Below are 57,671 nucleotides of genomic sequence, written 5' to 3' on the forward strand. Positions count from 1 at the left end.
TGAAGCTGCATCTGGTAGTCCCAGCCGAGGCGGAAAACCCGAAACTACAGCGCTCCCGACAGCCGACGGATGGCTAATTACGGGGCGTAAAACGTTTAGTACCCTTTCACCGATCCTAGATCGTTTTGTGGTATCAGCTTTTATCCCGGATGAAGACGGAACAGCGGACTTCCTCGTTCATCGAACAGATCAGGTAACTATCGTGGAAACTTGGGATACACTCGGGATGCGAGCGACAGGCAGTCATGATGTGGTTTTGGATGGGGTTTTCGTGGATAAAACCATGAGGCTTTCTGGAAAAGGCGTGGATGATGGCGGCGGCTGGCTTTTACATATTCCGGCTTGTTACTTGGGCATTGCCATGGCGGCACGTGATTATGCACTTGAATTCGTTCATACCTATCAACCGAACCATATGAACGAACCGATCTCTTCACTCCCCTCTGTCCAGCATGCCATCGGCGAGATGGAAATCGAACTACGAACTGCACGTGCACTCCTTTATGCAACGGCGGATCGTTGGGATCAAGAGAAGTTCAACCGACCAGCATTAAAACCAGAGCTAGGCTTGGCCAAGTATGTTGCTACCAACAATGCGATCAAAGTCGTGGACCTCGCGATGAGAATCGTCGGTGCCGCTAGTTTGTCCCGCAAGCAGCCTTTGGAAAGGTACTATCGGGATGTTCGCGCAGGCCTGCATAATCCACCAATGGATAGTACAGTGCTTCATAACTTAGCCAGTGCTGCCCTAATCGAGAAGTCCTTGTGATCTAAGGGAAATACTAGAACAAATTATCGTAAGTTTTGGACGGAGATTCAATGTCCGCTTTCAAAAAGTATTCATATCGGCCGAATTTCTTTAACGCCTCATGGTCTGGCAGCCATACCCACTCATCTATTTCCGTCTGGCAGCGGTGAGCCCGGAACGCTGCCAGTTTAGCTTTCAAATGAGCTGCTACATCAATTTTCATGACATCCTTATGGGAATACCCAAACCGTTCCGGACGCTCCATCGCATCACCGAACGTTATGAAATATAACGAGTCCAGATGTCCTGTTCGTTGACATGCAGCCGTCGTAGCCTTCCCAATAGCACAATGATCGGGGTGTCCACCTAACGTTTCGTGAAACGTGAGCACGACATCTGGATTCACATCACGGATTAGAGCCTCAACTCTTGAGGTCAGGCTTTCCTCATCAATAAACTCAACTGTCTTGTCGCGGATATCGAAAAAAAGGAGCTGCTGGATGCCCAAGCATTTGCAGGCATCTCGTAGTTCAATTTCACGAGCAGCCGCCATCGTTTCCCGATTGAGATACGGTGGATTGCCCATTCGGCGTCCCATATCTCCGCGCGTGGCACTCACCAGCGTAATGTTGACCCCTTCACTAGCGTATTTGGCAAGTGTCCCTCCACAAATAAATGACTCGTCGTCAGGATGCGCAAATACGGCGAGCAGCTTGTTCGCTGCGCCTCTTTGGGTAGTATTCATTCTGGAAACGGCTCCCTTCCAATGTGTAGCGCAACGTTCATCCGACCTCGATCATCATATCCGGCCAGTAAAAGACAGCCGTTTTCATCAATTTCATAATGCGTGATCGCCTCCATTCGCAGCCAACCATGCCCATCGAATCGGAGTGCCGTACGAAATGGTCCTTCCCCTGCTATAAAGGCATGGGTAACCTTGATCTTAAAATTACGCACGAAGACAAACGAAGTCGCTTCGCTATGGATATAGGCTTCAATCCCGATGAAGGACTGAAGCTTGGTTTCAACTTTTGACTTAACTATTGGGATCATCTTGTTTGTCTCTCTTTTCTGAAAGGGATGAATGACTACATAATCGTATCACAGCTTTTTATGAGGTCGATCTTTATACCACTATTACTTAGCCGCTTGCTCTCCAATTCGCTCCCAATCCGATGCCGTATAGTTGCCCATATACCATAAGGAAACAGCTTGCAGGTCATAGAACTTGGCGAGCCAAATCTTCTTGGCTATGCTCTGCGAATCTTCGTAGTACAATACATGGCTGCCCCGCTCGTCCGCGAACGTAGCTTTCTTCAAGAAATAGGGCATGTCCCACGTGGTATTCACACCTGGCATCGCCAGCCTTTTCTCAACATCAGCAATGGCTGGTTTAAGGGCGGGCCCGGTTACGCCAGCTTGGGTGACCCACTGGTTCGCCTGTTTGGAAATACCAAGAACAAGCTTCTCCTTGGGTATCGATTGCAGCGCGGTTAGCACGGTATCGTTCACTAATGGCAGGGGTGCCGATGGTAAAACACTTTCATTATGTGTGAAGTCATAAGCCATAAGGATCACCGTATCGGCTAGCTTTCCGATCTCTTTTAAATCATAACCCTTGTAATAATAAATCGGCGGAACGGCTACCGACAATGTAAGCGAACCTAACTGACCTTTCAACTCCTGAAGAAACTCGGTATAGTCGACTGCACTTCCTGCTTCCTTCAATCCTTCAAAATCAATGCTTACCCCCGTAAACGAGTAGGCTGGATCTTTTAAAGTACTGAGCAACGATGCAATAAAGGTCTTTTTGGCAGATTCATCTTGAAGGAAGTCTTTTAAATTAGCACCATCATAGAAAACCATCAATTCCTTCGTAACTTGGGCAGCATCCGCAGTGGCAATGACCTCTTCATAACCAAGTGGAACCCGATAATCCGGAGATTTGATGTTCAATGAAGCCGTTCCAGCACCGCTATATACCAAGCTAGACCAACCAAGAATCACATGAGAAAGCTTATTCATCTGCTTAATCGCGGGGTAGGAGGTAAGGGCATAATAACCTGTGAAATCGATCTTATGTTCAGCAATCCGCTTATCAATCAAACGATAGATAACAGCTGCTGCCTGCTTACGAATCAAAGACTCTTTCGGGCTAAATCCTGTCTGATCTCCCTCCATAATACCTCGATGCGCTGCGTAATATACATAAGGTTGCATTGCCTCATTTATAGTTGAATTATCCTTAAAACCTCTAACAACCTGCTCTTTCTTCCAATCCATGGTTAACCATTGTTGACGAGCCTTTTCACTTTCAGACTCCAGCAACGATTTCCCTACGAGCATCGCAACTTCTTCTCTCGTGATCGTCTGCGCTGGATGAAGCAAGCCCTCCTGATCTAGTAAACTATCAAGCCATTTCCGTTCGAAGACAGCAGCAATATAAGGTGCCGACCAACGGTCCTTCGCTACATCAGCGGGAGTACTCCCCAGTGCAGCTTTACTCTCTATTTTACCTGCCATAACGAGCAACTTAATGAAAGCCTCTCTAGACAAGTCATCATTGGGACGATAGGTTTGGTCCTCATAGCCGTTAATAATGCCTAATGCGGATAAGGTGTAAATCGGATCCTTGGCATAGTCTTGTTCCTCATCCTTGAAGGGCTGTAGTTGTACATCGTAGGCAAAAGCGGTATTTGCAAACAATAGAACAAACAGCGTGCCGAATAAGATTGTTTTTTTCAACATAAACGTCTTCTTCCCTCTCCCTCTATATCTGCTACTGCTAGAATTAGTTTCATAGCAACATAGTAATAGACGCAGTGGGCTGCTGATTAGTTACGCCAAAATGAAAAAACCGTCCCATCACCTGTTGTGATTATGGACGGTTTGCTTTGGATCACCAGATAATGACATCCCTACTTTTCCTCGGACAATCGGTTACTTTCACGAAAGTAAAGCACATGATTAAATAACAGAGAAAGTAATTTCCGCATCGATTTGATGCCAGCTTTGTTCATTATATTAGCAAGATGAATCTTGACCGTTTTTTCGCTGATCCTACAACGTTCGGCAATTTCGTGATTGGAAAAACCATAGATAGCGACCATCAGGAAAATTTCCGACTCGCGCTTCGTAATTTGATACCTATTCGAAAATACATCCATAGAGTTACCTGTTTCCTGAATTAGAAACTCATTCATACGCTCGTAATCCGTGCTACATGAGGCATGCATGCCCCCATTTTTCCTATCAAGCCAGTCTTCTTTCAAGTCGTACTCCCTCCTACTCAGGGTTACGTTCCAATAATTGTTTCAGCGGCAAATATAAACTCAAGATTAGAAGAATGCCACCTAGTAAGTTCCATAAAATCATCAACATTTGGACATGCCTCCTTGGAAATTCCATAATTCCTCTATCTATATTATAGATGCTACTAAAGACCTATCCAAGATGAAGAAGTTCACTAGATATGCAACCTTTTCGACACTTTATGCGTTCTATGTATGACTTAAGTCATGTTTATGGTAAAATAAGCAGTAAATAAAGCTTTGTATTTGAGGGTAAAGATATGGATGTACATTTAAATAAAAACATGACTCTCACCTTGAATATCATCGTGATGGGTGCAACACTCTCACTATTGTTTCACACGAGTAAATTTTCAGTAGGACTTCTGCTGCTAGCTTGTAGCTATGTGGCTGCCGTCCTTATGCGGGATTATATCCTAAGGATTGCTCTGCATAGTAGGAGTGGCTTCCAGTTTTTATACGCTCAACTCGCGTTGGCTCTCGTTATCTGTGTATGGTCAGAAAGTTATTTCTCTCAAATTTACCTCTTAATTCTCATTGGTGAGTTCACCTTTCATCACGGTAGAAAGCATGCCATTATCTTTACGATCGTCAATTATGTTTGTATTCTACTAGGCGTCATGATCTATCGTCAGTTTCCGCCTTTTGAGGACATCTATTTAATTATTCCTAGAGTGATTGATTTCTTTGCGATCTACGGGATGAGCTTGCTTGCTAGGATTGCGTTTCAACAAAAGAATCAATTAGCTATCGACAACGAGCAACTGCGGATAGCCTCAATTGCATTGGAGCAGAAGGCCAAATTACAAGAACGGACGCGAATTTCCCGCGATATTCATGATTCGGTTGGACATACGCTGACATCAGCGTTAACCGGATTACAGACGGCAGCGCATGCTTTGGAGAAAAGCCATTATCCAATCGCCAAAGAGATGATCGATCGAACGAAAGAAAGTATTCTCAGAGGTCTAAATGATGTACGAAGCTCTGTCCATGTGTTGCGCGAGAACTTCCCAGATCACTGCTTCATACCTGAGCTTATTCGGTTGATCGAGGATACGAAAAAGCAAACTAACGTGGATATTGCCTACACTATAGATACCACGACGCCTGATCTGACACCTATTATCGAGCTTACGATTTATCGGGCACTACAAGAAGGTTTGACGAATGGCATTCGCCATGGCCTAAGTACTTATTTCCACTTCTCATTGTCGTATCATGAGGAAGTTCTTCGCTTCGTTTTGTCCGATAATGGTCATCCACCACTCGAAATTGTGTATGGTTACGGACTTAATGCGATGAAAGAACGCGTGGAAGATGTTGGAGGAACGTTTTCAATACGTAACAATGGTGCATCTGGCGGAGTAACACTGGATATAGCCATACCCTTCAGTCGAAAATGATCGGAAGGAGTGATCGAATTGTCTCAAACAACCATTCTTATCGCAGACGACCAACCCCTCATCCGCGATGGATTAGCAGCTATTCTAGGTATGGAAGAAGGATATAAAGTCGTAGCGACAACGGGGGATGGCATAGCCACCATAGAACAAGTACAGTTGCATCGTCCTCAACTCGTTATGATGGATATCCATATGCCCAAGCTTGACGGCTTAGAGGCTACCAAACAAATCAAAGCCGAATTCCCGGAGATTAAGGTACTTATTTTGACCTCATTTGAGGATGAAGCCTACATATGGGAAGCGATACGTCACGGTGCCAGTGGGTATCTAGTGAAAGGCGTCGAAACGAAAAAAATACTCTCAACCATTCAGGTCTGCTTAGATGGTGGCATTACATACCCGCTAAGTATTCAGCCGCGCCTTGTCCAAGCACTACGTTCCTCAGAGGAACAGGAAGAAAAGGCACTGGAGGAAAATCTACAATCGATTGAGACACAACCACAAGAAAACAAGTTGTCTGGTCTTTCTGTTCAGGAACGGAACATTCTGAAGAATTTGAAACAAGGAAAGTCGAATCAAGCTATCGCTTCTGACATGTTTCTGACCACGGGGACTGTGAAGAATTATTTGAGTGCTATTTATAAGAAGCTAAATGTCTCTGGACGGTCGGAGACGATTGCCTATTTGCATGAGAATGACCTGTAGGAGTGGCTAGATGATACGTAAAAAGGAGGAGCCCACAACATCGTCGTGAGCTCCTCCTTTTCCATATTAAAATACGGTAATCCATCTCTCGAGCTCATTCGTGCATGCCCAAATGTGAGGATATTGCGACCGCAAATTCCGCATATCTTGTTCATCATCGATCGTCCAAGCAATCAACTGTATACCCGCTTCATCGCAGCGATGAACAAATTCATCTGTTAAATAAATATGTTTCACAGATACATACTTCGCATTAATTTCCTTAGCAAGTGGGAATACCGCAGGTGTTGCGCCGTAAAGGACGAGTCCCAGATTAATATCCCGGGATAGTTCCCTTGTTCGAACGATAGCGTAATGATCGAAGGAAGTTACGAATACTTGATCCTGAACCCCTGCAACTTGAATCGTCTCCAATACTTGCTCCTCTAAACCTGGATACAACAACCCGCTCTGTTTCAGCTCAATATCTACCTGAGCTTTCCCCTTCGCCAGCAAAAGAACTTCCTTCAGTGTTGGAATTTGCTGACCTCCGCCTGCGTCCAATTTCCGAATTTGCTCAAATGTGTAGTCTGCAACACGGCCTATACCATTTGTTGTTCGATTCACGGTTGTATCGTGAATGACGACAGGCACTCCGTCTTTCGTAAGTTGAACATCCAACTCCAAATGACTGTAAGACAAATCTAAAGCTGCCTGAAAAGAGGATATTGTGTTTTCCGGGTACTTTTTTGGGTAGCCCCTGTGAGCTAAGCCAGTGATCATGTCGTGTTGTCCACCTCCGGTTATCATGTATACCTTATAATCATAACGCAAAAATAGACAACCGACCACTGTACCTCAATCACTCCAGGGCAGCATATAAATTCGCTCTAACGCATAAGTCGTGGAGGTTTTGTATTTGGTTGCACCCGATTCAAATAAGATGTACATGTGGCCCTTCCATTTAAATATGCCTTCAGCCATCGGTGCAATTTCCATTTTCTCCATCTTGTTCTTATTGTCTAGAAACCAGACAGGTACTTCAGATTGTCCGAGTTTAACCGTCGTATGCGGTTTATCCGATAAATTGTTCTTATATCGCGTTAAGTCGCTGATACTGTTTCTTCCGTACGACTGACTGAGCCATAAGCTGCCCTTGTCGAGATACATCCCTTGAACACTGTCAGGCAGCGAAATAATCATATCAGGTACAACCGGCCCCGACGCTTGCAATTTAGAACCACTCGGCAAGTCTGTCGAAGGGTCAAGCTTATAGCCGACAGCCCAAGCTTTATGCTCCTTCTCATCTCGGTTCGTCATGTAATGTGAAACGTCCGTAGGGTAGCTGGCGCCCTGTGCAAATTCACCAACCCATAAGATGCCATCAGCAAAAGCATTAAATGAAGCGCGTGTATCCGTTTGAACAGCTCCTTTAAAGACAATTTTACCAGTTTTGTCCGCCTGCAACAGATCATCCTTGGGGAAATAGTAGGCGTTGCCCTCGGATGATATCCAGATGTATTTGTTACTAACAGCAACACCGCCTGCATGACCTGTATAAGGTGTAGTCTCGTTCTTAAAGATCTCAAGAGCTTTGAGCATCTCTCCGCTCTTCTCATCAATAACCGAGATAATGCTAGGCTTGCCGTCCTCGCGGTAATGAGTGACCAATAGCCAATTCTTCTCTTCCAAGTACGCCATACCTTGCGGGATCGCATTCTGCTTTAATGCCGGGATGACAGGTCCCTGCTTGCTCTTTTCAAGAAATGTTCGGATTTCAGGCATATCCACACGAATCTTAATGCCCGCTTCTTCTTGGGTTATCCCCGCCATTGTGTTCATCACCTGCTTAGGAGTAGCAACTGCCTCGATCGGTGTAGCTGATGGAATCACCTTAGCATTGGCAATCGCTATTGGCTTCTGACAGCCTACCGTTGTTAACGCGATCAATCCCGCCACAACCACAACATAAGCGAAGTGAATCCTAGTCATCCTTGCCCCCTAAGGGCAGACTCCACGCTGTCAAAATCTTGCGCAGTTTACCAGGGAAATCAGTAATTATACCAGAAGCTCCTTTTTCGATGGCTTGTTTCATCTTCTTTTCGTCATTAATCGTCCAAGGATACACCTGGATTCCTTTACTTAAGGCATCCCTGATATCCTCTCGGTTAATCCTTTTAAAATTAGGATGCAGGGAATACACCGGAACCCCAAATCCTGTCGCCAAACCGGCGTGACTTCCTGGATTGATTTCATATAGAAGCCCGATTTTCGCTTCAGGCAGCAAAAGTTTTAGGAAGAGGAGGCTTTTGTGATCGAAGGAGGAGACAACCACATTATGCACACGATCTTTTCTTTTCATGAGTTCGATCAGTGCTGGTTCGAGCTTACGGTCGTATGAATCTTTAATCTCTACATTAATCATCACTTCCGGCGGAACAAGGTCGAACACTTCTTCTAGTGTTGGAATTCGTTCACCTTCATATTGTGAGCTGAACCAGCGACCCGCATCAGCCTGTTTTAATTCAGAAAGCGTCATCTCATGTACGACACCCTTCCTATCTGTTGTTCGATCAATAGTGAAATCATGAATGACTATGATTTCACCGTCTTTGGATAAATGAACGTCCAGTTCAATGGCGTCGCAGCCCTGTTCAATCCCGAGACGGAAAGCGCCGAGTGTATTCTCCGGGGCCTCCCCTTTGGCACCACGATGAGCGATGACTAATACTGATGGTTGCGTCATATTCACACATACCTCCTATGCATTATGCATGTTATTTAAAAGTGGAATTGGCCATAGCAGCCACAATGTATTTTTGCGCAAAAATAAACAACACGACGATCGGCAAGATTATCAGCACACTCGCCGACATAATGATATGCATATTTAATGCTTCATCCCCAGCGATCGAATCCCGCATCATTGAAATACCAACAGTTAACACGCGCATTTTGTTCGAATTCGTCATGATGAGCGGCCAGAAATAGGCATTCCAGCTACTAATAAAGCTGATAACAGCTAAAGTAGAGACGGTAGGCATGGCCATCGGCGTTAGTATTTTGTACAGCACCTGAACCCGATTGGCACCATCCACTTTCGCCGCCTCGATCACATCATTATTAATCGAGCGAAACATTTGTCGGAGGAGGAAAATGCCATAAGCAGATGCAGCATGCGGAATGATAAGCGCGTAATACGTATTAATCCAATTCAACTTCGACATCAGTACATATACCGGTACGAATACAACCTGTTCTGGCACGATAAGCGCAGCGAGTACGAGTGCGAACAACTTGTCTCTGCCAGGGAATGTTCCCTTCGCAAAAGCGTAAGCCGCCATAAGACCAATATTAATCTGCAGAAAAACAATCCCCACAGTTTGAATAACCGTATTCAGCGTAAACCGATAAAATGGAATGGCTTTAAATGCGGTGGCAAAGTTCTCCCACATCACCTTATCTGGCCAAAATGTCGGAGATGACATCCGGAGCTCGGCCGGCGTTTTTAAAGCGGTAATCAGCATCCAATAGATCGGGAAAAACATCAAGAGCGTAATGATAACGGCAATACCGATACGGGTAGTGTGGAGCAACGGTTTTGTCATGTTCTTGTACCTACCCTTCGTAATGAACTTTCTTCTTAGACACATACATCTGAACCATGGTTAACAAGATAATAATTATGAAGAAGATCACCACTAAGGCTGATGCACGGCCTGTTTTGAAATCCGTAAATGCCATTTCATAGATCCAGTACACCATGGCTTTGGTCGACTCTAGCGGCCCACCGTTCGTGATAACGTCAACGGACTGGAACACTTGCATCGAAGAGATGAAATGGGTAATGACAAGGAACAATGTAGTTGGAGAAAGAAGCGGAACCGTAATTTTCCAGAATTGCGTCCACTTCGATGCCCCATCGATACCGGAAGCTTCGTAGTATTCAAGCGGTATACTTCTTAGACCGGAAATGAAAATAATCATCGTAAAGCCGACGCCTTTCCATACCCCAACGGCAACCAGCACCCACAGCGCTGTTTTCGTATTCGTAAGCCATTGGATAGGCTCGAGTCCTATCCATTTCATGATGTTATTCATCAGACCGTAATGACCGTTGAAAATCCACAAGAAGATCATTGAGACGATAACCATTGATACATAGTGCGGCATGAAAATAATAGCCCGCATGAAATTGAACGTGCGCGAGGTGTGATTAAATAACAAGGCGAGCAGTAATCCAATGCCAAGTGTTAACAAAACATCCGCTACCGTATAGGTGAATGTAACCTGAAGCACCTTATAGAAGGTCTTACTGGTTAACAAATATTCATAGTTATCGAATCCGATGAACTTCTTCGTCGGCTTCGTCATATTCCAGTTCGTAAAGCTTATATACAACGAGTTAGCTAGTGGATAATAGATGAATACCATCAGGATGACCAATGCAGGTATGGCAAACGAGAAATCTTTCAAATATTCCAGTAGGCGGGAACGAGAACGTGTTCTCACGATACCGCCAACTTCTGGATGAATCTGGCTCGGCTTGTTGTCCGTATTCATGGCGTATCCCCCTCTCAACTTACTTAAATGAACTGTCGTGTAGAAAACCTCAGCTTTCTACACGACGAGACAGCTAATTATTTCGAATTATTTCGGATTAACTTTCGCTTAAAATGGTATTGATTTCTTTCACAGCTTCTTTCATCGTCGGTTCTGGATCTGCATTCTCCAAAATCATCTTACCTACGACTTCCATATACTTCTTGCTGAACTCCGGATAAGCTGGGTGCTGTGGACGTCCTACAACGTTATCAAAGTTATCAAATACAGCTTTGTATTGTGGCAGCTTAGCAAAATATTGCTTGCCTTCATCGGTATTCAGTACCGATTTGTGCGTTGGTAAGTAGCCCGTTCCTTCAGCCCACTTGATGTTGTGCTCAGCATCTGTCATAAACTTGATGAACTTCCAAGCAGCTTCCTTCTGTTTAGCTTGCGCACCTTCCATCATGACAATTCCTGCTCCGCCAATATGTGATTTGCGCTCTTTATCACCAGGAATGAAGGATACACCAACTTCAAACTTCGCATTCTGCAAGTATGTTTTCAATACCGCTGATGTATGCTGTACCATAGCTACCTTCTCATCCAAGAACATCTGTCTCATCGTATCCGATGCACCTTTACCGTACCCCATATGAAGGGAACCATCTTTCAACCATTTGTTGAAGTTTTGGATCCATCTCATGCTGTCTGGTTGATCTAGCAACGTTTTGGTATGCTCAGGGTTAAGAATCGAGCCTCCGCCATTTGAAATCCACGGGTCCATATACCAAGTATCCCAACCAGGAACTGAGAATGCGTAACGAGTCGTTTTCCCATTTTCTTTAACGGCTACTTTCTTGTTAAACTCTTCAATTTCAGACCACTTTTGAGGAGGTTGCACGCCGAGCTTATCCAGCATGGTTTTGTTGTAAATCATAACGCTCGTGCTGACAATTAGCGGGAAGCCGAATTGCTTTTTATCATATGAATACGCTTGCACCATACCTTGTGAGAAGTCGTTCATGTCTACTTTATCCCGTTTGATATACCCGGATAAATCTGCGAAAGCACCGCTGTCTGCAAAGCTCGGAAGCGCAGATACTTCTACGTTAGTCACAGCTGGTACATCTTTCGCTGCAATGGCTGCCTGAAGTTTCTTTTGCAAATCAGCGTAAGCTCCCTGGAACACAGCTTCTACCGTAATGTTCGGATATTTCTTCTGGAATGCCGCGATCATGTCATTCACAGCGGGCATTTGAACTTCTGCGTGGGAATGCCAATATTGAATCGTAACAGGCGTGTTATCTTCAACTGCTGGCGGAACCTCAGCCGTCGTCTCTGTACCGCCGCTGCCGCAGGCCGTTAATGCTGTCAATAACAAAGATGATGTCGCTAGTGTAGTTATCCATTTTTTACTTTTCATATACAAATCCCCTCTCTGGATTAAAGCGAATTTTCATTGATCGGTATCGTTCGTGGACGAGATAAGCATAAAAAAGGAGAACATTAAGCAGACAAGAAACAGAAGGGCCGCACACTCATGCACGGTCCGTTCGTCTCTTGGGCTGTCTCAATGATCTCCGCACCCAATCGTTTTGAACGAAATAAAAGCGTTTTCTTTAGTGAGAGTATGGCATATCTCTAGGGTTAATGTCAACAAGTTTATTATCATTTAGAAGCAACTTGTGTATTCCTAACCGTTTACAAAGCGTAGGTTTGATTCACACGGGAAGCTCCCCCGCTTAGTTGTACCCCCTTGGATTCCAATGAAATAATATGGCTGGATTTCAAAATACGATCAATCGCTTGCAACAGCGCCTCCGTATAGCCGCTTTTCAAATGAAAACGAAGCTCCATCACCCCTTCCGATACGCCTGATATCTCAATTTGGCCATCAGGCTTCATCTGCACGTTAACAACCTGGATTCCTTGCTCGCCAAATTGCGATGCAATCGTACCCAGAACCCCAGGTTTATCGACGATTTTAATGACCACCTCCTGCGTTCGCCGGTTCCGCATCATCAACTTTTCCCATTTATTCAGAACAAATAAGCTCAGCAAAACCATAACAGTCGCCAGCACCGCACAGTAATAGAAACCCGCTCCTACACATAGACCAATGGCTGCAACGACCCAAACCGAAGCCGCCGTAGTAAGACCGGATACCGTAGAACCAGTTCTCATAATCGTGCCAGCTCCAAGGAAGCCTATCCCGCTAATGACCTGCGCAGCCAGACGGGCTGGGTCCATGCGTACGTTCGCTTCCGTAACGAACTGGGAGAAGCCATAGATGGATAACAGCATAATAGCTGTGGATCCGATACAAACCAAAATATGCGTCCGTAAACCAGCTGCGTGGTTGCTCCACTCCCTCTCCAGCCCAACAAGTCCACCCAAACTTACTGCCATCAAAATGCGAATCGTTAAATCCAAATGAGTAATATGCCACACGCTAGCGGCCATACTCTTCACCTCCTTTCAAGGTGTTAAATCGCATGATCATTCGCCGGCAATTCGTAAATCGATTGAAATAACGACTCGACCATTGCGATCTGCTTCTGCTTCTGATCCGCATTGTAAGATAAGCTGCTGCTTAACATTTGAAGGACAATATCGGCATATTTCTCCGCCTTCTCCAATTGAAAGTATGACCAGCCTGTATGCAGTCTCAGGAAATCAGCCGCCGTAACTGTCATTTCGGCTTCCATTGCATACAGTAACTGAGCATGGACGAACTGCAGCTCTAGATTGGGGGTTACTTGCTTAGCGACAGGGAGATACTCCAGTATTTGCAACGCATTCGTCCCATAGGTATCGATCCATTCCTGCATGGTTGATCTGTCCACGCCCTGCGTCTTTCCAATGCGAAGCATCTCCTTCTTCCAGTCTTGGAAATTGGACGCACCGCTGTTCTCACCGCCGCTAATGGTAATAGCGTCCGTACTGCAAGCGGGAATTTTCCTGCCCTCTGCACGTTCCAAGTGCTGCGCCACCAGATCGGTAACCTTTTCCGCCATTTTACGGAATCCGGTCAATTTGCCTCCTGCGATCGTGATCAAGCCACTGTCCGAAACGAAGATCTCATCTTTTCTGGACAATTCGGAAGGTCCTTTGCCTTCTTCGTAGATGAGTGGTCTTAGACCGGCCCAATGAGAACGAATATCGTCGATTGTGAGTTGTACGCTCGGGAACATCGCATTCACGGCCCGAATGATGTAGTCGCGATCCTCTTTCGTCGCTCTCGGGTTATCGATTGACTTCTCGAATGCCGTGTCCGTCGTTCCTACATACGTCGACTTCCCCCTAGGAATAACGAACACCATCCTGCCATCCGGCGTATCGAAGTAAGCCGCTTGTTTGACGGGCAGCTTCTCGTAATCAACAACAAGATGGACGCCTTTGGTCAGAAACAATCGTTTCCCCTTCAAAGAACCGTCGATTTGACGCATCTTATCTACCCATGGCCCAGCAGCGTTCACAATGTGCTTCGCATAGATTTGAAAAGTTTGCCCGTTTATGTGATCAGTAACCTCGACACCAACCACCTTGCCATCCCGATAAATGAACTCAGTCGCCTCGGCATAGTTTACAATTTGAGCTCCACGCGCATGAGCCGTTTTCATAATATCGATCGTTAAGCGCGCATCGTCAGTTCGGTACTCGAAATACAACCCTCCACCTTTGAGTCCATCTTGTTTGAGCAAGGGCTCTTGAAGGACAGTCTGACTGCGCCCCAACATTTTTCTGCGTTCTTTGCGAGCTACACCTGCCAGCCAATCATAAATGTATAATCCGATAGAAGAGGCGAGGTAACCATACGTGCCCCCCTTATACACGGGAAGAAGCATCGGAGCCGGAATAACGAGATGCGGAGCATTTTTATACAAAATAGCCCGTTCTTTGCCCACCTCCTGCACCAGCTTCACGTCGCCTTGCTTCAAATAACGAAGTCCGCCATGGATCAACTTCGTTGAGCGACTGCTAGTTCCAGAACCGAAGTCATTCTTCTCAATAAGGCCGATTCGCATACCTCGAGTGACCGCATCTAGTGCGATCCCCCCTCCAGTAATCCCTCCACCGATGACTAATACGTCCAATTCCTGCTGTGCCATGCTTCTTAAAATCTCGATACGGCTCTGTGCCGAAAACGTCGGTCTCATCGTCCTGCTCCCCCCTGAATATAAAAAAACCTCCTTAGAAAAGAATGCGAACGGAAATCTCGCACCTTTTCCAAAGAGGTTTCTCCTGGTCTCTCCCACTTGGAATTAGCTAGTATATCTTATTGCCATAATACGGATGAACCTGCAGATACAGCAAGTGCACCGGCTTCCAGCGCTTCTTCAATTTCTTTGATATTGCCAACCAAACCACCCGCGATAATAGGTAGTGACGTCATATCTGTCATTTCGCGAATAATGCGAGGCATGATGCCTGGCATCACTTCAATGGCATCGGGACCGCTTTGCTCCGCTGCCTTAATACCTCGGTGGACCGCACTTCGATCAATCAGAAAAATACGTTGGATAGCCATGAGCCCTGCTTCCTTCGCTCCGCGAATCAAGTGGCTCTTCGTTGAAATAACACCTGTCGGCTTGATAACCTGAGCTGCATAGGCAACGCCGCTCTTATCCGATGCGATGCCTTCAATAAAATCCATGTGAATAAACACATGCTTGCCTGCATCCTTGAGCCTGTCTACCATTTCCTTCAAAGTAAAGATGGATCCGAAAAGCAAAAACACAATGTTCGCCGGGCTTTGAATTGCCAGCTCGATATCTTCTACCTTTTGTACAGCTGCGATGGTTTGATGTTCAACTAAATCAACAATCGGATACACGCTTGATTCCACCCTTCGTCGATGTCAGAACATTATACCATGATTTATCATAAATGAATGACCTCTTTGATACTTGAAATAATATGCAGCGGGCGATTCGGCGAGCTATCCGCCATTTCCTTCGTTGCAACACCCGTCAGCACCAACACGGATTTCATGCCAGCGTCATTGGCCATTTTGATATCGGTTTCCAGCCGATCTCCGATCATAAAGCAATCTTCGAAAGGCAATCCCAGATGGGCTGCAGCTGCCTCGGCGGCAATTAAGGACGGTTTGCCTACGACCAGATCAATCGCCTTGCCAGTCGCCACCTCCAAGGCGGCAATGAATGTACCCGTGTCCGGAATCTGGCCCCCGTCTAGTGGACAAGTCGCATCCGGATTAGATGCTATAATGATCGAACCTCTAATCGCTGCCTGATACACACTATTCAATTTGTCATACGTGAATTGGCGATCCCATGAAAGCACCACATAGTGAGCTTGCTCACTATCCTGTGTAAGTGGGATGCCGTTTTCCACCAGTTCCTCTACAATCGGTTCCTCGCCAATAACGAAAACTAACTCACCTGGCTGGAGACGCTGATTCAAGTATTTAGCAACGATTTGCGATGAATTCAACACTTCTTCGATCGTTACGGGAATTCCCATTTTAGATAACTTTTCCACATAAGATTGACGCGTTGCAATTGGTTTATTCGACAAAAATACGACCTTGTCTCCTCGTGAACGCAATGCTTGTATCGCATCAGCCGCCCCTTCAATGGCTCGATCCCCAAGGTATACTGTACCATCCAAATCAAACACGTAGCCTTTTGCCATATCTGTCCCACCTTCTAGTAAGAAATCATCAATATCCAATTAGGAACGCAAAAAAGACCTTATCCATGTAAACATATTCCACCAATTGTATGGCAGAATATGATTACGGATAAGGTCTTCTCCTAGACTCGCGCCCAACCGTATATTCATACTTTGTACGTTAACTATAAAGCGTTTTCACACTTATTGTCAATCATCTTTTTCTGAGCACAAATCAAAATGAATTTGGAAAGCCGCTAACCTCACAATTTCCTCGATAGTTTGGCATAAGACGAAGGTGTCATTCCCGTAATCCGCTTGAACACCCGACTAAAGTAAAACTCGTCATCGTACCCGACTAACTCGGAAATGTAAGTCATCGTCAATCCGGAACATGCCAGCAAATCCTTCGCTTTCGTCACTCGCAATCGAATGATGTAATCTTTCGGTGAGAGGCCAGTCAGTCGCTTGAACTGTCGGGAGTAATAACCCTCGCTAAGCCCGGCCATCTTAGCCAACTGCTCCACCGTCAGAGGAGACTGGTAATGATCCGCGATATATTGGCAGGTAAACCCAATCGCAGAGTCTGCATCACTGCTGTATTGCTGATCGTAGATTTGATGAATCAAAGAGAGCCACCATTCGAACGTCGTCTCTGGAACGAACAGCATCACGGAGCCCGCTTCCAATCCATACTTGACCTTATTCATCACATAGTAACCCGTACCTCTCACAATGTAATGAATCGAATGAATGTTATGAATGTACGGAGCCTGATACGTGCCAGCTGGGAGTATCGTATTGCCGGCCTAACAGGTATCACTCCCTTGGTAAGTGCTTGGTAGTATTGTAGCACTTGGCTTTTCTAGCCTACCATGGAGAAAACCGATAAGAGATCTGGACAAATCTGATGTTCGTTTAGCATGGCAAAAAGGTCCCCCTTGGGTGAGGCCATGCTTACAACGTCATCGCCTGTCCGTACCGAGCTAGGAAGGCTTCCTTTTCTTTAAAATTCGGCATTATACTGCCTACACGTCGCCAGAAAGAGCGATCATGATTCATATGCAGGAGATGGCATAGCTCGTGAACGATGACGTAGTCGATCACATCGACCGGTGCCATGGCTAGTCGATAATTAAAGGTTAGCTTTTTGTCCGAGCTGCAGCTCCCCCACTTCGTTCTCGACTCATCGATCTCGATCATCTTAGGTTTGACTTTAAGCTGAGTTTGATAGGTTTTGATCCGTTCCGCTACAACCTTCTTGCAGCTCGCGAAATAGAACTTCTTCAGGTTGATTTTCAACTCTTCCTGCGTGAGACCATTCGTTTCAATTAACTCGTGGAGGAAATAATATTTCCCGAGATGCAGGAACTTGCCTTCGTCTTCATATTCTCTGACTTTGGGGATGGGTTGCCGTGCTTTGGTGATGGCGTTGAGCTTGTCTAGGATCGCCTTGCTGTGTTGCTGCACAGCCTGAATGATTTGCTCCTGACTGGTGCCGTTGGGAGCTTTGACCGTGATGAAGCCCGTGTCATCAATGTGGATGTATAGTTTTTTGCGAATGGCATATTGGACGTTGACGTCTATGGTTGTGTTGTCGAGTTCGATTTTCATTATGATATTTCCTTCATTTTAATGAATTCAATGATGTGATTAACGGTTTCCTTCTGCTGTTGTTCACTTGAGATCGTCGCAGTTCCATCGCCTTTTTGAACGCCGTAATTTCCAAATTGCGCATGATTGCCACCTTCGATAACGAACACATTCTCTTTGTAGGTTATCTTCGATTTGTCCAAAACACCATCAAGCGAGCCATACACGGTTAGCGCATTTTCCAGCGGAATATCACCATAAATATAGGCGCCAAGTAAGATAAGCCCCTTGATCTGATCTTGATGCTTAGAAGCGTAATTGCTTGCCATGGCTCCACCTAGTGAATGTCCACCGATATACCAGTTTTTGATTTCGGGAAGTTTTCCAAACACGTTATCAGCGGCATTACTATTCAAAACCGCAAGGTTAAAAGGCATCTCAACAAGCACACAGGTGATGCCATTTTGACGTAATTTCTCCAACATGGGTAGATAAGCAATATGCTCAACCTTCCCGCCGGGATAGAAAATGAAACCCGTCTCGCTCGTCGTAGAAGGCGAAAGAATGGTGAGCTTTCCATCTGTTGTGATCGTCTTTTCATTTACGAAGGCGTCCTTGGAAACGTCAATGGCATGATAATAATTAGATACATAAATTAGAAATGCCATTGCGAGTATAAGAACAAGGGAAAGAAGTGAAATAAGCGTGGTTTTGAGCCACTTTTGCATGTGTCGACCTCCGTAGGTTGTATGTACCTCATATTTCTTATATGATCTCCGAAATAAGGAGAGAATGCAAACAAAAGCACACTTGGACATCAAGTGTGCTTTTGTTTGTTTAATTCAGGGGCCAAGCCGCATTCTGGAGCAGTTTATTAAGCAATATTGCCGTTTGTCCACGGGTTGTAGCCGCATCTTTTTCAAAAGAGAATCCATTCGATGCATTCAAAATATTCGATTTTAAAGCCAATGCTGTCGCGTCACTTGCCCACTCATCTACTAGCAAGGATAATTCCTTCATACGCTGCTCATACTTTGCACGGTCCGATTCATTAAGCTTCGTAGCAGCATTAATAAATTTCAGGGCATTACTGATCATCGTGATCGCTTCTTGATGTGTAATGCTTTGCGTTGGACGGAAAGTGCTATCTTCATAGCCGTGGATAAGGCCTGCACTTACAGCCGTATAGACAGCCTGACTAAACCAATCCTTATCGTTCACATCCGTAAAATCTTTAAGTGCGCTGGTGGCTGTCTTCAAGCCCAGACCTCTACCTAGAAGGGTTGCAAACTCTGCACGGGTTACACTCGACTCCGCACGGAAGGAGCCATCTTCAAACCCTTGAATAACACCGCTAGCTGCTAGCGACTCAATATCTGCTTTGGCAAAATAGTCATCTTGCACATCTGCAAACTGTTTTTTTGCCTTATACACGGTATAAATCGAGTTGCCTTTACGCCATAGCGTTGCGACGGCGGGTTTGCCCTCTTTATCTAAGGTAATGCTCATTGGGACAGATATTAGCGTGTTAGTGCTAGGATCCCAAACAGCGCCATTAAGCTTTTCGCCAGGATTCAGTTTCAAATCTTTCGGCAAAAGAATCACATGCCCTACAAACTCGGAAAACGTATCTATGTTCGCAACTGTTTTATTACTATCCATCAGCGTGAGTTCATAGGATAAAGCTTTTCCTACACTTGATCCGCCGTTAGAAGCGATCGTTTTTTCCAACTTTTGTTGTTCTGCAGCCCTCAGCCCATCCACACTGATCTTAAGGCTCATAGTATCGGTCCCGGCATGCGCATCAACTGCTTCTTGAAGTACAGCAAAAGGAATCCAGGCTGTTCCTACAGTTGTATTGAAAACTAATACAGCGTCTTTCTGCTTACTTGTAACTTCTTCTAATAAACCTGCCGTGATTTGGAAGTCATATCCATCTGCGTTGGTCTTGACATCAATAGTAATCTCCCGATTCCCAGACTTAGCTTGTTCTTCTGCAAGTTTTTTCAATTGAACAGCATCTACGCTAGATGTAATACGGATGTTACCATTTTGATTGACGATATCCCATTTGAATGATTCAGCCGGGCCACCGCCTCCGCCTCCACCTCCACCGCCGCCAGCGGGTGCAGGTTCCTTATCGTAATCTTTTTTCACTTTGAGGCTTCTAGTGCCATTATTGCGCTGAAGCGCAACATACAAACTCCCTGCTTCTGTCCCTAGCTGAGGAACTATGAATGTTATGGAAGAAGCATTCTGCCCCAAAACTGAACCTGTCAAAAATGGAGTTAACGAATTCGCATCACGGTACACACTCACAACATCATATTCTTGCAGCCCCGTTATGGTAATCGTATCTTCCGTTCCTGATTTATTATTTGTGATGTTAATCTGTGTTGGCAAGAGAGAAGGACTGTAGATCCGATCTTCTAAATTTATGGTTGTCGGCAGGCTCTCTCCCGTTGGAGTAACGCCATAAATGGCAAGCTTCGTTGCACCGACTGGAACTTGGGTGTTCATAGGAATGCTGGTTTGGTACTCACCTATATTATTCCTAGGCATGCTCAGGATAGGTTTGATTTTCTTCAATTGATCATTCGTAAAATAAACATCATAACGTGAAATCGTTGTATTCACTGTAGAATAATCAGCAAAGAAATATAAGTTTCCTCCAATTTCTCCAGCTTCACCATCAAGATCGGTACTTCGAGTTTGAATAATCCCAGGTAGCTGCTCAACAAATCTGGAGCTAGGTACTTCTCCCAACACATTATCCGCAATTGTATATCGGCCCACAGGCAATTCTTGTCCGTCTGCATTTCGTGCTCGTAGTTCAATTAGCTTGGCATTAGCCGGAATTTGATCTTCTTGCACAGAAACACTATACTGCTGTTGACCTTTATTCAGTTGTGCAAAGGTGGAGCCAAGAGGGTCGAATATTGTGCCCAGGAAATGCACCACATAGCCTACAATATTGGCTTCATTCAGCATCGGCGTCCAACGTAGCGTGCCATTGATATGACCGGCACGATTATCGGCATCTTCGAAGTAATCATTTCCTAAAGTTCCTGCTGTTATATCCCAAAATCCGAAATATGCCCCATGCAAACTCTCGCCCTGCTCATTCTTGCCATAAATACCGATTCTTTGCGCTCCACTTGGCATCGAATAGCCATTAGGGAATATGACTTCGTAACTCGGCAGGTCTACGCCTTGAAAGATTCGTTTCAAATTTGTTTTCGGAATTTCTGCAATGGGTTTCAACTTTGCATTATTAGCATCTACAAAATAGAGGCTGAAGGACGTGGCAGGTGAAGGTTCCGTGGAAGCGTCATACCACAGGACTGTTCCTGCCAGATCTCCTAGTTTTGTATCCTGATCTTTAAAAGATACATCCCGTAACACAGGCGCTGGTATTGTTGAATTGCCACCAAGCAGGATTGGGCTATTGGATGTATTGTCATAGATTTGAGTAGTATATACTTCTGATCCTATTTGACCCGATAAATCCTTCGGGAACAAGTTCACAAATACAGCACCTGACGGTAAAGTATTAGTTGGTATATCCACTTTATATTGATTATTTATGGCTTCTTGCTTTGTCACACTTCTTGATTGCCCGATTGCCGCTTTATTTATGTCTGAAAAGGTTAGTTCATAGCCGGAATAGTTTGGTTCCGAAGAAGTCGCCCAAGATATCTTTGGATGGATTTGGCCACGTGTTAGATCTTGATCTTCAAATGAGAATTGGAAGTAACCTCCCCCTCCTGTTCCTGGGACTAGAACTGGTCCTCCTCCTCCTCCTCCGCCTACATTTAAAGCAGAAACCGTAACATTAAAGGAATAATGTACACTGTTATATATCAAAACATATGTTGCTACCCCCTGATTAAGGGCTGTAATTTTCTTGGTCGTACTATCAAAAGAAATAGCCTTCTGTGCTGGATTAGAGTAAACCAATGAGACAATCTCATAGTTCGTAGCTTCCTCTGATGAGCCATCAGCAAACTTATTAAATAATTTAAAATCAATTTCTTGACCAACAGCCATATATTCAGCGTTCGTCTTTAACTGTGGACCACTTCTGAGCTGGACATTATCAAAATAAGTAGCATTGTGACCTTCGAAGAAGTATTCGTTGCCCTTTTCAACGGTGTATTGCCCTTTTACATATCCCAGAGTAAGATCAAACGAATATATTCCTTCGACAGGCAGTTTTAACTCATTCCCACTACTTGAAGAAGATAAACTCAACGTATAGCTATGATCCTTTATCATAATCTCCGATGTTTCTAGGGTGACGATGCTATTTAAATATATATTTGGATGTTGCACAAGTTGCTCATATCCTGAAATTCTATTGATATTGGTTATGGTCAGACTATTACCTGTCGTGTCATCACGCAGTTTAAAATCTGAAACCGCAAGTTTTGTAAAATCAATAACGGATTGATTATCAACCTTTGGTAAATCTAGTTGAATAGCATTGGAGTCAGTACTAGCAGGCGTAAAACTAACAAGATCGCTATATGGTGCTATCGCATGATTTGCATCTAAAGCCGATAAGTACTGCTTACCTGAAATACGGTAATACCCAAGTCTAGTATTATCGCCAAAATAACGGACATCCCCGTTTACATCTACAACTTTGGTAAATTCCTGCGAGGTTAGACCATCCGACGCAACAATCTTCGTAGGAGCCGTGCTGGATATATAGCCAAATGGCGTTATATTCACATTTTTCAACTTTTGATTCAGGTCATCATACCAGTAGTAAGGATTGTAAAAATTGGATTCCTTCACCTTATCTCCATCATAAGTAATGGAAGTTACGGATCCATTCTGAATTACATCCACCTTTACCTTAGTAGGATCCTTCACATAGACGTATCCTCGTAATTTCCCGTCCTGCGCCGAATAACCAAAAAAACCTGAAAACGCATACGAAACCGTCGGCAAACTAATTTGGAGAATAAATATTACAAATAATACAAGGCTAATCTTTTGGAAAATAGGTTTCCAAGACGTCATAACGAGTGAGCCACCTCTTTAATAGTAATAGGGTCATATAACAAAAATGATTATACCATAAAAGATATAATCATCTAGGCTAACCATTTTATTCCTTCATCAATTTTTGATAAAGTTCATCATTTAACTGCTTGTACACTACCTCATCAGGTACGCGATGAATCGCTTGTTCGATTTGAGACTTTGCTAATAGATAATCATTCCTATTTCCTGTCTGGTTACCACGTATCACATACATCTTCGCCGCGTCATAATGGACAGATGCTGACCATGGAAGCATTTTTTGTACATTCTCATAGGCTTGAATCGCCGATCCCGTGTCTCCCGCAGCAACGCTGTTCCGGCCACTCGTCTGAATATATTTCCCTACTGCAACCCAGCTCGTACACAGTAACATTCCCACCAAAGTAATCAATAGCATCGCTTTTACCATCTTCGTTGGATCCCACCTTATAAGGGATGAATCTGGGATTTGTTCCATCACGAACGCAATAAACACGAGAAAGACGGCAAAGATGACTAGGAAACTAAAGTCAAAATCAAACCCGGCGTGAAGCAGTAGCACCGTGCTTATAAGCATAACTCCCTTCATCCATAGACGGGAAAAGTCTGAGCCCGAAGCCTCCATCGTTTTTAACAGAATAGAACTCCTATAATAGAAGAACAGGATACCGACAATGAATAGTAATGCTCCCACAACACCGATGTCGAGTGCTAACTGGAGATAATGATTATGAACAAAGCGAACAAAATAAGCCTCTGATTGATACTGATTTTGCAGCACACCCCACCCACCTCCACCTGCTCCTAACCAAAAATGATCACGAATCATCAGGATGCTGTCTTTCCAATAAACGAGTCTCAACCGGAACTCAGAGGTTTCGGGCTGAATCGATTTAACCCTTGACCAGAAAAACAAAATATCCCTTTTCATTAGCGCCGTCACTATAAAACTCGTCAGGTGGACAGTCACTATTTTTAGCCAAATGTCTCGCTTTCGCAACTCTAGAAATAAGGCAAGTGAGGCTAATGACACTAACCAAAGCACCCAGACTGATCTGGAAAAGGTAAGCAGCAGCCCGCATGCTTGAATCACCATTAGAATGAGGTCACCCTTACGAGCATTTTGGATATAAAAAAAGAGAGTCAATAATAAAGAAATGAGCAAGAAAATCGCTAGCGTATTGGCATAGCCGATCGTCGATTCCAGTCGGTTCTGTCTTTCCATCTGAAAGACTACCCCTACAACAACGAGAAATGCCCCCATGTATGGCATCCATCTGAACAGTTTCATCACTTGTTCTTGGGTCAGATTGGAGATGAGAAGTGAAAATGGCAGTAACGCCGTGATTTTAATTGCCTCTAAAATAGCCTGTTCCCTATCCACCGCGATAAACACACTAGCCCAGTAAAATAAAACGAGAACCACGACAAACAAATGCATGAGATGCAGGCGCAGCTGCTTCAGAGTAAAGCTGACGATCAGCCATGCAGCTAGCAAAAAGGTAGTGGCGACTAAGTAATTTAACTCGTAGAGATAACCTTCGTTTAAGACTCCAAACCCAAAAAAGAGGACTATGACAATATAAATAAAAGTGTGGATGAGTAGTCCTCCGTTCGTTGTAGCGTACTTCACAGTCCAATAAATCTTAACATATCCACTCCGGGATGAGGAGAACTCTTCTCTGAATCGAACGGTGGAATAATAAAAAGCCTCAGAGCATTATCTCTGAGGCTAATCTTTTCCGTTTGCTATTGCTATTGGCGCATTCCTCTACCGCCACCGCCGCCTCCACCGCCGCGTGATTGGGTAATTTGAGTGATTTTTGCTCCATTGACCGTAACATTGCCGCCATTAAATTGAGCTGTACCATCTGAGTCAAAGGCGGAAGCTGCTTTTACGTTAATGGTTCCTCCATTGATATAGAGATTACCATTTGAATCAAATGCATCCGTATCACCGCTAGCCATACTAACATCAATGGTACCGCCATTGACTTCAATCACTACATCAGAATTGACTTTTGGTGAGGCATTTATACCATCATTATTCGCATACAAAGTGATCTGACCATCATTTATCTTGATATTATTGGCCTCGATGCCTTCTTCACTCGTCTTTATGTTAATGATGCCGCCATCGATTTGAACAAAGCTGTTGCCTCGGATGGCATCATCGGCAGCGTTGATCGTTAATGTGCCGCCTTCAATATAGATATACCCCTTGGAAGCATCCTCATCGTTTTCGCTATGCAGGGCATCCTTATCAGAATCTATTGTAATCGTTCCATCATTGATCAGAATGGCATCATTGGCCTCTATAGCATCCGCAGATGACTGAATGGTATACACGCCTCCAGTAATTTTGAGGTCATCTTTTGAAGAAATACCATTACCTTTTTTCGATACAATGTCTAAAGTTCCGGTTCCATTCAGGGTCATATCTGCTTTAGAGAAAATGACTGCATCCAAATTGGTATCTCCATCCGCCACATAGCTTCCGGAAACCTCCATATGGTTCTTACTGCCAGTAGATGTAACGAATACTTTATCCGCTGCCTTCACATAAATAGCAGGTGAATCTTCATTCGTTATACTGACACCGTCAAGAACGATTTGAACTTTTGCATCATCGGCAGCATCGACCACTACCGTCACATTTTCTACCTCTCCACTTAAAACATAAATGCCTTCCTTATTTAGTGTCACATCTTGATTGCTTTCCAATTTCATTGGTGTGGCAGTTGCAAGATCCGCCGACTGTTCTAAATCCCGATCACTGAATAATTCCGCTTTGTCTAGAACGGAAGCTTTCGCTGTTGACGTTGCTGTTGATGCAGCTGTTGACTTCGCACTTGACGACACGGTCGAATTTGCTGTTTGTGTCGTTGCAGTAGCAGTAGCGTCCTCGCTGCCGACTTGTGCGTTAGAGCACCCCACGGCGGCTACGCTAAGTAATGCGGCCAAAGTAATGACGCTTAGGCTTTTCAGGTTTTTGTTTTTCATAAATTAACACTCCTCGTATATTAAGTAGTAATCATCTGACTATTATCCAAAAAGTATTATCGCTTCCTGACATATGTAAATCATAATGCAGATTACTTAAATCAAACTTAAATAACGAGTCCTAACGTTCTCTTTTACGTTAAAGTCAGCCGCGGACACAAAAAAATCCCTACATCACGATTCATTGTGATGTAGGGATTTGTTCGAATTAGAAATTAAGGAATTGCCCACGACTACTCTCATTGATTAAATATTTGATAATCCGTTTCACGACATAATTTGCAGCTTCTTCAATTGATGACTTACTTGCATCGATTTCGATTTCCGGGTTCCCAGATATATCACTTGTGCTCGAGCCGCCTGCAAACGATCCGTTTACGTAAACTTCAATATACTCTTTGCCAATGATGTCTCGCACGGTTTCTCGGCCGTTAACGTTCGGGGAATCATTCGATACTAATGCAATAAGTCCAGCATCGTTCATCAATTTCGCAACTTCTGCTAATCGCTGCAACGATTCTCCGTGGCCATTCCCCAGTAACATGGTATGGTGGCCTGTCGATACCAAACGTTTTTCGACTTCCTTCGCAAGGGCCGATTGGTCTGAAACCGAACCAGTGAACCAAAGGGTCAAAGGATTCTGACCTTTTTGCTGAGCACGAACTTCTCTGGTGATTTCCGTATCTAACTGTACAGCAATGTCGGAGCTTTGAAGGATTTTCTCAATCACTCCGCAAGCCGATGTCATATTGGTGACACGATCGATCAGAATAAATCCGCCGATGCTTTTATTTTGTTCAAAAGAATCAATAACGATAGCGTCAGATAATGAAAACTCACATTTGGCCAATTCATTTTTGACAATATGATCGGTTGGCACCGTTTTTCCCGTATTAACATCAATTTTATGCGTAATGGCCGTTACGGTACCTGGCAGGATTTTCGTTCCTACTTTGACCAGATAGTTCTTGCCTGGCGTCAGTACAGAATCATCCATCCAAAGAATCGTAGCACTAAAACGGTCCGCCTCTTGAAGCTGACTATCCTTCGTGAATACGCAGCCCCGCGAAACGTCGACTTCCCGATCCAATTGAATGGTTACGGGCTGTCCAGCATAGGCATAATCACGATCTTGGTCTCCCACGAGGATCCGTTTGACTTTCGCCTTCTCATGACTAGGCAACGTTGTCAGCTCATCGCCAACTGCGATACGCCCAGCCTCAATTTGGCCTTGGAAACCGCGGAATGTATGATCCGGACGGCATACACGCTGAATCGGCATCATAAATTGCTTTGCATTGTCGTTCTGATGAACGTCCACATTTTCCAAATATGGCAGCAAGGCAAGGCCTTCGTACCAAGGAGTATTTGGCGATTTTTTCGTAATGTTATCCCCTTCTGTGGCAGAAACAGGGATCACCTGAATGCTTTCAAAGTTGAACTCAGCAGTCAACTGCAAGAATTCTTGTTTGATTGCATCGAATATTTTAGGATCAAAACCCACTAAATCCATTTTATTCACAGCTAAAACAAGATGTTTAATGCCCATAAGTGCGCAAATCCGAGTGTGGCGCTTGGTTTGGGTAATAACCCCTTTCTTGGCGTCCACAAGAATGATAGCCAGATCCGCAAAAGATGCTCCTACGGCCATGTTACGGGTATATTCTTCGTGTCCAGGTGTGTCCGCTACGATGAACGAACGGTGGTCTGTCGTAAAATACCGATAAGCCACATCAATCGTAATCCCTTGTTCGCGCTCTGCAAGTAACCCATCTAGAAGCAAGGAATAGTCAATTTTGCCGCCGCGGCTGCCTAATCTGCTATCCAGCTCTAACGCTCTTTCCTGGTCGGCGAATAATAGCTTGGCTTCATATAGCATATGTCCGATTAAGGTGGATTTTCCGTCGTCTACACTTCCGCAAGTAATAAATTTAAGCAGACTTTTCATCTTAGAAATAACCCTCCCGTTTACGTCTTTCCATACTTCCCGCTGCTTCTTGGTCAATTACCCGCGTTGTCCGTTCGGATGAGACCGCACCAAGCGTTTCTTCAATAATGGCATCTATCGTATTCGCTTCCGATTCGGCTCCACCCGTAAGAGGGTAGCAGCCTAGTGTACGAAAGCGCATTTTCTTCATTTCAATTTTCTCATGCGGTTCGAGCTTCATGCGATCATCGTCAACCATGATGAGATGTCCGTCGCGTTCGAGTACAGGTCTTTCTTTGGCAAAATAAAGTGGCACAATATCAATGTTTTCTCTGCGAATGTATTGCCAGATGTCTTTTTCCGTCCAGTTGGATATTGGGAATACGCGGGTGCTTTCGCCCTTATTGATTCTTGTATTAAAAAGCTTCCACATTTCTGGTCGTTGGTTCTTCGGATCCCAGGCATGGTTCTTATTTCGGAATGAGAAAATCCGCTCCTTCGCACGCGACTTCTCCTCATCACGTCTTCCGCCGCCGAATGCAGCTGTAAATCCGTATTTGTCCAATCCTTCTTTCAAGGCTTGGGTTTTCATAATATCCGTATATGCGGAACCATGATCGAACGGGTTGATCCCTTGATCAATCCCTTCCTGATTGGAGTGAACAATCATCTTAATTCCGAATTCTTTGGCTTTACGATCGCGGAATTCAATCATTTCTTTAAACTTCCACGTTGTATCGATATGCATGAAAGGAAATGGCGGCTTCTCCGGATAAAATGCTTTCAGCGCCAAATGCAGCATCACGGAACTATCCTTCCCGATCGAATACAGCATTACGGGATTTTCACATTCCGCCGCTACTTCTCGAATAATATAAATCGCTTCAGCCTCGAGTTGATCCAGATGCGTCATTTCATCTATAGAATCAAGCATCAATTTTTCCATGAAAAGGTGCCTCCTTTTAATCCTTACTAAATCTATCGTCTTTCTTTATATACTAACAGATTGTGGCTTTCATGCAAAGTGGAAGAAAGTGAAAAAGTTGAGATTTCTGTGATTTTGGTCGAATATTGTCGCACTTTTCGGAGTGTATTACTTTCTTTAGCACAATACTAACTGTATGCAAGTAAAGCCCACTTTGTCACGCCTAGAAAGAAAGGGTTCATAAAAGCGTTGAAGTCGAACGCTTGTTCGTTTTATCACTACGAACATTAAATATTCTGCTCATATTGAATTAAAGTTGTTACTCAATCACCCAATAAATCAATAGGAGTTGATATGCAATGCGGCCGTATCTCCTTCCATAATGCCACGATTCGCTGCGTAGTAAACATAAGGCTGTATGGCCTCATTTATGGCTGAATTATTCTTATAAACTCGAACGTCCGGCTTTTACCATCAACAAAGTCAACCTATTTTAACAATAAATTCCACTGTAAAACCCAAGGAAATCGCTTAGAATAAAACCGCAAACGTTTGCAAAACTCTGCGCTTCACCATCTCCAACACACCTACACGATGACCGGCATACGCCCTCCTTTTTATGTGGCTCCAACTCTTTCATGTACTACTCGAAGGCCCTTTTATCCACCAGCCCCACAAATCGCTACAAAAAGGAGAATGGTAAAATTGAGTTTATCTACGATCGCTTGGAGGAAAGCTCGCATACTTGTATTAGGATTTTTCTTGGTTTTCAGCACAATTCTCGGCTTGTTCAGCAACTCGAATACGGCTTCCGCTGATGTAGCGGGCGATTTCAAAGCTTCAGTTATGGCTCCATTGACGAAAATCACTGATTGGAATGCCTTTAAAAATCAATTAATTACCTTAAAAAATAATGGCGTTTACGCCTTGACCACCGATGTGTGGTGGGGCGATGTGGAAGCCGCAGGCGATAATCAATTTGACTGGAGCTACTACACGACGTATGCCAATATTGTTAGTCAGTCCGGACTTAAGTGGGTACCGATCTTATCCACACATACTTGCGGCGGGAATCCCGGGGATGACTGCAATATACCGATTCCAGCTTGGCTGTGGAGCAAGGGTACCGCTGATGAAATGAAGTACAAAAGTGAAACTGGTTATGTAAACAATGAAGCCATTTCACCTTTTTGGAGTGGTATCGGACAGCAGTATAATGAATTATTTGCCTCGTTTGCTGCCAATTTCACAAGCTATAAGTCCATCATCCCCAAAATTTATTTAAGCGCTGGGCCTTCCGGTGAACTCCGCTATCCTTCCTACTACAATTCGGCCGGCTGGAGCTACCCTGCAAGAGGGAAGTTTCAAGTATATACAGATACAGCTAAGAATGCTTTTCGAAATGCCATGATTACGAAATACGGCTCATTGAACGGTGTCAACCAAGCTTGGAACTTATCCTTAACCAGCACAAGCCAAATCAACCCTCCAAGTGACGGTGATACCTTCTACTCCACTGGTGGATACAATTCAACGTACGGCAAAGATTTCCTCACCTGGTACCAAAGTGTGCTTGAAAACCATCTTGGTGTCATTGCAGCTGCAGCGCATACCAACTTCGATTCCGTATTTGGTGTCCGTATCGGCGCCAAAATTTCCGGTCTCCACTGGCAGTACAACAATCCATCTGCTCCCCACAGCGCTGAAAACACCGCAGGTTATTACAACTACACGACACTGATACAGAAATTTAAAGACAACAATTTGGATCTGACATTTACCGCTTTGGAAATGAACGATGATGGCAGTGCTCCAGCCTACTCGAAACCTTCTACGTTGGTAGATAACGTCTCTTCCATTGCCAACAACCTTGGTGTTCGACTAAACGGTGAGAATGCTTTGCCAACTGGCAATTTTCAAAAAATCGAAGAAAAAATCATGTCATGGGGATACAACGGCTTCACGCTGTTGAGACTTGCTAATCTCGTTAATAGTGATGGTTCGGCAAATGGCAATATGGCTGGCTTCAAGCAGTATGTCATTAATCACACGAAAAATGGCAACGATAACACAGAAGGAAATAAGGTGACTCTTTATTATAAAAAAGGGTTCACAACCCCTTACGTCCACTACCGTCCAGCAGGGGGTACATGGACAACAGCACCTGGGAAAGCCATTCCAGACTCTGAGTTGAGCGGCTACGCCAAAACCACGATCGACATCGGTACAGCAACTCAACTGGAAGCCGCATTTAACAACGGCAGCGGCACTTGGGACAGCAATAACTCACAGAACTATTTCTTCAGCATAGGTACTTCAACTTACACACCTGGTAATAATGGTGCCGCAGGTACAATTACTACAGGATTGCCGCAAGGGATCGACACGACCGCACCAAGCATTCCTACGAATGTAGCTTCCACGAGCAAAACAGATACAAGCATCTCCTTGAGCTGGTCAGCTTCAACAGATGCCGTTGGTGTCACAGGTTATGAGATCTGGCGCAATGGTGTGAAAATTGCTACAACAGCTTCCACGAGCTATACCAATTCAGGTTTAACGGCTAACACAGCCTATAGTTATACAATAAAAGCTTATGATGCGGCAGGAAATCTATCCACTGACAGTGCAGCTCTTAGTGTAACGACAAATCCTACACCTGTGGGCAACTCTGTTACCGTTTACTATAAGAAAGGCTACGCAACGCCATATATTCACTACCGTCCAGCGGGAGGAACATGGACAACAGCTCCAGGAACAGCTATGCCGAATTCCGAATTAAGCGGCTATGCCAAAATTAGCATTACTATTGGCACTGCCTCCCAATTAGAAGCTGTTTTCAATAACGGCAGCGGCACTTGGGATAATAATAACAGCCAAAACTACCTATTTAATGTCGGCACTTGGACTTTCACCCCTAGCTCTACAGGCGGAGTTGGGAATATTACAGCGGGTCTACCACAAGGCGTTGACACCACAGCTCCGAGCACTCCGACAAATCTGGCATCCACGAGTAAAACGGATACAAGCATCTCCCTGAGCTGGTCAGCTTCCACTGATACAGTTGGTGTGACAGGCTATGAGATCTGGCGCAATGGCGTGAAAATTGCTACAACGGCTACCACCAGCTATACCAATTCTGGTTTAATAGCTAACACGGCTTATAGTTATACCGTTAAAGCTTATGATGCGGCGGGTAATCTGTCCGCTGACAGCGCAGCTATTAGTGTAACGACCAATCCTATACCTGTGGGCAACTCCGTTACCGTTTACTACAAAAAAGGCTTCACGACACCGTTCATCCACTACCGCCCCGCAGGCGGTACTTGGACAGCTGTACCCGGAATCGCCATGCCTAACTCGGAATTAAGCGGTTATGCCAAAATAACCGTTAATATTGGCACGGCTTCCCAATTAGAAGCTGTTTTCAATAATGGCAGCGGTACTTGGGATAACAACAATGGGCAAAATTATTTATTTAATGTTGGTACTTGGACTTTTACTCCTAGTTCAAGCGGGGGTGTCGGGAGCATTACTGTTGGTCCGTGATTTTGGAAAAGAGCAGCGCTGAAGTAATAAAGCCAGAGAAGGAAGTCTTCTCTGGCTTTTTATATTGGGAGATTATCATCATGCTTTTCTAAAGGGAAAACGCTGAAGGATGCAGGCGAAGCTGCGAAAGTAGCTTTTTTCTTTTAGCTAATATAAAAGCAGGAATCTACAAGTTAATCAGTAATATATTAATAAACGACAAATACTGTCGATTTTCAATTGGGAGTGTAAGAATATGATGCATCCACATACGGAACTACGTTACATTGATGACAAGATTGGCTTTGGCGTATTCGCTACCCGACTCATTCCCAAAGGGACGATTACTTGGGCACTCGATGATTTGGATCAAATTCTGGAAACAGAAACGGTACAAGCGCTCGAGGAAGACCGAAAGAAGCTCGTTCTGAAATACTCCTATCGCAATCAGGAGGGGAAGTACATCCTTTGCTGGGATAATGGCCGTTATGTAAACCATAGCTTTCATGCCAATTGTATTGGAACCGCATACGAAATTGAAATTGCGGTCCGTGACATTCACCCTGGGGAGCAGCTTACCGACGATTACGGCTCACTGAATGTGGATGAACCTTTTGAATGCTTCCCAGAGGAAGGCACCGATCGAACGCGAGTGATGCCCGGCGATTTGCTGCTATACGCTGATGCATGGGATGCTCAGGCATTAGACGCTTTCCGGTACTACGATGAGGTCGAACAGCCGCTGGCGCATCTCATCCGCCCGGAATTTAAAGATAAAGTAGCAATCGCTGCTAAAGAGCAGCGATTGCTGGATTCCATTCGAGTCATTCATTTTGACCGTGCTTCCAAGAATGATGTCAAATGAGGAGCGCGTTTCATTAAGTCTTGGAAAAATTCACGCTGCAGCGTGATAAAGACGACCGGTGATAACGTGTGAATCGTAGCGGTTCGGGGAATGTTGCGAAGTAAAGCCACTTCCCCAAAGAAATCGCCGTCTGACAGCACGGCAACCCGATCATTGTTTCCTGCACTGTTTCTTTTCAATACTTCGACCTTACCCCTCACAATGATGTAAAACTTATCCCCCAGATCACCTTCGTGGATGATCGTCCGTTCTTTGGCATACGATTCCGTAACGAAAAAGTGGGATATATCCCGTAATAACGATTCATCCATTTCTGAAAAAATCGGAAATAGCTTCAGCCTTCCCGAGCTAATCTCTACGTGATAGCCGTCCTCGCTAATATCGAAGCCATTCTGCTTCGTCCACGATTGTTTATAACGTCCTTCCGGCAACTTTAGTAATTCCTGATGACTGCCTTGCTCAGCAACTTCGCCTTGATGCATCACATAGATACAATCGGCATGCTCTGCTGACGCAAGTCGGTGTGTCACGGATATGACTGTCCTGGTGGCAGTTATTTGTTGTAACGTCTTGTTGATTGCCGCCTCTGTCGCCGGGTCAAGCGCCGAGGTCGCTTCATCCAGGATAAGAATGGCCGGGTTACGAATGATCGCCCTGGCTATCGCGACACGTTGTCGCTGACCGCCGGACAGACGTCCGCCACGCTCGCCGACATCCGTATCGTACCCTTCGGGAAGGCTCATGATGAATTCGTGGATTTCGGCTAAACGTGCTGCCTCCATCACTTCCTCGTCGCTAGCTTCCGGCTTGCCAAGGCGAATATTTTCACGAATGGAAGATCGAAAGAGGAAACTTTCCTGAAACACGATGCCGATTTGAGATCGGAGTGATTGCAACGCAATTTGACGGATATCGGTTCCATCGTAGCGCACCGATCCCATCTGCGGATCATAGAAGCGCATCAGCAAGTTAATGATCGTGCTTTTACCAGAGCCGCTGGCTCCAACGAATGCAGCAAAGGTGCCTTTGGGAATCGTCAGGCTGATGCCGTTCAAACTGCGCTGCTCGGGGCTATAAGCGAACGTGACACTACGAAATTCAATGTCATGTTCAAAATGAGGCAGATGCTCGGCTTGATCATTGCTGGGAACGCTTGGCTGCTCATCGAGCAGCTCACGGACCCGCTGCATACCGGATGTCGCTTCAATAAATTGAGGCGCAAGCCAGGTTATAGCCGCAACCAAGTAGCTCAGGCTGAGCAGAATCGCGCTGAAGGCGAGCAGCGAACCGATAGAGAGGATGCCGAAGTAAGCGAGCATTGATCCCACGCAAATCGTCATCAAGTTCAAAATCATCGTACCCATATTGGTCGTACGGTCGATCAGGAAACTTAAGAAGCTGGATCGGGTCGATAACTTCCCGTATTGCAGCATACGATCGGCAAAGCGTCCAATCATTAACGGCTGAAGCCCAAACGCTTTAATGACCGGTTGCGCACTCACATTTTCCTGTACAGCTGTAGCGATGCCGGCCTGCTCTTCTTTCAACTGATAACTGGCATCATAAGCCTTCGACCCGAATAATTTCGGTCCGATCAGACAGAGCGGCAATCCGATCACCGCAAGCAGCGCAAGCTGCCATTGCAGCACGAATAGCACGCCTACGTTCAAGACAAGCCCTAGTATGGATAAAAACGCGTAGGGAATCAGCTTGATAAACGTATCGATGGAAATGAGATCATTATTGAATCTGGAAACGATATCTCCCCCATGAATTCGATGGAAAAAGTCGGTAGAAAGGCTCTGCAGCTTCTCAAAGAGCTGCTTATAGTAATTCGTCACGATGCGGGAGCCGAGACCTGCGAACATGCGATCACGGTACATACCCACCACGACAGATGCGAGAGCGCCGGAAACCATGAAGGAAAGTATCAGAAGAAGCAAGTTATACTGCTGCGGAACGATAGCCAAATCAATAATGAATTTGTAGCTGAGTGGCATGAACGTTTCGAAGGCCAGCTCAACAAGGAGAGCGGCCAACAGAAGCGCAGTCTGCAGCTTGTACTGAAGGAAAGAAGAACAGAGCAGACGGACAAAGGAAAACATGAATAACCTCCCAATACTAAAGATAACCATTTCCTTCATTTTAACATTGCCGTTGGGTTCTACATAGCACTTCACAAAATCTAAAGCGAACCTGTCCTATATAAAAAAAACACCCTATAATCGGGTGCTTTTGGCGCCTTCTAACTATTTAGTCCACTTCAAATACAACATAAAGCAGAAAACCGCAGAAAAGGAACCCTCCTTTCTGCGGCTTTCTATTAATAGATGGATACGAGCTATCCAACACCAGCTAAATTTGCCAACGGCTGCACATACGGACGGTTTTCATAAAGCGGAATTCTGACCTCAAAGGCGCTTCCGATCCCCAGATCGCTTTGCACGCGAATGCTTCCATTGTGAAGCTCGACGAGCTCTCGCACAATGGCAAGCCCCAGACCGGATGAGCCTTTATGCTTCACGGGTCTGCCTCGCTCCACTTTGAAGAAGCGCTCCCAGATGAGCCCTTGATCCTCCGGTGTTATACCGATTCCCGTATCGGTTACCGTGATGAGGACACACCCTTCCGATGGAACGGCCATCGCCTTTAATTCGATTGTTCCGTTCTCGGTGAACTTAACGGCATTTTTGATCAAATTATTTAAAATTTGTTCCAGTCGATCCGGATCGGCGTGAGCCTGTGGCGAATTTTCATCCAAGAGGCAGTGAATCACTGTCCCGCGAAGTTCTGCTTCCGGTTGGAATTTAAAGGCCAGCTTGGACATCATCGCCTGAACATCGACTGGCAACCACACAAGATCGATTTCCTTATTTTCCAACTTCATTAAGTCGGTAATATCATCGACTAGTCGGTTCATATGTAGGGTTTCGTTGTACATGATATCGTAATATTTATCCCGCGCTCCTTCTTCGATTAAACCATCTTGAAGTGCCTCCAAAAAACCCCGCATCGCCGTAAGCGGCGTTCGCAGCTCATGGGAAACATTAGCCAAAAAGTCATGCCGCAGCTGATTCAGCTGTCTCTTTTCCAGATCAACGCGTGCAAGCTGCTCCACCATGTGATTAATGGTTGTCGCAAGCTCACCAATCTCATCCTTGGAATCGATTTGAATTCTCTCACTGTAATCACCGATGGCAATCTTGGCTGCCGCCTTGTCGATCTGTTGGATAGGTCGGCTAATGGACCAGGACAAATAGAAGGATACACCAAATGAAAAGAAGATACCGAGCAGGGTCACCCAAAGGATGGTTTCTCTCAGCTGAGTGATCGTCTCATTCATCCCTTTAAGAGGCGAATGCAGAACGATACCACCGTATACGTCGTTGTCTTTTCCCCATGGGACGGCAATCGAAAGCATGCCTTCCTTAAAACTTTCAGATTGATTCCATATGGTGGGTTCACCATTCAGGACTTGGTTTACCACTTCCGTGCTGATGACCTTGCCTACGTTCACCTCATCCTTTGAGGAGGTAGTAACGATGTTTCCATTCAAATCAAATATCCAAATACGCGAATCAAAGGCTTCATCGAAAAAGCGCAGCTGCTCCTTAAATCTATCACTCGGTTCCGTCTGATTTTGAATGGCGAGATTCACCTGCTTGGCTTGCCGGATCATCTCATTACTTTTGGAGTCGACGATATAATCCTTGGCAAATATCGAAATAACGAGCCCCACCGCACATAGCCCCAGAAGCACCGTAACGATGGAGCTGGTTAGCATTTTGCGGAGAATGCTTTTATTTGCATTTAGGAACATGCAGCTACCTCAAATTTATAGCCCACTCCCCAAACCGTATGAATGCAAACATGATGACACGGGCTTAATCTTTCACGAAGTTTTTTTATATGAACGTCCACTGTTCTCATATCGCCTAAAAAATCATATCCCCACACCTGCTCCAGCAGCTGTTCCCTTGTAAACACGTCGCCCGGAGATTTCGCAAAAAAGGCGAGCAGTTCAAACTCCTTGGGCCGCATGTCAATCTTCACACTCCCCGCGAGCACCTCTCGGCGAGCCACATGAATGACCAAATCATCAAACTCATATTGGACGGGGGCATCTACCTCAATAACCCGCTGTCCCTTCTGCATTCTACGAAAGATCGCTTTAATCCGCGCCACTAGCTCCCTCGGACTGAAGGGCTTGGTCATATAATCATCGGCACCTAATTCAAGGCCTAGCACCCGATCAAACTCATCGTTCTTCGCGGTCAGCATAATGACCGGCACATCATCATAACGCTTGGTAATCTCACGGCACGTTTCATAACCGTCGAGCCCCGGCATCATCACATCTAGAATCACAATATCAGGCTTTACTTCTGCTAAAATGGTCAGGGCCGCGACACCGTCAGGGGCTTCGATTAATTCGATGAGCTGCTGACGGAAATATAACCGGATGATTTCTCTCACATTCGGATCATCATCCGCAATCAACACTTTCCAAGTCACAAACGGTTCACACCTTTCTATGATCCTCTCATAGATTTCTACAATCTTTTCCATTTTAAGGGGGTATACGAACTTGTGTTTCTTATATTACACACTAGGAATTGCATGACACCGCTTACAAAAAGTGACAAAAAGCCGCAAAGTAAGCGCACTTCATTCCGTCAGATCCCGCGTCGCACAAGGCGTCCCCCGCTTATCCCTCAAAAAAAAGCCCTCTATGGAATAGAGGACTTAAAGAAATTACTTTCACCACGAAGATAGTGCTGTTCTCTTCCATGTATTAGGTGCCACACACACATAGACATACCCATCATCCCACGCCATCTCCCCCACTTCTCCGGGCGCAGTCGCCGAGGCTGGCGTCATCGATTTTCGGATGCGGATGCTGTCATCACTAACATCAAGCTTGGTCTTGGCATCCGAGTTTCCAATGCCGATATTGCCGCTGCTGCGATTGATGGTTAACGGATTGTCCAGTGCTTTACCATCATCCGAATAACGGATAATTTGCAGATTGGAGCCGGCATTTCCTCCGGTTTCTTCGGAGTTATCTGCACGCATTGCCCAGCGTGGCGTCGTCACGTTCCCCGCATCCGCTTTGGCCCAAGTCAGATCACGATTGACCCCACCGGTTCCGGCAACTCTTAAAATCCCGTCCATCACATTGAAATTAGAGGAATGCGTCCGAATTTCAGCCACATCCTGGTCGAATGGAATTTCCAGACGCGTAAACAGCTCATTCGGATTTTTGCCATCAGGTGCCATTGTTGTTTCAAACGACATATGATTATGATCATGCTGCTCCGGGTTATTCGCTTTGGCATGAGCGATAATAGCCGCCTTGTCCTTACCATTCTCATCTAGCCAAGCGATGGCCGGCTTCGCTCGGTCTTTCGTCCACTGCAGTCGAATGAGATCCGACAAGTGGCCCTCCGAAGAGATCCACTGCTTATCGGTAGAAAGATGAATCCGATCATTATGAGGAACCTCAAGGCCTCCACCCGGTAAAGACGATTCCTGAAAGGTGCCAGCCGTCTCATGGCCGCCTGTGAAAGCGAAAGCCATTCCTGAGACACCGATCGCCGCACCAGCCAACAGAGAGATCATCAAGCCTATTTTTTTCATTTTGCATCCTCCTCCTTCTAGTTCATCGAACCCGCTCAGCGATTAGCGTTCAATAGGTCGATCCACCTCACGTAATCATGGATAGCGATGCCGATATAGCTCGGATAAGGGGAGAGGCCTTCCTTGACCTGTTTCAATTCCGACTCCATAAGTGAAGAATTCGACTTATAAAAGGTCGTATAATCGGCTTCCTTACTGGACAGCGTATCCACGGCAATAACCGCTTGTTTCTTCAGTGTAGCTGCTTCTAAAATGATCGATTTGGCAACGGCAATGATGCCGTTGCTGCCGAGTGCCTTATTCCGATAAGCCATAATGACGACACTATCCGCCTTCTCCAGCAGCCACGCGCTAAAGGAGTAGCTGGATCCCGGAACGGTAAGCGTGTTTATCCAAAAGGGAATATCGAAGGCCATCGTCATGCTGCGATCCGTGTTGTTCACTTCCAATTCAATGAATCTGATCGTAGCCATCCACCGTTCGAGCACCCAGGTTTGATTAGTCTTCCACAGGCCCAATGTGTAGGGCTCAATATCAAAATGGAAGCCTTGGAAGCGTTCGATAGCACCTACCGAAGCGTTATATTGCGTAACCGCTGCAATCCATTGCTTGATATAGATATGCTTATCTTCATAGATCCAATCCGATTGGCCAGCCAGCGCCTCAACCTTGATGCCCTGCTCATTCGCTCTGCGTATGAAATTACGGTAAACATCCTGAGCCGGGTATGTTTTTTCATAGCGCAGATAGATGGCAGTCAGTTTTTGCTTCGCAGCAAACGCGAGGATGCTATCACCATCCGTCTCAATCAGCTTGCTGTCCCAGATCCAAGTGGACCTTTGTGCTTTATCCGCCGAAGTGATTAGTACCAAATTCCGTTCTCCCACCCAATCGACATCGGCCCCGAGGCTCTCACTAACCGCTCTCAGCGGAACCATGGTTCGGTCATTTTTCAGGACAGCCGGAGCGTCTAATTCCACCTGCTTACCGTCAACCGAAGCAATCTTTTGACCAATGGTCAATGATGTTGTTGCGTGCTGATCGCGAAAGGTTACCTGTTCCAGGGAAGGATTCCAATCCACTTTAGCACCTAGTTTTTCAGCAATTTCCCTTACCGGCACCATCGTACTACTCGTCTGTTCATCGATGTAGGGCTGGGCATCCGTAAAGACGATCTTTTCCCCGTTGACCTGCACCCCAAGCTCCGTGTTAAGCGAGTACACCGGAAAAAATAATGGAACGCTTGTTACGATTTGAATAAGAATCAAGCATACAATCGTCTTTCTCATAGGGACGAACGGATTAAACCACGCTATATTCAAGCTCTTCCTTTACCACCTCTACAATGCCTTCCACATAACCGGACAACTCCCTTTCATCCGGTCCCTCCGCCATCACACGCACGAGTGATTCCGTGCCCGAAGGCCGTACCAATACACGGCCACGGCCGGCCATCTCACTTTCCACCTGACGGATGACGGTATCAATGCGACGATTGCCTTCTAGCTTGGATTTATGGTTCACACGCACATTAACCACCAGCTGAGGGTATTTGACAACAGGGGACACCAGTTCGGACAAAGGCTTCCCTTCTTGCAGCATGACCTGCAGGAGTTGAACGGCCGATAACAGGCCATCCCCTGTCGTGGAATGATCCAGTAAAATGATATGTCCGGAAGACTCACCGCCCAAGTTGTAGCCGCCACCCTGCATCGCTTCCATAACATGCCGGTCTCCGACCTTGCTTTTTAACGAATCGAGACCGATGCTTTGCAGCGCTTGATGAAAGCCAAGGTTGCTCATGATGGTAGAAACGACCATGTTTTGACTCAGACGTCCCTGCTTGGCCAGTCGAGCGGCAAGGATATAGAGGATGTGATCCCCATCCAGAATCTCGCCCCGTTCATCAACCGCAATCAGCCGGTCCGCATCACCGTCGAACGCAAGTCCCGCATGAGCCCCCTGTTCCAGCACGGCCTTACGCAAATGCTCTGGGTGCGTTGAGCCGCAATCCTGATTAATATTTAAACCGTCTGGCTGATGATGCAATAGAATAGTCTCCGCTCCCAGTTCCGCGAATAGCTGTGGAGCCAGGAAGGAAGCCGCCCCGTTCGCACAATCTAGCACGATTTTGCATCCCGACAGCGGTGTCGCAGCCGTCGACTTCACGTAGCTCACATAGTCCTGAGCGCCCTGCGGATCATCACGCAGGATGCCAATACCCGCTCCCGTAGGGCGGAAATTCCGATGCTCGTCACCCTGTAAGCGGCTCTCGACTTCCGCTTCCCACGCATCCGGCATTTTGAAGCCGTCCCTGCCAAAAAATTTAATCCCGTTATCCTCCACCGGATTATGAGACGCGGAGATCATCACCCCTGCATCCATGCCTGATTGCCGTGTGACATAGGCCACACCTGGCGTCGGTAGAACGCCCAGCCTTACGGCATCCGCCCCGGCGGATAACAACCCGGCAGCCAAAGCTGCTTCTAGCATATACCCGGAGATACGGGTATCCCGTCCTATGACAACGGTCGGCCGTTTACCTTCACAGCCGCGCGTCAGCATGTAGCCAACAATAAGCCCTAATTCAAAAGCCAACTCTGGCGTTAACTCGCGATTGGCAACTCCTCTGACGCCATCTGTACCGAAAATAGCTCCCATATCAGCTCTCCTCCCTATCACTTGTTAGGCAAAAATCCCCATATGTTCATAAAAGGCTCGATTCGCCTCCTCCAATTGTTCAGGGGTGTTAATCCCCATCACTTCTGTCGGATCGTCGAGGATCATCGCCTCGAATTTCTTCTGGCCACCGGCAATACCGGTCTGTCGCATGACCTTCACGATATCGGTCAAGTAGTACTCCTTCTGCGCATTGTGATTGGAAACGCCAGGGAGCGCTTGAAACAAGCTTTCATTATCGAAACAGAAAATCCCTGTGTTAATTTCGTTAATCCGTTTCTGCTCAGCCGTTGCGTCTTTCTCTTCAATGATATCGACAACTTCGCCGCTTGTAGGATTTCGGATAATTCTTCCATACCCGGTTGGATCGGGAACGATCGCGGTCAACACCACACCAGCACTTGTGTGTGCCCGCTGGGCCGCCAACAGCATTTCAATGGTGGATTGTCGGATGAGCGGCGTATCGCCCGTAAGCACCAAAGTCGAGCCACTGCGGTTACGGAGCAGAGGCTCAGTCTGATGAACGGCATGTGCCGTTCCAAGCTGATCCTCCTGCTGGACGTAAGTAACCCGCGCTCCCAAGCACTTCTTCACCAGCTCTCCCCGATGACCGATCACTGCCAAGATCTTCGTGATCGGCATCGCTTCCAGCTTGCCCACCAAACGGGCGATCATCGGTACGCCTCCAACGGGATGAAGCACTTTGGGCAGCTCCGACTTCATCCGTGTGCCCTTCCCTGCAGCTAACAAAATAGCGAATGCTTCCATGCGTGGTTCAGCTCCCCTCTGGATGGTTATTCAACTGTCACGCTTTTGGCCAAGTTGCGCGGTTTATCAATATCGTTCTCCAGAGCCAGGGAGGCATAATAGGAGATTAACTGAAGCGGCACGACGGCCAATATCGGTGCCAGGAGATGGTGGGACGGTGGGATAAAGCAGATTTCATCGACGCTATTCAGCAGCCCCACATTGCCTTCCACCGTAATCCCCATGACATGTGCGCCACGAGCCTTAACTTCTTTAATATTGCTAACTGTTTTCTCGTACAAGTCCATATGTGTAGCCAGGGCAATCACTGGCGTATCCTTCTCTATCAGCGCCAATGTGCCGTGCTTGAGCTCTCCAGCTGCATAAGCCTCCGAGTGGATATAAGAGATTTCCTTTAATTTAAGAGAGCCCTCCAGCGCAACGGCGTAGTCCAAGCCTCTTCCGATAAAGAATAGGCTGTCCGCATCTTTGATCGATTCCGCATACAGCTTCACTTCGTTGGCGTTTTCCAGCACCTTCTCCACCTGAACGGGAAGGGCCTTCAAGCCTTGGATCAGCTTCGTATGAAGCTCGGTAGTCAGCGTCTGTCTTTCCTGGGCCAAGTAAATGCTGAACAAATAGAAGGCGAGCAGCTGAGCAGTATACGCTTTGGTCGATGCCACGGCAATTTCTGGACCGGCTTTCGTTGCGATGACATAATCCGCATCTCGCGCAACAGAACTGGTTGGCACATTCGTAATCGCCAATACTTTAGCGCCTTGCCTTCTGCTCTCTTGCAGAGCAGCAAGCGTATCCGCTGTCTCCCCAGATTGGCTCACAACGATGACGAGCGTTCGCTCCGTGATAATCGGGTCACGATATCTGAATTCCGATGCGATATCGCACTGCACCGGGATTCGCGTTAGCTTCTCAAGGACCGTGCTGCCGACTAGTCCGGCATGGTAGGCGGTGCCGCAAGCTACGATAAAGATTTTATCCACATGTTGGAACGCGCCTGCTGCGTGCGCCAATTCTGGAAAAATCACGTCGTTCTGGTCGTTAATGCGCCCCAGCATCGTATTGCGCAGCGTTAACGGCTGTTCGTGAATTTCCTTCAGCATGAAGTGCTCAAACGGCCCCTTCTCGACCTGATCTGCGCTCCAATCAATATGCAGCAGCTTACACGTCGCAGGCTCTCCTGTCTCAACCTTCGTGATGGAGACACCCTCCTGTGTAAGGATGGCCAAATCGCCATCCTCCAAGATATAGACCTCACGGGTATGCTCAATAAGCGCAGAGATGTCCGAAGCCATGAAGTATTCTCCCTGACCCACACCAATCACAAGCGGACTCGATTGTCTGACCGCGACAAGCTTATCCGGCTCATACTCTGTCATGACACCAAGGGAATAAGACCCCTGCAGTCTCTGAATGACCGCAAGCATGGCGGTGAAGAGGTCGCCTTCGTAATGCTCGGCAAGCAAGTGAGCAATCACCTCGGTGTCGGTCTCGGAAGTGAAAGTGATGCCTTTTTGCTCCAGCTCTATTTTCAGCTCCATATAGTTTTCCACGATACCATTATGCACGACAGTGAATTTACCCGACATATCCGTATGGGGATGGGAGTTGACATCCGACGGTCTGCCGTGTGTAGCCCATCGCGTATGCCCGATGCCCATCGATCCCTTCAACGGCTGCTTTTCCAGCTGACCCGATAAGTTCGCCAGACGTCCTTCCGCTTTGCTAATCTTGACTTGATCCTGCTCTAGTACCGCGATCCCAGCGGAATCATACCCTCTGTACTCCAGCTTGCTTAATCCGTTCAGCAGAATCGGCTGTACGTCTCGCTTTCCAATATATCCTACAATGCCACACATCGTTGTTTTCTCCTCTCTCTTCTATGCTGAGTTTAAACGCCTACGGCAATCTTCACTTCTCGCTTGCGAATACCCGTACCTAATCGATAAATATTGTCCCCTTGAATATCGACAAAAGCATTGCGCGTATCGATGATCGGCACGCCAAGCTCCGCAAGTTCACGGTTATTGAAACAGCGGTGATTCGTGATGAGCACCATGCCGTCATATTCGGCAAAAGCGGACAGATCGTACTTCACAGAATGTACCGTCTCACCATCTTTATCGAGGAAGGAGACAGCATGTGGATCGTAATAGTCCACTTTAGCTCCGCTCTCACGAAGAAGCTCGTACAACTCCAGCCCTGGCGATTCACGGAGATCATCCACATCCGGCTTATACGCCATACCTAGAATAAGAATCTTCGAATTGCGGATGGATTTCGCATACATATTGAGAATCTGCGAAGCTTTATATCGGACATACTCCGGCATATTATCATTAATAGATTGTGCGAGTTCGATGAACTTGCTGTAAAAGCGGAATTCCTTGGCTTTCCACGATAAATACATCGGATCCAGCGGGATGCAGTGACCGCCGATGCCAGGCCCCGGATGGAACGGCATAAAGCCAAACGGCTTCGTCGACGCAGCCTTAATGACCTCCCAGACGTCAATATCCATTTTGTCGCACATCATGGCCATTTCATTAATGAACGCAATGTTAATACTGCGAAACGTATTTTCCAGCAGCTTGGACATCTCCGCTACTTTCGGCGAGGAGACAGGTACAACGTCCTTCACGACATGGCTGTACAAGGTTACACCGAGGTCGATGCACGCTTCCGTCGTACCGCCGATAACCTTCGGCGTATTGAAAGTGTTGAACTTAGGATTACCCGGATCAACCCGCTCCGGCGAGAAGCAGAGGAAGAAATCCTTGCCCACCTTGAGTCCTTGCGCTTCCAGCTCGAACTGGATGAGCTCCTCCGTCGTTCCCGGATAAGTGGTGCTCTCCAGGATGATCAAAGCTCCGCGCTTGAGATTTTTCTTGATTTCCCGGACGACACTCTGAATATAAGAGGTATCCGGATCCTGGTTTTCACTGAGCGGCGTCGGTACGCAGATGGAGATCGCATCCAGCCTTTGAACCGTATGGTAGTCGTCAGTCGGAATAAACCGGCCGGACTCGATCGCTTTCGCCACTTCTTCATTCGGAACGTCTTGAATATACGATTGGCCGCTTTGAAGTGACTCTACCTTCCGGAAATCGAGATCGATGCCGTATACGGTAAACCCGCCCTTCGCCATCTCCATGCATAAAGGCAGCCCTACATAGCCGAGACCGATGACCCCGATTTCAGCCGTTTTTGTCTGGAATTTATATTTTAATTGGTTATATGCGTTCATTATGATTCCACCCTCTCAAGTTTTCTCGTTTTATTAGCTCAGACGGGAACTTAGTTTTTTGATTCTCCACTCCAGCTCCGAAATGGAGAAGGGCTTCGTCACATAATCGGATGCGCCTAATTCAAAGGCACGGTCCATACTTTTCGGCAGCTGCTTATCCGTAAGAACGATGACTTGTCCTTCGCCGTCATAATCCCTCTTGATTTTGTCGATCAACTGGTATCCATCAAGAATCGGCAGGTTCAGCTCCGTGATCACCAAGTTCGGCATTGTTTTCTCGAATTTCTCGAGCGCTTCACTGCCGTCCTTGGCCTCTTCTACCTTGTAACCGTTAATCTCAAGACGCAGCTTGACGAATTCTCTGCTCACCTCGTCCGGATCGGCGATGAGAATCGATGTAATTCCCTGCTGAACCCCATGATTCATGAACAGGTGAATATCTTTGCTCTCCCCTTTCCCTAGCAGCGTCGTCTGGAGCATCTGTGACATCGCTTGTTCCGTCAGCTCCCCACTCTCTGGGAAACTGGCGACGACCGTCTGACCTTCGAGCAAATCTTGCTGGTCTAGGAACTCTTTGAGCACGAGCGATGCATAGTGGGTATTCATAAGTTTTTGCCCCGACAAAACGATTCCGAGAAGGCCGCTTGGATCCATGTAGAAACAATGAAGAGATGCCTCTGGCTCAAAGCCGCTCACATAGGACTCCATTTGTTCCAGTACCTTCTGGCCCACCGCTGCGCATGGTGCAAGGATCATCCCGCATGGAGCACCCTTTTCATAGGAAACCTGAACCTTTTCTGCTAATTGCAACATGGCTTCTTGAATCGGATCATGAACTAGTACCGCCATCTTCTCCACTCCTCTTATCTATTTATTAAAATTAGTACGGACCATCGTTCCCCACGAGTTGTTATTTCGCAGGAATTGGACATGTCCGCTTAATCTCCACCAAACACCAATTTGACGATAACCCGCAAACATTAAGAGTGAATACAAGATCATTTTGTTCAGGTCACGCAGCTTGGGATATCGGCTGAAGGCTGTTTCTTCAATAAACAAGGCCCCCAGGCTTAAGGCAAAACAGGAGAATAAATTGACTAACGAAAAGATAACAACGGTGTACCAGTCCGTCATATTCAGCATCCAGTAGCCCAATATAGCCAATAGGCCGCTGAGGCGGAAATACGGATTCAGTGTTTCAAACACAATGTTATAGGGAAGTGTCAGCAGCCCGAATATTTTGTATTTTGGGCGCAGCACCATGTGAGTGCCTTCTTCAATCATATTTTTCAGATTTCCCCGCCCCCAGCGCTTGCGCTGGCTGCTCAAAATCCGGTACGAATCAGGGGCTTGTGTCCAGCAAACAGCATCTGGGCAAAACGCTACCCGGTAAGGAATTTTATTGTCCAAGCAGTAACGGTGAAGCTTAATGACAATGTTCATATCCTCACCGGGGTAGCCTCCACGGTAACCGCCGACGGCGATGATCTTTTCCTTTTGAAACACACCAAAGGCACCCGAGATAATAATGAGACCATTGACCGCGCTCCAGCCGATCCTGCCGCCGAGGAAAGCTTTCGTATATTCGACGTGTTGCAGTGCCGGCAGCAGCTTACGAGGAAATTGAACATCTTTCACAATGCCGTCTTCCACCGTGCAGCTGTTCACGATTCGAACATTGCCCCCAACGGCGACCGTCTCCTCGGGGTTCTCCATGTAGACCCGGGCAATCCGCGTTAAGGCATCCTTTTCAAGCAAAGAATCCGCATCAATTGTTGAGATCAACGCATAATGGGAAAGGTTAATACCTGCGTTTAACGAATCTGCCTTCCCACCATTCACTTTATCTACCAAATATAGATTGGGATACTCGGAATTATGGTACACCCCTCTGATTTTTCCGGTCTTAATGGAGCTGGACAGTACCGGATGAAGGAGCTCTAGCTTGAATTCTTCAATCATGCACTTCAAGGTCCCATCCTGTGAGCCGTCGTTGACGACGATCACCTCATATTCCGCATAATTGAGCGCCAGCAGTGACCTTACGTTCTCAATAATGGTTAACTCCTCGTTATAGGCCGGCACCAACAGGGAAACCGGCGGGAGCTGACTGGAACTGGATAGCTTATTGATCCGATTGTACTGGATTCCCCGCTTGATGGAGAAAATATGCCGAATCGAAAATCCGAAGATGAAATAATAGAGCAGCGTGACGAGAACAACGTAAAAGAGCGCGACATAACTGTAATAGAGCAAAAACTCCCTTAGTCCGCTCAGAAATGAATCTAACACCACTTGATATCCGAAAACCCACATGTTTACACTACCCTCCTATACGACACGATAGATACGTTTAGACCTGTGAAATACTTTGTCATAGGTGTACATCAGTGTGTTATATTGCATGAGCTTATCCCAATTATGCAGCTGCATCGACAGATGCTTGAGCTCATCATCAATTAGCTGCTGCATGAACTGCCCGCGTTCCATTCCTTGAACCGCTGCTGCACTTTCACAAAGCGCCACCATACCTGCTTCTCCCAAATGGAGCAACCCTTTGGCCGACGAGTACACGATTCGCTGATCGGCATCGCTCAGACTGGATTTCATCAGCTCGACGTAAGCCGTATTCTTGATGTTGGCCAAAGCCTCTATCGTCAATCGACGAATGCCCAGATTGGGATGACTCAGCAGCTTGCTAACAACGTTTTTAGGCAGCAAACGGGAGCTTTTCAGGTACAACTCCACCGCTTTGATTTGAATGTCTTCGTGCTTGGAATCCATAAGACGATAAACCGCAGAAGCTGCTGCCGGATCGGTATAGACATTGAGTCCAATCAGTCCAATTCGAACGTAAGCTGGATCCTGACGACTTACATAGCCCGTGTACAAGGAACCGGCATCCACGTCCGAATCGGCGATCATATCCACAATCAGTTCGTAGCATTTCTTGTTGTGCTGAAGCAGCGTCTGAACCATGGCTCCGAGCTCCTGCTGGCTGCGGGCACACTTGGCGACAGCTCGGGCTACCACAAACAGCGACGAATCCAGAGGATGCTCCTTTAACATATCCAGTAAAGCCGGTACCGCCTCCTTCACCCGCATGCATCCCAAATGATACGCGGCATCCAGCTTCACCCGATATGTTCGGCTGTTAAAGCGTTCCATATGGTGCTGCACGAGCCCCATATCTACGCAAAGCTGAGCCAGCTTGTGACGCTGTTCGCCTGAGAAGATTTCCATCATATCATTCAGCTTCTCTTGCATTGCCTCCCTTTCCACCGGATTCATCGTCCAGGGAGGGACTCTTAACGGCTCTACCCCATCCAGATTCGCTTGCACATAAGTTAGGTAATCCTTAAACTTCGTTTGGAAGCGGTCGTTCAGCTTTCTCCTTCTTATACTTCGCAACTTGATGGCATAAATGATGACTACACAAACTAGATTAAAAGCCAAAATAATATATAACGCTTGTATGGCTGCATTAAGATTGGTGTACACACCTGCACTCTCCTCTTCTTTAACTGCTCGATGGAACGGTACTGGTAACGGGTCCGTTGATCTTATGCAACGCCTCTTTCAAGATGTAGTAACTTTGTTTCGGTCGTTCCACGTAATTCACCTTATCTTCCCAGCCCTGCCATGTGTATAGCGGCATCGTGGACACCGGAACAGGTTGCGCCGCAGCCGAATTATCCCGACCAACGACCCCATCATTCTTCACAATCCATGGAACAAAGCGAACACCTTTCACGTGCGTCATTTCAAATTTATTGTTACTCGGCTGTTTGTAGTTGATAACGCTCAGAGAGCTTGGATCGTTGAATCCCAGCAGCATCCACGGTATACGCATTTCGAGCACCTGCCCTTGCACTTGCCACATCGCCTTCGAATTGTATTCGGCACGCGACGGATCACTGTAGCCTCTCTCTAAAAGCCCAACCTCTACATCCCCGAAGGGGTGATCCACCCGGGAGTCGGGATGTTCCAGCAGATAATTGACCGCCAGCTTCCAAGGCTTGAAAATCCCCGAGTCATCCTGCTTTTCCTTCGGATCGATGTCCGGCAGCCCGGAACGCTCATACAATCTAGCGTGGATATCGTAATTGGAAGCGATCGTCATGCGGCTTTTCTTGTCATCCGACAGCTCGATTAATGTTTCCAATCCTTCATCAAGTGTCATGCCGTGAAGCTCTGGTCCATGGCGATTGCCACCGGGCAGCGTATCCGCCCCGAAATAGATGCTTTCCTTGGACGGGTCGAATGGCTCAGATAGCTTGGCCTGTAAGTACAGGTAGCCTTCGTCATGCGTGGCCCAAATCTCCTCAAAGCCAGGAGTGGGCACATCGAGCTTCGTCTTATCCTTTAGCTTGTTCCAATCCGAGGCATCCCCATCGATATGAATCGCTTCGTCTTTGCCTGGGAACATCCCGAGCACCCCGAAGAAAGACTCATTCGTCAGCGTGTTATACCAATACGCACGGCGATCCGCTTCATCGTAGCGTTGCGTATTCCAAGTTTTCTTAAACCATTCGTCCTGCCACGTGAACAAAATCGCCCCTGCATAGCCAGACTCGTGAATCTGCCCCAGTAATTCCGCATCAATATCGCCCTGCTGCTTCTCGCTATGACCACCTTGATTGCGGCCTAACGTACCCAAGTGGGCTACGCCCAAGGAAGCCGGCACGCCATACTCCGTCACCATGACCGGCAGATTAGGATGCGCTTCTTTTAATTTACTCAGGTAGGTGTAGTAACTATCGACTTCCCCTTTGCTATTGGTCTTTTCCTGAAACGACTTATCAAAGGCAAAGAAATCCGGATAATACGGGTACACATGATACGAGGCAAAATAGCCCGCTTCCCAATTCACTGCCTCAATATGCGTTGGATCTACGCTAACCAGATCCTCTTCGATGAGCGGCTCGCCCGGATGCGTTAGCGGATCCGTCGTCACCCAATTGGCGAAAGCCATCGGATGCTGCCAGCCATACTGAATTTCCGTTTGCGCCGCTGTGTCGACCATTAAGGCCAACCACTTTTCAAAAGCGTTCGCCCCCGGTTTATTCCGGAAATATTTCCCCGCATAGTCTGGGGTGTCCGCATGCAAATCATTGGTCCCCTTCACCATCTTCGGATCCCATTCCGTCCCGATAATCCAGCCCATGAGATAAGGACCTGCATTATAGGTATAAGCACCTCCGGCTTTTCCCGAATGCGGCTCGGGCGTGAGTGTCGTCTTTCCATAGACCGCCGCAACCGCATCTTTAATCTCTTGTTCAAACTTCATCTTGATCTTGGGATCGAAGGCATCCTGCCCTTCAATCAGCTGTTCCTCTGGGCTCCATACGCCCTGAAGAAAGAAAAGCGGATTTTTCTGATGTTTCATATTGTATTTGGATAGCGCCTCGTAAAACTCGGGCATCATAATCGTATACACCCGAATCACATTCGCCCCCATGTCCTGAATCATGCCAAACCATCTCTCATATTCGTCCTCCGAAATGACCAGCTCCCCAGGAAAATGTCCTGGGATCGTCGCCCCCATATTAATTCCCTTAGCAAAATAGGGCTGCCAGGCTTCATTCGTGTATTCTTCTACATTCGTTCCTACGGTCTTAAACTTCACATGTATGCCGCTAGCCAGCGTCGTGCTTTCGATTCTGACCAAAAGCGGACGCAGCCAATAATAAAGCGCACCGGCTACAATCACAAGGACAAGTCCTAATCTCACCAACAATTTGAGCCACTTTCGCATCCTATTCACCTTCGATTATTTGCTGAGTTCATCTGTCTATTGCCATGGTACGACAGGAAAGTGCAAATGTCTGTTTTCAAAGTGTTAAACATTATGAGCATTTGAACATGATTGTGTTCGTTGTTGGAACTTTGTTATCAAAGAGTTAAAAGATTGTGAGAGGATTGTTAAAAGGGGATAATTTTGTGTAAATGGGAAAGTTTAGGGGAAATGTAAGAGGGAATTTGGCGGATATTAGGGGAGTATGGGGAATGAGTAGTTAATATTATTGATGCTTAATGAGAATGCCTGGATAAAAAGCAAAGAGCACCTGATATGGGTATCAGGTGTTCTTTGAACTTTGCATCATTTCTGCTTTGGTTGTTAATCTTGTTTATTTAGGTTTAATGACTAAAATCACATTACAGAACCTATGTACTTTTGCAAACTATCCTCAACACATTCGGAAATTAATTGAACAAATGGTTTTAATTCATTTCTCATACTAGCCAATTCCAAGGTCTCATAATATTTCAAACGAGCATCGTTTGCTGCTTTTACAATAGCCGGTGGAAATCCAAATTGCATTAAGATTAAATTCATTAATAGCCGTGCAGTACGCCCATTACCATCAGAAAAAGGATGTATGTAAACAAAACGGAAATGAAATTCCGCGGCTAGCTCAACTGGGTGCAATTTATCTTTGTGTTCATTATACCATTGTATCAACTGTTCCATTTTTTCGGAGAGCACTGAGAAGTTTGGAGGGGTATGCCCAGAGCCTGATATCAAAACGTTGATCATCCGATATCGCCCTGCATTCTCATCGTCAATGTTTTTAAGTACTAGATGATGAATTGATTTTATGACATACTCAGTCAATTCCATGTTTCTATTTACTACATCTTGCACGTAATAAATCGCTTCTGAATGGTTAACAACTTCAAAATGCTCACGCAGCTTTTTACCACCAATTGTTAAACCTTCTTCTAAAACCAATTTAGTTTCTAAAAGTGTTAATGTGTTACCTTCAATCGCATTAGAGTTGTACGTCCATTCTACCCGATAAACTTGCTCCAAATTTCTTACAGCAGCCGCTGGTAAAGGGCGTAATTTATCTAATTCATTTTTTAAAAGATCTATTTTATCAAAGCTCATTTTGCCCCTCCCTTCCCTATTTTCATTACCATTTTATCACAGTTAGAAAGTATCTAATCCAGCATTTAGAATCAAACTAAAAGTTTTTACCCATTGAAAATGTTCAAAATTGCACTACCATACTTCTCAACCTTTACCTTCCCAAAACCCTTTACCTCCAACAATTCATTTTCAGTTCTTGGATATTTCGCAATCATATCATCCATCTCGGCGTTATTAAAAATATAATACGCCTTGCTTTGCTCCGCTCTTGATGTTTGCAGCCTGTATGCCGTCAATTCTTCACGAAGCGTTTCTTCGTTTTTCCTTTGTTCTTTATCATTTGAGAGTTGATATTTTGCTTCGAAATCCATGTCTATTGGAGTATTGAGCTTGATTAGCAAGCTAGCAATATCATACATATCTTTCTCTGCCAGATCATATTGATTCGCCTTATCATTTTGGTACTTCTCTAATGTCACCTTAATTTGGTCATACTTAATTAGCGTCTTTTCGATCTCCGCAGGACATTTATACTTCTTAATGATCGTTTTTGGATTGGCCATAACCACAAGTGACAAGATAGGCATATTGTTGATTTTCAGCTCTTTTGAAAGCACGTGTTTAAGTATATCAACATGTCTCTTATTTTGAGTAATTGGACTGTAGATTCCCTCTTTGTAATCCTTTCCAAATTTGTTCTTCAAGGTTCTTACGAAGTTACCGTCCGAGTCAATCGATATGTTACCACTTAACTTCTTGGTCTCTAGGATGCATGTAAATTTGTTTGAAATCACGACAAAATCAATTTGAGCAACGTAGTCTTCATATTCTAACCTAACATCATGAAGGCAAAGTACAGGTAAGAATGAATTTTTCAATTCAAAATAGACATTATTCTCACCATCTATTCCGTATTTAAGGAGCTTTATATCCTTATCAATATTGTCCTTTTCTTCGCCTTCGACAACCTTATTAAAAAGTTCGTTCAAAGCTATTAGTTGATGATTCTCTTTTGTGAAATCTTTTACGAATGTTGGACTTTGAATTGTACGTTTTTGACCAAATAGCTTATTTAATAATGACATAACCTATCTCCTAGCATTATGATTTAAGTTTGATTAGAAGGTTATCTCCTAACTTTATAGTAAAATTATACCATGATATTTTTATTGTGGTATCTATTCCTGTTAGATGACAGACTTAACTATAATCCCAATTAAAAGACGCTCAGGAGCAATCCTAGAGCGTCTGACACTGCTAAACAAAACAATATGAAATTACTTATGGAGTCCGGGAAGCTGATTCGCGATAAAAGTCTTAAACAGATTGTTTATGGGATGACGACTGCTGGGGGTTTCTCTTCTGAATAACTTCGTCTAAGTATTTGGTGAATTTTGATTCCCCACTATAAGTAAGGAACAACCATTCCAATGCCCGAGTCATGCCGATATAGAAAAGAGAGACCTCTCTCTCTTCAACTTCTTCAAGTGGAAAAGGCATGTTCTCAATGTTTATAATAAACACCGCTTGGAAATCAAGACCTTTTGCACTGTCGATGGTAGATATCTTAATCTTATTTTCGTCTCGCACAAAATTTCGTTTGGACTCCGTATTTTCTGTGATCCATGTATAAGGCAATTCATGCTGTTCCAAACTGTCTTTTATTTCATCAATGTATGAGGTATGATGACTGTTTTTAACCCGATATAAAATGGCTATATCCTGAATAGGTATATTTTTCTGTTGGTGTAGAAATGTAATGGACTTGGATACAAAATTCATTTCCTCCTGAATATTGCGAAAACCTTTAATCATAGGCTCCGGCCCTTTTCTCTTCGTTGATTGCGGAGGGATGATCTCTACACCTTCTACGGAACCTACTTGAATTTTATTCTTTAAAAGAGAATGTTCTTGATAAAACTCCCAAGCAAACTGAACAATTTGCGCGGTGTTCCGATAATTAATGGCAAGAATTTTAGAGCGCCCCCGAAAATCAAGACCAATATCTTGAGCCAAATTTGTCTTTTTTCTAAATATGGATTGCGCACGATCTTCAACCAACAGCAACGATTGCGTATCAGGGTTTAAACAACAGCTTAACAGTTTCAACCAATCAGGCTCAAAATCCTGGCCTTCATCAATCATTATTGCATCGTATATTGGGAGGATTGCTTCATTATTCTTCGCTTTATCTAGTAGTGTCGGTATTTCACTATCTTTCATATGTAAACTGTTTCTCAGCCACTCATGAAAGTTATATACCTCTACTTTTGATTCTCTTTGACTATCCGACGATCCTAGGTTGATAAGATCAAACAAATCTTCAGGCTCATCCATCCTTCGCTGGATCATTTGTTTCAAGCTTCGAGATAACGGAATTCCGTAACATAGCACAAGAATCTTCCAATCTGGATGAGCATTAGCTAACATCTTAGCTCGACTGGCAAGAACAAGCGTCTTGCCGCTTCCGGCAACCCCTCGTATAAGCCGATGTTTATCTCCGATTTGCTTCGCCATATTCTCTTGATGAAGATCCATCGTTTTGATGTTATGTAGGGAGAGAAACAGCTGATCCTGATGTTTAATAGGAGGCTTAAAGTCAGCACTGATCCGTACTTCAGGAAACAGGTGGAAGCGAATGGCTTGTATATCTTCACTTGTTAAAATATTCTTCTTCCGGCTCCAAACCGTGAACATACCATGGATTTTTTCCATTAAAATTTCCTGAGAAAAACCATCCTCGTCAGGATCGATTTCATCCTTGCACAGGACATATTGAGGCTCAATAACTTGGTATAGATTATGTTTAATAAAATCCTCTTGCTTCAGTCGAGTAAAGACTGTACCAAAACCATAAGGGAATTTTAAATAAGAACTCGAATCTTGTACGAGATTCTTATCTTTTTTCAGATGATCAGTGATTAAGCGTGCATTATCTCTAGCTTGTTTGAGTGGGCTTTTAGTTGTTACCAACTCACCTGAAGTGTTCCGCAGAGTCCACTCATCATGGTTAATTTGGTACAATGTACCTTTGGTATAATCCTTAACCTCAAGGATGACAAGGCCCAGATCAGGACCTATGATTACAAAATCGGGTCTTCTTCCCCTAATCTCAGGTTCATAATAAACAATATAGTCACTCGGCAAATGATCTCTTAAACTCTCGAATAAGATACGTTCTCCCGCAGTTGAACTTCTTGGGATCGTCTCTGGCACCATGTAAGCCATATTCTGTCTCTCCTAGTACGTAATACCTACTAGCACTATTATAGTACTAAATACCCGATAATGAATATACAGAGTTTGACAAAAGTTCTATTTCTTACTTTACTGCTTTATTCTGTTGTTGGCTAATGAAAATCCCTATGATAATAAGTATCTTTTACTTCTTTAAATCGTATTCCCATTCATAAATGGCATGCGAGGCTTCTTTGCACCACCTTTTTGACGCTTTCTTACTTTCTTACTTTCTTACTTTCCGAAATCACCAAATCCACATAATCCCGATCCCGTCACGCGAACCTTACCCACACGCCGTTTCTCTCGCTAATCTCGAAGTTCCTCTTCCGTTTCTAACCGAAGCTCAGAAACCACCTTAGCCCTGTTAAGCATGTAGTCCGTCGTATAAAGATTTCGATAACTCCCATGCCCCGAGAGAATAATAGATATCTCTTCTCTCTATGGAGCCACTTATCCACATTAAATACAACGTAAAGCTCATCAGAAGTACCTCGACTTGGGGAAATTGCTGTTATGGCAGAGTGTGGAACACGACTGGTACAAGGCTACATACTCTATGTTGCTCTAAAGCAATCTCCGGCTGAGGCCTTTTACTCAATGCACCAATATCAAAATCAAATCTGAATCTACAATACTGATCACACCTATCCCCCCATTATTAGTCATCAATCCCATTTCTCTGTTTTACTCTTTCCTCTATCCTTGTATAAGCACTGAGTTAAATATTAACTTGGGATGAATATGTCTAAGCGATATCTAATTCTGGTTCAATAATTTTCTTCAATGTTTATACGGTTACTTACGTCACCAAATAACTGCTTCAAATTTAGTTAACTAAATAATTCAATAACAAATAAACAAATTATTCTAATGTTATTATTATTTTGTTATAATAAAAAAGAACAAGCGTTCTTATTTTTGAAGGTGCAACGATATTAAAAAAATCCGGTATTTTCCGGAGACTAGTAAGATAGTATCCATGAGCATTTTATCCGTGAGTAGAAATCTAGTTATGAATATAACAACAAGACATCATCGTACAAGAGTGATTTAAGCAAAACCACTAGCAATAGATCTATTTTTCGGCTCCGGTGGGGAGTGAATGCATCCTTCAAGCACGATTTCACATTGTATTCTCAAGTGACATTACCGTTTCTGTAAAACAAAGATACGTTAACAGACACGAACAATTAGGACTAATACATAATAAAAACACTCATTGCTAATTAGCAGATGTGAGAGAATTAGCTTTGAGTTCTTAGGTAAGAAAACTACTGGGGGGTATGTACTCTAAGGGTACCAGCTTGTAGCATAGTTTTAATGGGATGAGTTCTAGTAGTTGGAAACAAATTCACCGTTGGAATGCGAATAGGGTTGTATTGATAGAATAGATAAAAGGTAGGTTGTGGCGAAAGGATTGTTGCTAAAATTATCAGAAACACCTACAATGAATGCCCCTTCACTAACGGAATTATAAAGGTTAAGTAACTGATTCTCATGAGAAAGGGTCATTAATGCGTACAATTTTCGGGAGACCCAAAATGTATAATATAAACCAATGAATGAAAAACCGATTAAATATCACCAAACAGAGGGAAACACATTGAAAGCCAGACTATGATTTGCTATACTTTATTGTGTCGAAGTTTGCAAATTTGTGTCAGAGGTGAAACATGAACGAAAATATTATTGATAATTGGATAGGGCTAGAAGAAGCCGCGAATTATCTTGGTGTGAAAAAGGAAACAGTTCGAACCTGGATTAATAAGACTGAAATCCCAGCACATAAAATAGGAAAATTATGGAAATTCAAGCGAGGCGAATTAGACTCGTGGGTTAAAAGTGGAAAGAGTACTATATGAAAATGCATAATTTAAGATAAAAAGGCGGCATAGCATGGTAATTAATGATGCATTGAATCTTACATATTCTTATTTGCAAGCTACATATGAGCAAGAAGAATTGATAGAAATTTGTGAAGAACTAAAAAAGATTGCAAGAGTGAATGAATTTTTGT

Annotated in this window: 45 protein-coding genes (2 of these 45 only partly in view); 7 read left to right on the plus strand and 38 right to left on the minus strand. The window is 45.2% G+C overall.

Annotated features, from left to right (window positions below; translation table 11 throughout):
• Positions 1-769, plus strand: the 3' portion of a protein-coding gene (locus ACSQ8O_RS35000) for an acyl-CoA dehydrogenase family protein (protein ID WP_436245479.1). Its footprint begins 392 nt before the window's first position; 769 of the gene's 1,161 nt are visible here — the last part of the coding sequence; the start codon falls outside the window, past its left edge; the stop codon is at positions 767-769.
• 13 nt (positions 770-782) lie between these two features.
• Here the strand turns inward: ACSQ8O_RS35000 and ACSQ8O_RS35005 are convergent, their stop codons facing one another.
• The 4 genes from ACSQ8O_RS35005 to ACSQ8O_RS35020 all read right to left on the minus strand — a co-directional run bounded on the left by ACSQ8O_RS35005 (position 783) and on the right by ACSQ8O_RS35020 (position 4,020).
• A complete protein-coding gene (locus ACSQ8O_RS35005) occupies positions 783-1,493 on the minus strand; it encodes a PIG-L family deacetylase (RefSeq protein ID WP_056612930.1) in 711 nt (236 codons plus the stop codon).
• Complete coding sequence (locus tag ACSQ8O_RS35010; protein WP_056612929.1) at positions 1,490-1,801, minus strand: DUF1806 family protein; 312 nt, start codon at positions 1,799-1,801, stop codon at positions 1,490-1,492. The genes ACSQ8O_RS35005 and ACSQ8O_RS35010 overlap by 4 nt, the downstream gene beginning before the upstream one ends.
• Before the next feature lie 84 nt (positions 1,802-1,885).
• Positions 1,886-3,496, minus strand: coding sequence for a glycosyl hydrolase family 18 protein (locus tag ACSQ8O_RS35015; RefSeq protein ID WP_436245480.1), 1,611 nt, complete (start codon positions 3,494-3,496; stop codon positions 1,886-1,888).
• Positions 3,497-3,666: 170 nt separating this feature from the next.
• A complete protein-coding gene (locus ACSQ8O_RS35020) occupies positions 3,667-4,020 on the minus strand; it encodes a response regulator transcription factor (protein WP_436245481.1) in 354 nt (117 codons plus the stop codon).
• Positions 4,021-4,319: 299 nt separating this feature from the next.
• Between ACSQ8O_RS35020 and ACSQ8O_RS35025 the strand changes: the two genes are divergently transcribed.
• A complete protein-coding gene (locus ACSQ8O_RS35025; RefSeq protein ID WP_436245482.1) occupies positions 4,320-5,465 on the plus strand; it encodes a sensor histidine kinase in 1,146 nt (381 codons plus the stop codon).
• Positions 5,466-5,483: 18 nt separating this feature from the next.
• Positions 5,484-6,170: a response regulator transcription factor gene (locus tag ACSQ8O_RS35030; protein ID WP_056612921.1), complete on the plus strand. Its 687-nt coding sequence runs from the start codon at positions 5,484-5,486 to the stop codon at positions 6,168-6,170.
• A gap of 66 nt (positions 6,171-6,236) precedes the next feature.
• On the opposite strand, the gene ACSQ8O_RS35035 is transcribed toward ACSQ8O_RS35030, so the two are convergent.
• The 18 genes from ACSQ8O_RS35035 to cysD all read right to left on the minus strand — a co-directional run bounded on the left by ACSQ8O_RS35035 (position 6,237) and on the right by cysD (position 28,834).
• A complete protein-coding gene (locus ACSQ8O_RS35035) occupies positions 6,237-6,932 on the minus strand; it encodes a glycerophosphodiester phosphodiesterase (RefSeq protein ID WP_436245483.1) in 696 nt (231 codons plus the stop codon).
• Between the two features lie 75 nt (positions 6,933-7,007).
• Complete coding sequence (locus ACSQ8O_RS35040; protein WP_436245484.1) at positions 7,008-8,141, minus strand: hypothetical protein; 1,134 nt, start codon at positions 8,139-8,141, stop codon at positions 7,008-7,010.
• Positions 8,134-8,895: a glycerophosphodiester phosphodiesterase gene (locus ACSQ8O_RS35045; protein ID WP_436245485.1), complete on the minus strand. Its 762-nt coding sequence runs from the start codon at positions 8,893-8,895 to the stop codon at positions 8,134-8,136. The genes ACSQ8O_RS35040 and ACSQ8O_RS35045 overlap by 8 nt, the downstream gene beginning before the upstream one ends.
• 31 nt (positions 8,896-8,926) lie before the next feature.
• Positions 8,927-9,757 carry a carbohydrate ABC transporter permease gene (locus ACSQ8O_RS35050; protein WP_082595349.1) on the minus strand — a complete coding sequence of 277 codons (831 nt, stop codon included), beginning with the start codon at positions 9,755-9,757 and terminating at the stop codon, positions 8,927-8,929.
• Between the two features lie 10 nt (positions 9,758-9,767).
• Positions 9,768-10,712: a carbohydrate ABC transporter permease gene (locus ACSQ8O_RS35055; protein WP_436245486.1), complete on the minus strand. Its 945-nt coding sequence runs from the start codon at positions 10,710-10,712 to the stop codon at positions 9,768-9,770.
• Between the two features lie 97 nt (positions 10,713-10,809).
• Positions 10,810-12,117, minus strand: coding sequence for an ABC transporter substrate-binding protein (locus ACSQ8O_RS35060; protein WP_436245487.1), 1,308 nt, complete (start codon positions 12,115-12,117; stop codon positions 10,810-10,812).
• A 278-nt stretch (positions 12,118-12,395) separates the two neighbouring features.
• On the minus strand, positions 12,396-13,157 hold the full coding sequence (locus ACSQ8O_RS35065) for an MgtC/SapB family protein (protein ID WP_436245488.1): 762 nt from the start codon (positions 13,155-13,157) through the stop codon (positions 12,396-12,398).
• Positions 13,158-13,180: 23 nt separating this feature from the next.
• A complete protein-coding gene (locus ACSQ8O_RS35070; RefSeq protein WP_436245489.1) occupies positions 13,181-14,854 on the minus strand; it encodes a glycerol-3-phosphate dehydrogenase/oxidase in 1,674 nt (557 codons plus the stop codon).
• Positions 14,855-14,973: 119 nt separating this feature from the next.
• A complete protein-coding gene (locus ACSQ8O_RS35075) occupies positions 14,974-15,531 on the minus strand; it encodes a glycerol-3-phosphate responsive antiterminator (protein WP_436245490.1) in 558 nt (185 codons plus the stop codon).
• 47 nt (positions 15,532-15,578) lie between these two features.
• Positions 15,579-16,352 (minus strand): HAD-IIA family hydrolase, encoded by a 774-nt coding sequence (locus tag ACSQ8O_RS35080; RefSeq protein ID WP_436245491.1) that lies wholly within the window; start codon positions 16,350-16,352, stop codon positions 15,579-15,581.
• 242 nt (positions 16,353-16,594) lie between these two features.
• Positions 16,595-17,128 (minus strand): AraC family transcriptional regulator, encoded by a 534-nt coding sequence (locus ACSQ8O_RS35085; RefSeq protein ID WP_436245580.1) that lies wholly within the window; start codon positions 17,126-17,128, stop codon positions 16,595-16,597.
• A 160-nt stretch (positions 17,129-17,288) separates the two neighbouring features.
• On the minus strand, positions 17,289-17,945 hold the full coding sequence (locus tag ACSQ8O_RS35090; protein WP_436245492.1) for a M48 family metallopeptidase: 657 nt from the start codon (positions 17,943-17,945) through the stop codon (positions 17,289-17,291).
• A complete protein-coding gene (locus tag ACSQ8O_RS35095; RefSeq protein ID WP_436245493.1) occupies positions 17,945-18,652 on the minus strand; it encodes an alpha/beta fold hydrolase in 708 nt (235 codons plus the stop codon). The genes ACSQ8O_RS35090 and ACSQ8O_RS35095 overlap by 1 nt, the downstream gene beginning before the upstream one ends.
• Before the next feature lie 109 nt (positions 18,653-18,761).
• Positions 18,762-22,955 carry an S-layer homology domain-containing protein gene (locus ACSQ8O_RS35100; RefSeq protein WP_436245494.1) on the minus strand — a complete coding sequence of 1,398 codons (4,194 nt, stop codon included), beginning with the start codon at positions 22,953-22,955 and terminating at the stop codon, positions 18,762-18,764.
• Positions 22,956-23,043: 88 nt separating this feature from the next.
• The gene (locus ACSQ8O_RS35105) at positions 23,044-24,591 is read right to left on the minus strand and encodes an O-antigen ligase family protein (protein ID WP_436245495.1); all 1,548 of its coding nucleotides are present in this window, start codon (positions 24,589-24,591) and stop codon (positions 23,044-23,046) included.
• A 122-nt stretch (positions 24,592-24,713) separates the two neighbouring features.
• Positions 24,714-25,961 (minus strand): carbohydrate-binding domain-containing protein, encoded by a 1,248-nt coding sequence (locus ACSQ8O_RS35110; RefSeq protein ID WP_436245496.1) that lies wholly within the window; start codon positions 25,959-25,961, stop codon positions 24,714-24,716.
• Positions 25,962-26,169: 208 nt separating this feature from the next.
• Positions 26,170-27,909 carry a GTP-binding protein gene (locus tag ACSQ8O_RS35115; RefSeq protein ID WP_436245497.1) on the minus strand — a complete coding sequence of 580 codons (1,740 nt, stop codon included), beginning with the start codon at positions 27,907-27,909 and terminating at the stop codon, positions 26,170-26,172.
• A 1-nt stretch (position 27,910) separates the two neighbouring features.
• Entirely contained in the window at positions 27,911-28,834 is a 924-nt protein-coding gene (gene cysD / locus ACSQ8O_RS35120) for a sulfate adenylyltransferase subunit CysD (protein WP_253074980.1), read from the minus strand.
• 741 nt (positions 28,835-29,575) lie between these two features.
• Here cysD and ACSQ8O_RS35125 point away from each other — a divergent pair.
• Both ACSQ8O_RS35125 and ACSQ8O_RS35130 read left to right on the plus strand, forming a co-directional pair.
• Positions 29,576-32,362: a family 14 glycosylhydrolase gene (locus ACSQ8O_RS35125; RefSeq protein ID WP_436245581.1), complete on the plus strand. Its 2,787-nt coding sequence runs from the start codon at positions 29,576-29,578 to the stop codon at positions 32,360-32,362.
• A 235-nt stretch (positions 32,363-32,597) separates the two neighbouring features.
• Complete coding sequence (locus tag ACSQ8O_RS35130; RefSeq protein ID WP_436245498.1) at positions 32,598-33,206, plus strand: SET domain-containing protein; 609 nt, start codon at positions 32,598-32,600, stop codon at positions 33,204-33,206.
• On the opposite strand, the gene ACSQ8O_RS35135 is transcribed toward ACSQ8O_RS35130, so the two are convergent.
• The 16 genes from ACSQ8O_RS35135 to ACSQ8O_RS35210 all read right to left on the minus strand — a co-directional run bounded on the left by ACSQ8O_RS35135 (position 33,170) and on the right by ACSQ8O_RS35210 (position 55,642).
• Positions 33,170-35,311, minus strand: coding sequence for an ATP-binding cassette domain-containing protein (locus ACSQ8O_RS35135; protein ID WP_436245499.1), 2,142 nt, complete (start codon positions 35,309-35,311; stop codon positions 33,170-33,172). The genes ACSQ8O_RS35130 and ACSQ8O_RS35135 overlap by 37 nt on opposite strands.
• 236 nt (positions 35,312-35,547) lie before the next feature.
• The gene (locus ACSQ8O_RS35140) at positions 35,548-37,026 is read right to left on the minus strand and encodes an ATP-binding protein (RefSeq protein WP_436245500.1); all 1,479 of its coding nucleotides are present in this window, start codon (positions 37,024-37,026) and stop codon (positions 35,548-35,550) included.
• Positions 37,017-37,775, minus strand: a complete 759-nt coding sequence (locus ACSQ8O_RS35145) for a response regulator transcription factor (RefSeq protein ID WP_082595345.1) — start codon at positions 37,773-37,775, stop codon at positions 37,017-37,019. Before ACSQ8O_RS35145 ends, ACSQ8O_RS35140 begins: the two co-directional genes overlap by 10 nt.
• A 192-nt stretch (positions 37,776-37,967) precedes the next feature.
• Positions 37,968-38,846, minus strand: a complete 879-nt coding sequence (locus tag ACSQ8O_RS35150; RefSeq protein ID WP_436245501.1) for a hypothetical protein — start codon at positions 38,844-38,846, stop codon at positions 37,968-37,970.
• A gap of 35 nt (positions 38,847-38,881) precedes the next feature.
• The gene (locus ACSQ8O_RS35155) at positions 38,882-40,168 is read right to left on the minus strand and encodes a copper amine oxidase N-terminal domain-containing protein (protein ID WP_436245502.1); all 1,287 of its coding nucleotides are present in this window, start codon (positions 40,166-40,168) and stop codon (positions 38,882-38,884) included.
• Complete coding sequence (gene glmM / locus ACSQ8O_RS35160; RefSeq protein WP_436245503.1) at positions 40,149-41,507, minus strand: phosphoglucosamine mutase; 1,359 nt, start codon at positions 41,505-41,507, stop codon at positions 40,149-40,151. Before glmM ends, ACSQ8O_RS35155 begins: the two co-directional genes overlap by 20 nt.
• Before the next feature lie 24 nt (positions 41,508-41,531).
• Complete coding sequence (locus ACSQ8O_RS35165; RefSeq protein ID WP_436245504.1) at positions 41,532-42,293, minus strand: NTP transferase domain-containing protein; 762 nt, start codon at positions 42,291-42,293, stop codon at positions 41,532-41,534.
• 26 nt (positions 42,294-42,319) lie between these two features.
• Positions 42,320-44,149 carry a glutamine--fructose-6-phosphate transaminase (isomerizing) gene (gene glmS, locus ACSQ8O_RS35170; protein ID WP_436245505.1) on the minus strand — a complete coding sequence of 610 codons (1,830 nt, stop codon included), beginning with the start codon at positions 44,147-44,149 and terminating at the stop codon, positions 42,320-42,322.
• Positions 44,150-44,181: 32 nt separating this feature from the next.
• The gene (locus ACSQ8O_RS35175) at positions 44,182-45,537 is read right to left on the minus strand and encodes a nucleotide sugar dehydrogenase (RefSeq protein ID WP_436245506.1); all 1,356 of its coding nucleotides are present in this window, start codon (positions 45,535-45,537) and stop codon (positions 44,182-44,184) included.
• Between the two features lie 33 nt (positions 45,538-45,570).
• On the minus strand, positions 45,571-46,386 hold the full coding sequence (locus ACSQ8O_RS35180) for a response regulator (protein WP_436245507.1): 816 nt from the start codon (positions 46,384-46,386) through the stop codon (positions 45,571-45,573).
• A gap of 18 nt (positions 46,387-46,404) precedes the next feature.
• Positions 46,405-47,853 (minus strand): glycosyltransferase family 2 protein, encoded by a 1,449-nt coding sequence (locus ACSQ8O_RS35185; RefSeq protein ID WP_436245508.1) that lies wholly within the window; start codon positions 47,851-47,853, stop codon positions 46,405-46,407.
• A 15-nt stretch (positions 47,854-47,868) separates the two neighbouring features.
• On the minus strand, positions 47,869-49,038 hold the full coding sequence (locus ACSQ8O_RS35190; RefSeq protein ID WP_436245509.1) for a HEAT repeat domain-containing protein: 1,170 nt from the start codon (positions 49,036-49,038) through the stop codon (positions 47,869-47,871).
• A gap of 19 nt (positions 49,039-49,057) precedes the next feature.
• Positions 49,058-51,295: a hypothetical protein gene (locus ACSQ8O_RS35195; RefSeq protein ID WP_436245510.1), complete on the minus strand. Its 2,238-nt coding sequence runs from the start codon at positions 51,293-51,295 to the stop codon at positions 49,058-49,060.
• A 396-nt stretch (positions 51,296-51,691) separates the two neighbouring features.
• Entirely contained in the window at positions 51,692-52,432 is a 741-nt protein-coding gene (locus ACSQ8O_RS35200) for a Fic family protein (RefSeq protein ID WP_436245511.1), read from the minus strand.
• A gap of 86 nt (positions 52,433-52,518) precedes the next feature.
• Positions 52,519-53,499 carry an NERD domain-containing protein gene (locus ACSQ8O_RS35205; RefSeq protein WP_436245512.1) on the minus strand — a complete coding sequence of 327 codons (981 nt, stop codon included), beginning with the start codon at positions 53,497-53,499 and terminating at the stop codon, positions 52,519-52,521.
• A 232-nt stretch (positions 53,500-53,731) separates the two neighbouring features.
• Complete coding sequence (locus ACSQ8O_RS35210; RefSeq protein WP_436245513.1) at positions 53,732-55,642, minus strand: 3'-5' exonuclease; 1,911 nt, start codon at positions 55,640-55,642, stop codon at positions 53,732-53,734.
• 1,685 nt (positions 55,643-57,327) lie between these two features.
• Between ACSQ8O_RS35210 and ACSQ8O_RS35215 the strand changes: the two genes are divergently transcribed.
• Both ACSQ8O_RS35215 and ACSQ8O_RS35220 read left to right on the plus strand, forming a co-directional pair.
• The gene (locus tag ACSQ8O_RS35215; protein WP_436245514.1) at positions 57,328-57,516 is read left to right on the plus strand and encodes a helix-turn-helix domain-containing protein; all 189 of its coding nucleotides are present in this window, start codon (positions 57,328-57,330) and stop codon (positions 57,514-57,516) included.
• Between the two features lie 34 nt (positions 57,517-57,550).
• On the plus strand, positions 57,551-57,671 hold the start of the coding sequence (locus ACSQ8O_RS35220) for an Eco57I restriction-modification methylase domain-containing protein (protein WP_436245515.1). 1,517 nt of this gene lie beyond the right edge of the window; only the first 121 of its 1,638 coding nucleotides appear in the window; the start codon lies at positions 57,551-57,553; its stop codon lies beyond the right edge, outside the window.

The organism is Paenibacillus sp. LjRoot56, assembly GCF_964253335.1.
Classification (GTDB): Bacteria; Bacillota; Bacilli; order Paenibacillales; family NBRC-103111; genus Paenibacillus_E; species Paenibacillus_E allorhizoplanae.

Excerpts from the sequence above, each read along its gene's own strand:
- ACSQ8O_RS35205 (WP_436245512.1), bottom strand. The coding sequence starts at position 53,499 with ATGTCATTATTAAATAAGCTATTTGGTCAAAAACGTACAATTCAAAGT.
- ACSQ8O_RS35055 (WP_436245486.1), bottom strand. The coding sequence starts at position 10,712 with ATGAATACGGACAACAAGCCGAGCCAGATTCATCCAGAAGTTGGCGGT.
- ACSQ8O_RS35150 (WP_436245501.1), bottom strand. The coding sequence starts at position 38,846 with ATGAAAAAAATAGGCTTGATGATCTCTCTGTTGGCTGGTGCGGCGATC.
- ACSQ8O_RS35100 (WP_436245494.1), bottom strand. The coding sequence starts at position 22,955 with ATGACGTCTTGGAAACCTATTTTCCAAAAGATTAGCCTTGTATTATTT.
- ACSQ8O_RS35035 (WP_436245483.1), bottom strand. The coding sequence starts at position 6,932 with ATGATCACTGGCTTAGCTCACAGGGGCTACCCAAAAAAGTACCCGGAA.
- ACSQ8O_RS35210 (WP_436245513.1), bottom strand. The coding sequence starts at position 55,642 with ATGGCTTACATGGTGCCAGAGACGATCCCAAGAAGTTCAACTGCGGGA.
- ACSQ8O_RS35040 (WP_436245484.1), bottom strand. The coding sequence starts at position 8,141 with ATGACTAGGATTCACTTCGCTTATGTTGTGGTTGTGGCGGGATTGATC.
- cysD (WP_253074980.1), bottom strand. The coding sequence starts at position 28,834 with ATGGAAAAATTGATGCTTGATTCTATAGATGAAATGACGCATCTGGAT.
- ACSQ8O_RS35110 (WP_436245496.1), bottom strand. The coding sequence starts at position 25,961 with ATGAAAAACAAAAACCTGAAAAGCCTAAGCGTCATTACTTTGGCCGCA.
- ACSQ8O_RS35180 (WP_436245507.1), bottom strand. The coding sequence starts at position 46,386 with ATGGCGGTACTAGTTCATGATCCGATTCAAGAAGCCATGTTGCAATTA.
- ACSQ8O_RS35045 (WP_436245485.1), bottom strand. The coding sequence starts at position 8,895 with ATGACGCAACCATCAGTATTAGTCATCGCTCATCGTGGTGCCAAAGGG.
- ACSQ8O_RS35185 (WP_436245508.1), bottom strand. The coding sequence starts at position 47,853 with ATGTGGGTTTTCGGATATCAAGTGGTGTTAGATTCATTTCTGAGCGGA.
- ACSQ8O_RS35165 (WP_436245504.1), bottom strand. The coding sequence starts at position 42,293 with ATGGAAGCATTCGCTATTTTGTTAGCTGCAGGGAAGGGCACACGGATG.
- ACSQ8O_RS35140 (WP_436245500.1), bottom strand. The coding sequence starts at position 37,026 with ATGTTCCTAAATGCAAATAAAAGCATTCTCCGCAAAATGCTAACCAGC.
- ACSQ8O_RS35175 (WP_436245506.1), bottom strand. The coding sequence starts at position 45,537 with ATGAACGCATATAACCAATTAAAATATAAATTCCAGACAAAAACGGCT.
- ACSQ8O_RS35010 (WP_056612929.1), bottom strand. The coding sequence starts at position 1,801 with ATGATCCCAATAGTTAAGTCAAAAGTTGAAACCAAGCTTCAGTCCTTC.
- ACSQ8O_RS35090 (WP_436245492.1), bottom strand. The coding sequence starts at position 17,945 with ATGAAAATCGAACTCGACAACACAACCATAGACGTCAACGTCCAATAT.
- ACSQ8O_RS35095 (WP_436245493.1), bottom strand. The coding sequence starts at position 18,652 with ATGCAAAAGTGGCTCAAAACCACGCTTATTTCACTTCTTTCCCTTGTT.
- ACSQ8O_RS35025 (WP_436245482.1), top strand. The coding sequence starts at position 4,320 with ATGGATGTACATTTAAATAAAAACATGACTCTCACCTTGAATATCATC.
- ACSQ8O_RS35200 (WP_436245511.1), bottom strand. The coding sequence starts at position 52,432 with ATGAGCTTTGATAAAATAGATCTTTTAAAAAATGAATTAGATAAATTA.
- ACSQ8O_RS35195 (WP_436245510.1), bottom strand. The coding sequence starts at position 51,295 with ATGCGAAAGTGGCTCAAATTGTTGGTGAGATTAGGACTTGTCCTTGTG.
- glmS (WP_436245505.1), bottom strand. The coding sequence starts at position 44,149 with ATGTGTGGCATTGTAGGATATATTGGAAAGCGAGACGTACAGCCGATT.
- ACSQ8O_RS35070 (WP_436245489.1), bottom strand. The coding sequence starts at position 14,854 with ATGAGACCGACGTTTTCGGCACAGAGCCGTATCGAGATTTTAAGAAGC.
- ACSQ8O_RS35130 (WP_436245498.1), top strand. The coding sequence starts at position 32,598 with ATGATGCATCCACATACGGAACTACGTTACATTGATGACAAGATTGGC.
- ACSQ8O_RS35015 (WP_436245480.1), bottom strand. The coding sequence starts at position 3,496 with ATGTTGAAAAAAACAATCTTATTCGGCACGCTGTTTGTTCTATTGTTT.
- ACSQ8O_RS35060 (WP_436245487.1), bottom strand. The coding sequence starts at position 12,117 with ATGAAAAGTAAAAAATGGATAACTACACTAGCGACATCATCTTTGTTA.
- ACSQ8O_RS35135 (WP_436245499.1), bottom strand. The coding sequence starts at position 35,311 with ATGTTTTCCTTTGTCCGTCTGCTCTGTTCTTCTTTCCTTCAGTACAAG.
- ACSQ8O_RS35080 (WP_436245491.1), bottom strand. The coding sequence starts at position 16,352 with ATGGCAAAAGGCTACGTGTTTGATTTGGATGGTACAGTATACCTTGGG.
- ACSQ8O_RS35215 (WP_436245514.1), top strand. The coding sequence starts at position 57,328 with ATGAACGAAAATATTATTGATAATTGGATAGGGCTAGAAGAAGCCGCG.
- ACSQ8O_RS35115 (WP_436245497.1), bottom strand. The coding sequence starts at position 27,909 with ATGAAAAGTCTGCTTAAATTTATTACTTGCGGAAGTGTAGACGACGGA.
- ACSQ8O_RS35005 (WP_056612930.1), bottom strand. The coding sequence starts at position 1,493 with ATGAATACTACCCAAAGAGGCGCAGCGAACAAGCTGCTCGCCGTATTT.
- ACSQ8O_RS35065 (WP_436245488.1), bottom strand. The coding sequence starts at position 13,157 with ATGGCCGCTAGCGTGTGGCATATTACTCATTTGGATTTAACGATTCGC.
- ACSQ8O_RS35145 (WP_082595345.1), bottom strand. The coding sequence starts at position 37,775 with ATGGAAAAGATTGTAGAAATCTATGAGAGGATCATAGAAAGGTGTGAA.
- ACSQ8O_RS35050 (WP_082595349.1), bottom strand. The coding sequence starts at position 9,757 with ATGACAAAACCGTTGCTCCACACTACCCGTATCGGTATTGCCGTTATC.
- glmM (WP_436245503.1), bottom strand. The coding sequence starts at position 41,507 with ATGGGAGCTATTTTCGGTACAGATGGCGTCAGAGGAGTTGCCAATCGC.